Source organism: uncultured Bacteroides sp. (genome assembly GCF_902472605.1).
Taxonomy (GTDB): domain Bacteria; phylum Bacteroidota; class Bacteroidia; order Bacteroidales; family Bacteroidaceae; genus Phocaeicola.
In genome coordinates this window covers 1-53,852 of record NZ_CABROP010000019.1, presented here as the reverse complement: position 1 = coordinate 53,852, position 53,852 = coordinate 1, and the positions used below count along the sequence as shown (strand labels likewise).

The 53,852-nt window shown below is 47.4% G+C and carries 51 protein-coding genes and 2 tRNA genes; 37 read left to right on the top strand and 16 right to left on the bottom strand.

Annotated elements, in window-relative coordinates; all coding sequences use genetic code 11:
• Window positions 1–437, top strand: a 437-nt coding sequence (rplI, locus tag RDP42_RS06185; protein ID WP_308762975.1) for a 50S ribosomal protein L9, incomplete at its 5' end; no start/stop codon positions are given.
• A gap of 452 nt (window positions 438–889) precedes the next feature.
• Here rplI and RDP42_RS06180 read toward each other — a convergent pair.
• On the bottom strand, window positions 890–1,084 hold the full coding sequence (locus tag RDP42_RS06180; RefSeq protein WP_303911675.1) for a hypothetical protein: 195 nt from the start codon (window positions 1,082–1,084) through the stop codon (window positions 890–892).
• A gap of 306 nt (window positions 1,085–1,390) precedes the next feature.
• On the opposite strand from RDP42_RS06180, the gene mtaB reads away from it, so the two are divergent.
• Together mtaB and RDP42_RS06170 are read left to right on the top strand one after the other, a co-directional pair.
• Window positions 1,391–2,707: a tRNA (N(6)-L-threonylcarbamoyladenosine(37)-C(2))-methylthiotransferase MtaB gene (gene mtaB / locus RDP42_RS06175; RefSeq protein WP_308762974.1), complete on the top strand. Its 1,317-nt coding sequence runs from the start codon at window positions 1,391–1,393 to the stop codon at window positions 2,705–2,707.
• The gene (locus tag RDP42_RS06170; protein ID WP_308762973.1) at window positions 2,704–3,735 is read left to right on the top strand and encodes a glycosyltransferase family 2 protein; all 1,032 of its coding nucleotides are present in this window, start codon (window positions 2,704–2,706) and stop codon (window positions 3,733–3,735) included. Before mtaB ends, RDP42_RS06170 begins: the two co-directional genes overlap by 4 nt.
• On the opposite strand, the gene RDP42_RS06165 is transcribed toward RDP42_RS06170, so the two are convergent.
• Genes RDP42_RS06165 through RDP42_RS06145 form a run of 5 tightly spaced genes read right to left on the bottom strand, consistent with a single transcriptional unit; the run spans window position 3,732 to window position 6,549 of the window.
• Window positions 3,732–4,319 (bottom strand): Maf-like protein, encoded by a 588-nt coding sequence (locus tag RDP42_RS06165; protein WP_303911670.1) that lies wholly within the window; start codon window positions 4,317–4,319, stop codon window positions 3,732–3,734. The two genes, RDP42_RS06170 and RDP42_RS06165, sit on opposite strands and share 4 nt — an antisense overlap.
• Window positions 4,320–4,346: 27 nt before the next feature.
• The gene (locus RDP42_RS06160; protein WP_204474785.1) at window positions 4,347–4,865 is read right to left on the bottom strand and encodes an HAD family hydrolase; all 519 of its coding nucleotides are present in this window, start codon (window positions 4,863–4,865) and stop codon (window positions 4,347–4,349) included.
• A 12-nt stretch (window positions 4,866–4,877) separates the two neighbouring features.
• Window positions 4,878–5,681: a Rossmann-like and DUF2520 domain-containing protein gene (locus RDP42_RS06155; protein ID WP_374046928.1), complete on the bottom strand. Its 804-nt coding sequence runs from the start codon at window positions 5,679–5,681 to the stop codon at window positions 4,878–4,880.
• Window positions 5,678–6,013 (bottom strand): hypothetical protein, encoded by a 336-nt coding sequence (locus RDP42_RS06150; RefSeq protein WP_308762972.1) that lies wholly within the window; start codon window positions 6,011–6,013, stop codon window positions 5,678–5,680. The genes RDP42_RS06155 and RDP42_RS06150 overlap by 4 nt, the downstream gene beginning before the upstream one ends.
• Window positions 6,013–6,549 (bottom strand): nitroreductase family protein, encoded by a 537-nt coding sequence (locus tag RDP42_RS06145; RefSeq protein ID WP_308762971.1) that lies wholly within the window; start codon window positions 6,547–6,549, stop codon window positions 6,013–6,015. Before RDP42_RS06145 ends, RDP42_RS06150 begins: the two co-directional genes overlap by 1 nt.
• A gap of 75 nt (window positions 6,550–6,624) precedes the next feature.
• Here RDP42_RS06145 and RDP42_RS06140 point away from each other — a divergent pair, with 75 nt between their 5' ends.
• From RDP42_RS06140 to RDP42_RS06060, 17 genes are all read left to right on the top strand, one after another.
• Entirely contained in the window at window positions 6,625–7,593 is a 969-nt protein-coding gene (locus tag RDP42_RS06140; RefSeq protein WP_308762970.1) for a GNAT family N-acetyltransferase, read from the top strand.
• A gap of 163 nt (window positions 7,594–7,756) precedes the next feature.
• Complete coding sequence (gene mce, locus RDP42_RS06135; RefSeq protein WP_148329358.1) at window positions 7,757–8,161, top strand: methylmalonyl-CoA epimerase; 405 nt, start codon at window positions 7,757–7,759, stop codon at window positions 8,159–8,161.
• A gap of 48 nt (window positions 8,162–8,209) precedes the next feature.
• Window positions 8,210–9,763 (top strand): acyl-CoA carboxylase subunit beta, encoded by a 1,554-nt coding sequence (locus RDP42_RS06130; RefSeq protein ID WP_022353413.1) that lies wholly within the window; start codon window positions 8,210–8,212, stop codon window positions 9,761–9,763.
• Window positions 9,764–9,788: 25 nt separating this feature from the next.
• Window positions 9,789–10,718, top strand: coding sequence for an OadG family transporter subunit (locus RDP42_RS06125; protein WP_308762981.1), 930 nt, complete (start codon window positions 9,789–9,791; stop codon window positions 10,716–10,718).
• A gap of 21 nt (window positions 10,719–10,739) precedes the next feature.
• Window positions 10,740–11,168: a biotin/lipoyl-containing protein gene (locus tag RDP42_RS06120; RefSeq protein WP_308762969.1), complete on the top strand. Its 429-nt coding sequence runs from the start codon at window positions 10,740–10,742 to the stop codon at window positions 11,166–11,168.
• Between the two features lie 2 nt (window positions 11,169–11,170).
• Window positions 11,171–12,331, top strand: coding sequence for a sodium ion-translocating decarboxylase subunit beta (locus tag RDP42_RS06115; protein ID WP_308762968.1), 1,161 nt, complete (start codon window positions 11,171–11,173; stop codon window positions 12,329–12,331).
• Window positions 12,332–12,716: 385 nt separating this feature from the next.
• Window positions 12,717–13,196, top strand: a complete 480-nt coding sequence (locus RDP42_RS06110) for a sigma-70 family RNA polymerase sigma factor (protein WP_308762967.1) — start codon at window positions 12,717–12,719, stop codon at window positions 13,194–13,196.
• An 11-nt stretch (window positions 13,197–13,207) separates the two neighbouring features.
• Window positions 13,208–13,792, top strand: coding sequence for a hypothetical protein (locus RDP42_RS06105; RefSeq protein ID WP_308762966.1), 585 nt, complete (start codon window positions 13,208–13,210; stop codon window positions 13,790–13,792).
• A 521-nt stretch (window positions 13,793–14,313) separates the two neighbouring features.
• Window positions 14,314–15,678 (top strand): hypothetical protein, encoded by a 1,365-nt coding sequence (locus RDP42_RS06100; protein WP_308762965.1) that lies wholly within the window; start codon window positions 14,314–14,316, stop codon window positions 15,676–15,678.
• Window positions 15,679–15,708: 30 nt separating this feature from the next.
• Entirely contained in the window at window positions 15,709–16,890 is a 1,182-nt protein-coding gene (locus RDP42_RS06095) for an imelysin family protein (protein WP_308762964.1), read from the top strand.
• Between the two features lie 28 nt (window positions 16,891–16,918).
• Window positions 16,919–18,346, top strand: a complete 1,428-nt coding sequence (locus tag RDP42_RS06090) for a di-heme oxidoredictase family protein (RefSeq protein WP_308762963.1) — start codon at window positions 16,919–16,921, stop codon at window positions 18,344–18,346.
• Between the two features lie 25 nt (window positions 18,347–18,371).
• Window positions 18,372–19,586, top strand: a complete 1,215-nt coding sequence (locus RDP42_RS06085) for a porin (RefSeq protein WP_308762962.1) — start codon at window positions 18,372–18,374, stop codon at window positions 19,584–19,586.
• A 15-nt stretch (window positions 19,587–19,601) separates the two neighbouring features.
• Window positions 19,602–20,324 (top strand): hypothetical protein, encoded by a 723-nt coding sequence (locus tag RDP42_RS06080; RefSeq protein WP_308762961.1) that lies wholly within the window; start codon window positions 19,602–19,604, stop codon window positions 20,322–20,324.
• A 19-nt stretch (window positions 20,325–20,343) separates the two neighbouring features.
• On the top strand, window positions 20,344–21,501 hold the full coding sequence (locus RDP42_RS06075) for a Rid family hydrolase (protein WP_308762960.1): 1,158 nt from the start codon (window positions 20,344–20,346) through the stop codon (window positions 21,499–21,501).
• A gap of 5 nt (window positions 21,502–21,506) precedes the next feature.
• Entirely contained in the window at window positions 21,507–23,594 is a 2,088-nt protein-coding gene (gene ccsA / locus RDP42_RS06070; RefSeq protein ID WP_308762959.1) for a cytochrome c biogenesis protein CcsA, read from the top strand.
• An 86-nt stretch (window positions 23,595–23,680) separates the two neighbouring features.
• Complete coding sequence (locus RDP42_RS06065; protein WP_308762958.1) at window positions 23,681–24,250, top strand: DUF308 domain-containing protein; 570 nt, start codon at window positions 23,681–23,683, stop codon at window positions 24,248–24,250.
• Between the two features lie 117 nt (window positions 24,251–24,367).
• The gene (locus tag RDP42_RS06060; protein WP_308762957.1) at window positions 24,368–25,213 is read left to right on the top strand and encodes a helix-turn-helix domain-containing protein; all 846 of its coding nucleotides are present in this window, start codon (window positions 24,368–24,370) and stop codon (window positions 25,211–25,213) included.
• Window positions 25,214–25,288: 75 nt separating this feature from the next.
• On the opposite strand, the gene RDP42_RS06055 is transcribed toward RDP42_RS06060, so the two are convergent.
• Window positions 25,289–26,365, bottom strand: coding sequence for a YeiH family protein (locus tag RDP42_RS06055; RefSeq protein ID WP_022353408.1), 1,077 nt, complete (start codon window positions 26,363–26,365; stop codon window positions 25,289–25,291).
• Window positions 26,366–26,541: 176 nt separating this feature from the next.
• Here RDP42_RS06055 and RDP42_RS06050 point away from each other — a divergent pair, with 176 nt between their 5' ends.
• Both RDP42_RS06050 and truA read left to right on the top strand, forming a co-directional pair.
• A complete protein-coding gene (locus tag RDP42_RS06050; protein WP_308762956.1) occupies window positions 26,542–27,210 on the top strand; it encodes a DUF5715 family protein in 669 nt (222 codons plus the stop codon).
• A gap of 11 nt (window positions 27,211–27,221) precedes the next feature.
• Window positions 27,222–27,980 carry a tRNA pseudouridine(38-40) synthase TruA gene (gene truA / locus RDP42_RS06045; protein ID WP_308762955.1) on the top strand — a complete coding sequence of 253 codons (759 nt, stop codon included), beginning with the start codon at window positions 27,222–27,224 and terminating at the stop codon, window positions 27,978–27,980.
• Here the strand turns inward: truA and RDP42_RS06040 are convergent.
• The gene (locus RDP42_RS06040; RefSeq protein ID WP_308762954.1) at window positions 27,977–28,744 is read right to left on the bottom strand and encodes a TIGR03915 family putative DNA repair protein; all 768 of its coding nucleotides are present in this window, start codon (window positions 28,742–28,744) and stop codon (window positions 27,977–27,979) included. The two genes, truA and RDP42_RS06040, sit on opposite strands and share 4 nt — an antisense overlap.
• Before the next feature lie 119 nt (window positions 28,745–28,863).
• On the opposite strand from RDP42_RS06040, the gene RDP42_RS06035 reads away from it, so the two are divergent.
• Window positions 28,864–29,946 carry a linear amide C-N hydrolase gene (locus tag RDP42_RS06035; RefSeq protein ID WP_374046930.1) on the top strand — a complete coding sequence of 361 codons (1,083 nt, stop codon included), beginning with the start codon at window positions 28,864–28,866 and terminating at the stop codon, window positions 29,944–29,946.
• A 35-nt stretch (window positions 29,947–29,981) separates the two neighbouring features.
• On the opposite strand, the gene RDP42_RS06030 is transcribed toward RDP42_RS06035, so the two are convergent.
• Window positions 29,982–31,271 (bottom strand): putative DNA modification/repair radical SAM protein, encoded by a 1,290-nt coding sequence (locus tag RDP42_RS06030; protein ID WP_308762953.1) that lies wholly within the window; start codon window positions 31,269–31,271, stop codon window positions 29,982–29,984.
• Between the two features lie 217 nt (window positions 31,272–31,488).
• On the opposite strand from RDP42_RS06030, the gene RDP42_RS06025 reads away from it, so the two are divergent.
• From RDP42_RS06025 to RDP42_RS05990, 8 genes are all read left to right on the top strand, one after another.
• A complete protein-coding gene (locus RDP42_RS06025) occupies window positions 31,489–32,739 on the top strand; it encodes an HlyD family efflux transporter periplasmic adaptor subunit (RefSeq protein WP_308762952.1) in 1,251 nt (416 codons plus the stop codon).
• A 51-nt stretch (window positions 32,740–32,790) separates the two neighbouring features.
• Window positions 32,791–34,104 carry an ABC transporter permease gene (locus RDP42_RS06020; protein WP_308762979.1) on the top strand — a complete coding sequence of 438 codons (1,314 nt, stop codon included), beginning with the start codon at window positions 32,791–32,793 and terminating at the stop codon, window positions 34,102–34,104.
• 21 nt (window positions 34,105–34,125) lie between these two features.
• A complete protein-coding gene (locus tag RDP42_RS06015; RefSeq protein WP_308762951.1) occupies window positions 34,126–35,421 on the top strand; it encodes an ABC transporter permease in 1,296 nt (431 codons plus the stop codon).
• A 69-nt stretch (window positions 35,422–35,490) separates the two neighbouring features.
• The gene (locus tag RDP42_RS06010; RefSeq protein ID WP_308762978.1) at window positions 35,491–36,156 is read left to right on the top strand and encodes an ABC transporter ATP-binding protein; all 666 of its coding nucleotides are present in this window, start codon (window positions 35,491–35,493) and stop codon (window positions 36,154–36,156) included.
• Window positions 36,157–36,222: 66 nt separating this feature from the next.
• Window positions 36,223–37,707 (top strand): TolC family protein, encoded by a 1,485-nt coding sequence (locus RDP42_RS06005; RefSeq protein WP_374046925.1) that lies wholly within the window; start codon window positions 36,223–36,225, stop codon window positions 37,705–37,707.
• A 40-nt stretch (window positions 37,708–37,747) separates the two neighbouring features.
• Window positions 37,748–39,106 carry a sigma-54 dependent transcriptional regulator gene (locus RDP42_RS06000; protein WP_308762950.1) on the top strand — a complete coding sequence of 453 codons (1,359 nt, stop codon included), beginning with the start codon at window positions 37,748–37,750 and terminating at the stop codon, window positions 39,104–39,106.
• Between the two features lie 11 nt (window positions 39,107–39,117).
• On the top strand, window positions 39,118–40,452 hold the full coding sequence (locus RDP42_RS05995; RefSeq protein ID WP_308762949.1) for an ATP-binding protein: 1,335 nt from the start codon (window positions 39,118–39,120) through the stop codon (window positions 40,450–40,452).
• Window positions 40,453–40,570: 118 nt separating this feature from the next.
• Complete coding sequence (locus RDP42_RS05990; protein WP_308762948.1) at window positions 40,571–41,476, top strand: DMT family transporter; 906 nt, start codon at window positions 40,571–40,573, stop codon at window positions 41,474–41,476.
• A 94-nt stretch (window positions 41,477–41,570) separates the two neighbouring features.
• On the opposite strand, the gene RDP42_RS05985 is transcribed toward RDP42_RS05990, so the two are convergent.
• Genes RDP42_RS05985 through RDP42_RS05960 form a run of 6 tightly spaced genes read right to left on the bottom strand, consistent with a single transcriptional unit; the run spans window position 41,571 to window position 45,862 of the window.
• On the bottom strand, window positions 41,571–42,584 hold the full coding sequence (locus RDP42_RS05985; protein WP_303911610.1) for an FAD:protein FMN transferase: 1,014 nt from the start codon (window positions 42,582–42,584) through the stop codon (window positions 41,571–41,573).
• 3 nt (window positions 42,585–42,587) lie between these two features.
• Complete coding sequence (locus RDP42_RS05980; RefSeq protein WP_204477473.1) at window positions 42,588–43,160, bottom strand: manganese efflux pump MntP family protein; 573 nt, start codon at window positions 43,158–43,160, stop codon at window positions 42,588–42,590.
• Between the two features lie 5 nt (window positions 43,161–43,165).
• Window positions 43,166–43,912, bottom strand: coding sequence for a DUF6048 family protein (locus RDP42_RS05975; RefSeq protein ID WP_303911606.1), 747 nt, complete (start codon window positions 43,910–43,912; stop codon window positions 43,166–43,168).
• Window positions 43,860–44,363, bottom strand: a complete 504-nt coding sequence (locus RDP42_RS05970; RefSeq protein WP_303911604.1) for a DUF6452 family protein — start codon at window positions 44,361–44,363, stop codon at window positions 43,860–43,862. The genes RDP42_RS05975 and RDP42_RS05970 overlap by 53 nt, the downstream gene beginning before the upstream one ends.
• Window positions 44,363–45,313 carry a glycosyltransferase family 2 protein gene (locus tag RDP42_RS05965; RefSeq protein ID WP_303911602.1) on the bottom strand — a complete coding sequence of 317 codons (951 nt, stop codon included), beginning with the start codon at window positions 45,311–45,313 and terminating at the stop codon, window positions 44,363–44,365. Before RDP42_RS05965 ends, RDP42_RS05970 begins: the two co-directional genes overlap by 1 nt.
• Window positions 45,314–45,331: 18 nt before the next feature.
• Window positions 45,332–45,862 (bottom strand): DUF4199 domain-containing protein, encoded by a 531-nt coding sequence (locus RDP42_RS05960; RefSeq protein ID WP_303911600.1) that lies wholly within the window; start codon window positions 45,860–45,862, stop codon window positions 45,332–45,334.
• A gap of 299 nt (window positions 45,863–46,161) precedes the next feature.
• Between RDP42_RS05960 and RDP42_RS05955 the strand changes: the two genes are divergently transcribed.
• The 3 genes from RDP42_RS05955 (at window position 46,162) to RDP42_RS05945 (ending at window position 48,034) form a co-directional block, all read left to right on the top strand.
• Window positions 46,162–46,235, top strand: a tRNA-Thr gene (locus RDP42_RS05955).
• A 21-nt stretch (window positions 46,236–46,256) separates the two neighbouring features.
• Window positions 46,257–46,330, top strand: a tRNA-Thr gene (locus RDP42_RS05950).
• Between the two features lie 297 nt (window positions 46,331–46,627).
• Window positions 46,628–48,034 (top strand): amidophosphoribosyltransferase, encoded by a 1,407-nt coding sequence (locus RDP42_RS05945; protein WP_308762947.1) that lies wholly within the window; start codon window positions 46,628–46,630, stop codon window positions 48,032–48,034.
• Window positions 48,035–48,237: 203 nt separating this feature from the next.
• Here the strand turns inward: RDP42_RS05945 and RDP42_RS05940 are convergent, their stop codons facing one another.
• On the bottom strand, window positions 48,238–49,434 hold the full coding sequence (locus tag RDP42_RS05940) for a BamA/TamA family outer membrane protein (protein WP_374046924.1): 1,197 nt from the start codon (window positions 49,432–49,434) through the stop codon (window positions 48,238–48,240).
• 214 nt (window positions 49,435–49,648) lie between these two features.
• Here RDP42_RS05940 and pepT point away from each other — a divergent pair, with 214 nt between their 5' ends.
• The 3 genes from pepT to RDP42_RS05925 all read left to right on the top strand — a co-directional run bounded on the left by pepT (window position 49,649) and on the right by RDP42_RS05925 (window position 53,671).
• A complete protein-coding gene (gene pepT / locus RDP42_RS05935) occupies window positions 49,649–50,878 on the top strand; it encodes a peptidase T (RefSeq protein WP_303911596.1) in 1,230 nt (409 codons plus the stop codon).
• A gap of 70 nt (window positions 50,879–50,948) precedes the next feature.
• Window positions 50,949–52,040 carry a glycine cleavage system aminomethyltransferase GcvT gene (gcvT, locus tag RDP42_RS05930; RefSeq protein ID WP_308762946.1) on the top strand — a complete coding sequence of 364 codons (1,092 nt, stop codon included), beginning with the start codon at window positions 50,949–50,951 and terminating at the stop codon, window positions 52,038–52,040.
• A gap of 89 nt (window positions 52,041–52,129) precedes the next feature.
• Window positions 52,130–53,671: an arylsulfatase gene (locus RDP42_RS05925; RefSeq protein ID WP_308762945.1), complete on the top strand. Its 1,542-nt coding sequence runs from the start codon at window positions 52,130–52,132 to the stop codon at window positions 53,669–53,671.
• Window positions 53,672–53,852 lie beyond the last annotated feature (181 nt).

Below are 53,852 nucleotides of genomic sequence, written 5' to 3'. Positions count from 1 at the left end.
TGAAAGAAGACGTAGTTAACTTGGGCTACAAGAATGATATTGTAACCGTTAAGTCTGGTTATGGTCGTAACTATCTTATTCCGACTGGTAAAGCAGTGATTGCTTCTCCGGCTGCAAAGAAAATGTTGGCTGAAGAATTGAAGCAGCGTGCTCATAAATTGGAGAAGATTAAGAAAGATGCAGAAGCTGTAGCAGAAACATTGAAGGGTGTTTCTTTGACTATCGCTACTAAAGTTAGTGCAACAGGTTCTATCTACGGTTCAGTAGGTAGCATCCAGATTGCTGACGAATTGGCTAAGTTGGGTCATAACATCGACCGCAAGTTGATTGTGGTAAAAGACAATGTAAAAGAAGTTGGACACTACAAAGCTGTTGTTAAACTTCATAAGGAAGTTTCTGTAGAAATTCCTTTCGAAGTAGTTGCAGAAGAAGCTTAATTTTGTATCTGTAAATACTTGATAAATCCCCCGAATGGACGTATGTCTGTTCGGGGTTTTTTATTGTGTTGGGGTGAGATATGCCAGGAATGATTATGCACGGTAGATAGGTTCGTGGATAGAAGGTGAAAGAAGATGGAGAGGAAGACGGGTGGAAGTGAAAAGTCAAGTCGAATGAGAAGTAGAGAAGGGTTTGGAAGTTTGTTTGAGGCTTTGGCCGGCCGGGATGAGATACGAGTTTCAGTTATTTATAGGTTAAGAAGTAGAAGGTGTAACTAAAAGTGGTGATGACTGGGATGGTTCCTGGCATCAGATAGTACATTTTTAATAAATTAGAAAAATGTTCTTGGTAGGAAAATGTGGAATTAATTGTGGGATGGTAACAAAAGGGCATAAAAAAAGTCTGTAGGCTGAGCTTACAGACTTTCAATTCTCTCTTCTAATGTTCGAGATTATTCAGCTACTACTGCTGAATCGCTAGCTACTGAATCACAAGCTACTGCTGCTGAATCAACAACCGGAGCTGCTTCTTCAACTACTGCTACTGAATCTGAATCAGCTGCTGCTTCACTGTTAGCTGCTTTGTTTCCGCAAGAAGCGAAAGAAACTGCAGCAAATGCTACGAACAAAAATACTAATTTTTTCATTTTTCTTTGCTTTTTAAATCTGTAATACTTATGTTGTTTTCTTAAAACACTGCAAAGATATAGACTTTTCTAATACGTTGTTCTCTTTTGAGCGATTTTTTTTCAAAAAAATATGTTTTAAAACTTATTTGCCTGATTTGTAATGTGTTGCAAAACATAATTTTTTATTTCCAATTTTGATAATTTTTCTAAGGGGAACTGAAAAGACTCCAAAATCTCTTGGTTAGGGGAGGCAATCGCCGTCAACTCGTTTCAAGAGTCATGAATTATGTGTAACTTTGCAGACTTCTAAAATGATAAAGAGATATGATTGATACAACTATTTTTCAAGATAAAGTAGCTGTTTATTATACGCTGGGCTGTAAGTTGAACTTTGCAGAGACCTCTTCTATCGGGAAAACCCTGAAAGAAGCAGGAGTCCGTACTGCCCGCAAAGGGGAGAAAGCGGACATTTGTGTGATTAATACCTGTTCGGTGACGGAAATGGCCGACAAGAAATGTCGTCAGGCCATTCATCGTCTTTCCCGTCAACATCCCGGAGCGTTTATTGTGGTAACCGGATGTTATGCTCAGTTGAAACCGGGTCAGGTAGCAGAGATCGAAGGAGTAGACCTGGTGCTGGGTGCTGAGCAGAAAGGAGAGCTTATGAACTACCTGGGCAATCTGGAAAAGCATGCTCATGGAGAGGCGGTAGTGACGGCCACAAAAGATATCCGTACGTTCTCGCCTTCTTGTTCACGCGGTGACCGTACCCGTTATTTCTTGAAGGTGCAGGATGGCTGCGATTATTTCTGTTCTTATTGTACGATTCCTTTTGCCCGTGGGCGGAGCCGGAATGGAAAAATTGAAGATTTGGTGGCGCAGGCCCGTCAGGCGGCTGCGGAAGGCGGAAAAGAAATTGTATTGACCGGAGTGAATATTGGTGATTTCGGAAAAACGACCGGAGAAACCTTTTTTGATTTGGTCAAGGCATTGGATGAAGTGGAAGGTATTGAGCGTTACCGCATCTCTTCCATTGAGCCTAATTTGCTGACCGATGAAATCATTGAGTATGTAGCCCGTTCCCGTCGCTTCATGCCGCATTTCCATATTCCCTTGCAGTCCGGTTGCGATGAAGTGCTGAAATTAATGCGCCGTCGTTATGATACGGCTTTGTTTGCATCAAAAGTAGCCAAAATCAAGTCTTTGATGCCCGATGCGTTTATTGGCGTGGATGTGATTGTAGGAACAAGAGGAGAAACGCCTGAATATTTTGAACGTGCATACGAGTTTATCAAAGACTTGGATGTAACGCAGCTGCACGTATTCAGCTATTCCGAACGTCCGGGTACGCAGGCATTGAAGATTGATTATGTAGTGCCGGCCACAGAGAAACATGTCAGAAGCCAGCGTCTACTGGAACTTTCGGACGAGAAGACCAAGGCATTCTATGCCCGTCATATCGGACAGGAAGCAGAGGTGTTGATGGAGAAATCCAAGGCTGGTGCCCCCATGCACGGTTTTACCAAAAACTATATCCGGGTGGAACTGGCCCACGACGACAAATTGGACAATCATTTGGTCAAAGTGCGTCTGGGAGGTTTCAACGAAGACGAAACGTCGCTTAAAGGAACAATTTTATGATAAAGACAGCAGTCGTCATCTTGAATTGGAACGGCGAGGCCATGCTTCGTCAGTTCCTGCCGTCGGTGATTTCTGGTTCCAACGAAGAGGGAACTGTGGTGTATGTAGCCGACAATGCTTCTACCGATCAATCGTGTGCGGTGGTAGAAAAGGAATTTCCTTCTGTCCGGCTGATACGGCTGGACCGGAACTACGGATTTGCGGAAGGCTATAACCGGGCTTTGGCGCAAGTGGAGGCCGAATATGTGGTGTTGCTCAATAGCGACGTGGAAGTGACGGGAGGATGGCTGCAAGACATGGTGGCGTATATGGATACTCATCCCGAGGTGGCTGCCTGCCAGCCCAAGATTTTGTCTTACCGTCATCGGAACTTGTTTGAATATGCCGGTGCCAGTGGCGGTTTCATGGACCGTTACGGTTATCCGTTCTGTCGCGGGCGAGTGCTGGAGACGGTGGAAGAGGATAAAGGGCAATACGAGGAGATTGTACCGGTATTCTGGGCTACGGGGGCAGCCCTGCTGATTCGCCTGGAGGTCTATCGGAAAGTCGGGGGATTGGATGCCCGCTTCTTTGCCCACATGGAGGAAATTGACCTGTGCTGGCGTTTGCGCAGCCGGGGATATCAGTTGGTCTGCATTCCGTCGAGCAAGGTGTACCATGTGGGAGGGGCTACTTTGAAGAAAGAAAATCCCCGGAAAACTTTTTTGAATTTCCGTAACAACCTGCTGATGCTGTACAAGAATCTGCCGGAAGAAGAGTTGGCTCCGGTGATGCGCGTACGTACGCTTTTGGATTATTGTGCCGCCCTTGTCTGGTTGCTGAAAGGCGACTGGGCCAATGTGAAGGCGGTACGTGAGGCCCGGCGGGAATTTCATCGGCTCCGTCCGCAGTTCGCGGCCGATCGTCGGCAGAATTTGGAGCATACCGTATTGAAAAGGATTCCCGAACGATATACTTTTAGCCTGATTTGGCAGGCAAAAATAAAGGGCCGAACCACTTATTCAGCCCTTTCCAGATTTTTCCGTTAAAGTTTTTTGAGTTCTTGGTACAGGCGTTGTACCGGGAGCCCCATGACGTTGAAGTAAGATCCTTCCAGTTTTGATACTCCCACAAAGCCAATCCATTCCTGCACGCCGTAGGCACCGGCTTTGTCCAGTGGCTGGTAGGTTTTGACATAAAATTCTATTTCTTCTTCGGTCAGCACATCGAAGGTTACCTGTGTCATGGCCGAGAACGTGCGCTGCACTTCTTTGGTGGTCAGGCAGACTCCGGTAATCACCTGATGGGTGTTGCCGGAAAGTTCCCTCAGCATGGCTTTGGCTTCTTCCAGTGACTTGGGTTTGCCCAATACTTTTCCGTGGATGCACACAATCGTATCTGCCGTGATAATCAGTTCATCTTCTCCCATGAAATTGCGGTAGGCATCTGCTTTTTTGCGTGAGATGTACATGGGAATGTCTGCTCCTTCCAAGTCGTCCGGATAACTTTCATCGATTCCCGGCAACACTCTTACCGTGTAGCCCAGATTCAGCCCGCTCAACAATTCCCGACGACGCGGAGAATTGGAAGCCAGTACAATCTTGTAATTTTGAAGATTTTCCAGTGGTCTCATGTTTCTTTAAGTATTTCGATAGTTTAGTTACCAGCCGAAAGCAGCCTGTCCAGCCATCCATTTTCCTTGTGCTTTCAGTACTTGTTCAATCACGTCACGGCCACAACCGTAGCCGCCTTTACAGTGTGAAATATACTTGCTGATGGCTTTGATTTCCGGAGCCGCATCTGCCGGGCAGCAGGGTAGTCCTACCAGCTGCATTACTTCATAGTCGGGGATGTCGTCTCCCATATAAAGCACTTCTTCCGGTTTCAGGTCGTATTTTGTCAGCAGTTCCTGGTATTCCTTGGTTTTAATGGCTGCTCCTAAGCACACATCCTTGATGCCCAGTCCCTCGTAGCGCTTGCGTACGGCTTCTGTTTTTCCTCCGGTGATGATGGCTACATGCAGTCCGCATTTCACGGCCAGTTGGAGGGCATATCCGTCTTTGATGTCGACAGAACGCATCGGTTCTCCGTCAGGGTGCAGGAAAATGGTTTCCGCACTCAACACTCCGTCCACGTCGAAGAACAGAGCTTTTATTTTCGTCAAATCGTAGTTTATCATATTATAAAGATATTATTTCTGTTTTTCTGTTTCGTATTGGTGGATATGCTGGCTCAACAACCGGTAAATCTCAGCCAGTTGCGGTTCTTCCTCCTGCAGCATATCCAGGTGGCGTTGGATGACATTCTCGTCATACCTTCGGGCAGGGCCTGTCTGGGCTTCAAGGGGCGATAGTTCGTGCACTTTCCGTGCTGTTTCGTCAATCAGCGGTAGCATGGACTCAAAGGGCAGCTGATGTGCAGTGAGCAGGTGTTCGCAGATGGCATACATGTGGTTGCTGAAGTTGCAGGCAAATACAGCTGCAATGTGCAGGTATTTCCGTTGCGCGGAACTGGCTTCGTACACCTTGGGACTCAAGTTCTCGATAATTTCCCGGAGTAGTGACAGGTTTTCGTCCGTGTTTGCTTCAAGGAAGAACGGCACGTCTGCAAAGCAGATATCCCGATGTTTACTGAAAGTCTGCATGGGATATGCTACACCGTAGTTTTTCCGTTTCCCTTTCCATACTTCCATGGGCATACTTCCGGCTGTATGCAGATAGAGGGCTTCGGGATTGCAGTGAGCCAGCTGGTCGATGACTGTTTCGAGTACAGCATCCTTGACCGAGACAATGTATAAATCCGCTTGTTCGTTGACCTGTGCCAGTTGAGTGGTCCATTCGCACCCCAATGCTTGGGCTAATGTACGGGCCGATTCTTCCGTCCGGCTGTACACCTGTAGCAGCTGGAACCCTTGTTGTTGCAGAGCTTTTGAGAGATGGGTGGCTACGTTGCCGGCCCCAATACATACAATTGATTTAGGTAAGGTGTTCATCATCCGCGTGAAGATAAGAAATACAATAAAACTCCAATGACCAGCAATACGGCAGGCAGCAGGAAGGTCGACATTTGTCCCAGTAAGGAAATTACCAGTCCGATATTTTGTATCAGCCAGATGCCCAGTAGGATGAGGCCTACCGACTTGTCACTCTTGAACCACAGGAAAATCACCGCAGCATAGAGCAGCATGGTATCTTTCTGCATTACCCACGGCAGTCCGAGGTGTCCAAATCCCACCCATCTGTCAATCAGATAGAGCAGTCCCATCAGAACGAGAAAAATAGCAGTAGCCCGATAGGTATCTTTGTGTTTGCCAGTTGCCGTTGCCATTATTTTCCTCCGTATTTATTGATGTGCACTTTTTCCCATTGCAGGTGCGATTCGTCGAAAGGCTTGCGCTCCATGCCTTTGTGTCCCACGGCGATGAGGGAAAGCACTTGTAGCTGCAAGGGGATGTCCAGCAGTTCGTGAATGTATTCGTTGGCAGACAATCCGTTGGCCGTGAAGCGTTCCCTGATCTGTACCCAGCAGCTTCCCAGTCCCAAGTCTTCCGCTTGCAGCTGAATCATGATGGAGGCGATGGAAGCATCTTCAATCCATACATCGCTGGCGAGCGGATTGGCAGTGACTACGATGGCCAAGGCGGCATCCTTCACGAAGGCGGCTCCTGATTCCTTGCAGTAAGACAGTTTTTCCAGCGTCTCTTTGTCGTCGACGACAATAAACTGCCAGCAGTTGGAGCGTTTGGAGGTAGGAGACATCAGAGCGGCTTTCAGCAAAGTGAGTACTTCGTCCTGACTCAGTTCTTCGCCCGTGAACTTGCGCATGCTTCGTCTGTTTCTGATTAAATCACTGAAGTTTTCCATAAAAAATAAGTTTGTGTGGACAAATATAAGGCTTCCTGACTAAATCCTCAATAAAAAAATGTAAATTTGCATGACATGAGCATCCGTTTAGCTACATATTATCACGCTAAGGATGTACCCGAATTACCGGGTTCCAACATCTTTCATTCTACTGAACTGTTTCATGTGCTGGAACAGACGAAAGGATATTGTCCGCTGTTGCTGGTCGCTTACGAAGGCGATACACCCATCGGCAAGTTGTTGTGTATTTTGCGTCGCAGTACGCGGCTGTTGGGTTTCATACAGAAAGCCTATGCCTATGGAGTCGGTGAATATTTTTCCTCTTCTTATCGGAAGGAAGAGATTTTCCGGGAACTTTTATCTTATTTCACTCTTCAGTTTACCGAAAAAGCGTTTGTGCTGGAGTTCCGTAATTTGGAGGAACCTTTGTTTGGTTATCGTTATTTCCGTCAGAACGGCTATTTCCCCATCCGTTGGTTGCGGGTACGCAATTCGCTCCATCATGATTCGTTGGACAAGTGGATGAGCGCCTCACGGAAAAAGCAAATCAGTCACGGCTTGAAGAACGGAGCTGTCATCGATGTAGCCCATACGAAAGAAGAAGTGCAGGTCTTTTTCAATATGCTCAAGCGTTACTATTCTCCCAAGATTCACCGGTATTTGCCCGACATCGGTTTCTTCAGTACCTTGTTGGAACATTCTTCTCAATGCGGTAAAATTTTTATCGTACGTTACAAGGAAAAAATCATTGGAGGTTCTGTCTGCCTGTTTTCAGGACGGGATGCCTATTTGCTGTTTTCGGGTGGTATGCGGAAAAGCTACCCCTTGCAATATCCGGGAGTGCTGGCCGTGTGGGGTGCCATTTTGTATGCCCGTTCCCATGGATGCGACCATTTTGAGTTTATCGACGCCGGTCTGCCTTTCAAAAAATACGGTTATCGCGATTTCATTCTGCGTTTTGGCGGAAAGCAGATGAGTAGTCGCCGTTGGTTCCATGTGCGGTGGCGCTGGTTGAACGGGTTGCTCACCAAAATTTATGTATAGCTTTGAGGAAGAAAGCAAAAAATGGCTTAGTACGCACATAAACAACAGGTATTCTTTGAAAAAATCGTCAAAAAGTTTCGTTTTTCACCGCAATTTTCTTTTCTTTGTCTGTGTGTAGTCGAAACACAACTTTAAATTAATACCCATAAAAAACAATTCCATTATGAAAATCTCTCACATTGAACATTTGGGCATCGCAGTCAAAAGCATTGAAGAAGCCCTTCCTTATTACGAAAACGTCCTCGGATTGAAATGCTATAACATAGAAACCGTAGAAGACCAGAAGGTAAAGACTGCTTTCTTGAAATGTGGTGATACAAAAATTGAATTATTGGAACCGACGGGTCCCGACAGTACCATCGCTAAATTTATTGAAAACCGCGGAATGGGCGTGCATCACGTGGCGTTTGCGGTAGAAGATGGAGTGGCTAATGCCTTAGCACAGGCAGAAGAAGCCGGTATCCGTCTGATTGACAAAGCTCCCCGTAAAGGGGCAGAAGGTTTGCACATTGCTTTCCTGCATCCGAAATCTACGATGGGCGTGCTGACCGAACTTTGTGAAAAATAATCCGGAAGAAACCTCTTTTTTTATTTTATCCATATAATTTCTAATACCATGAGTAACCAACTTGAAAAAGTAAAAGAACTGATAGAGCTTCGTGCGCAGGCTCGTCTGGGAGGAGGCACGAAAGCCATCGACAAGCAACACGATAAAGGAAAGTACACTGCACGTGAACGTATAGCCATGCTGCTGGATGAAGGCAGCTTTGAAGAGATGGACATGTTCGTGCAGCACCGCTGTACAAATTTCGGAATGGACAAGAAGCATTATTTGGGAGACGGCGTCGTGACCGGTTACGGAACAATCGAAGGCCGTCTGGTTTATGTTTTTGCCCAGGATTTTACGGTTTCTGCCGGTTCGTTGTCCGAAACCATGTCATTGAAAATTTGTAAGGTAATGGATATGGCCATGAAGATGGGCGCACCTTGCATCGGGTTGAACGATTCCGGTGGTGCCCGTATCCAGGAAGGTATCAATGCCCTGGCCGGTTATGCGGAGATTTTCCAGCGTAACATCCTGGCTTCGGGAGTGATTCCACAGATTTCCGGTATCTTCGGACCGTGTGCCGGTGGTGCAGTATATTCTCCGGCCTTGACCGATTTCACCTTGATGATGGAAGGTACTTCGTATATGTTCCTCACCGGACCGAAGGTAGTCAAGACGGTGACTGGAGAGGATGTGTCACAGGAAGATTTGGGAGGTGCCAGTGTGCATTCCACTCGTTCTGGCGTCACACATTTCACGGCATCGACCGAAGAAGAAGGATTGGCTTTGATTCGTAAGCTGTTGAGCTACATTCCGCAGAACAACTTGGAAGAACCGCCTTATGTGGACTGTATGGACCCGATTGACCGTTTGGAAGATTCGCTCAACGAAATTATCCCGGACAGTCCGAACAAGGCTTATGATATGTATGAGGTTATCGGGGCCATTGTCGATAATGGGGAATTCCTCGAAGTGCAGCGCGATTTTGCCAAGAACATCATCATCGGTTTTGCCCGTTTCAACGGACAGTCGGTCGGTATTGTAGCCAACCAGCCGAAGTTCCTGGCCGGAGTGCTTGATTGCAACGCTTCCCGCAAAGCTGCCCGTTTCGTACGTTTTTGTGATGCCTTCAATATTCCGATTGTATCGTTGGTCGATGTACCGGGATTCCTGCCGGGTACAGGACAGGAATACAATGCCGTCATTCTGCACGGAGCCAAACTGTTGTATGCGTATGGAGAAGCTACCGTACCGAAAGTTACGGTTACCCTTCGCAAATCATATGGAGGTTCTCATATCGTGATGAGCTGCAAGCAGTTGAGGGGCGACATGAACTATGCATGGCCTACTGCCGAAATTGCTGTAATGGGAGGTGCCGGTGCCGTAGAAGTACTGTATGCCAAGGAAGCCAAGGATGCTCCCGACCCGAAAGCCTTCATGGCAGAGAAGGAAGCCGAATATACTAAGCTGTTTGCCAACCCGTATAATGCAGCCAAATACGGTTACATTGACGATGTCATCGAACCGCGCAATACCCGTTTCCGTATTATTCGTGCCTTGCAGCAGTTGCAGACCAAGAAACTGACCAATCCGGCCAAGAAACACGGTAATATTCCTTTGTAATAGTAACTAAAAACTGACGATAATGATGAAAATACATAAAAGCGGAATATTTCTGGCCTTGTTGCTGCTGGTGGGTTTCTCATCCTGTAAGGAGCAGAACACCACTTCCAAGTTGCTCATCAATGAGGTACTGGTGGATAATGAAACCAACTTTCAGGACGACTATGGCGTACACAGCAGCTGGGTGGAAATATTCAATAGAGCCTACAGCAGTGCCGACTTGGCCGGATGCTACCTGAGGGTGAGCAGTCAGCCAGGTGACACAATCTCTTATTTTATTCCGAAAGGCGATGTGCTGACCTTGCTGAAGCCTCGTCAGCATGCCCTGTTCTGGGCCGACGGAGCTCCGAGAAGAGGCACCTTCCATACCAATTTTGTGTTGAGCAAGACACAAGACAACTGGATTGGCTTGTACGATTCAGGCAAGAAACTGTTGGATCAGGTAGTCGTTCCGGCCGGGATACTCCAGGCCGACCAGTCGTATGCCCGGGTAGGTGATGGTTCTGCGGAATGGGAAGTAAAAGGGGGTAGTGAGGATAAATATGTGACTCCGAGCACCAACAACCAGACCATTGAGAGCAATCCGAAGATGGAAAAATTTGAACAGCATGACCCGGTAGGCATCGGTATGGCGATTTCGGCCATGAGCGTGGTGTTCTGCGGATTGATTTTGCTGTACTTGTGTTTCAAGTTTGTAGGCAAACTGGCCGTCAAGTTGCGTAAACGCAATGCCATGAAGGCCCAGAATGTGACCGACAAGCAGGAAGCTAAGGAACGTAAGTTAGGTGAAGCACCGGGTGAAGTGATTGCCGCCATTTCCATGGCTTTGCATGAAGCCCAGGGAGCCGACCACGATGTGGAGGAAACCATCCTGACCATCAGTCGTGTGAAACGAAGCTATTCACCCTGGAGTTCCAAGATTTACACCTTGCGTGAAACTCCTCATAAGAAATAACCCTTAAAGAACAAGATAACCATGAAAGAATACAAATATAAAATCAACGGAAATCTTTACAAGGTGACCGTGGGAGACATAGAAGACAACAATGTGCATGTAGAAGTGAACGGAACGGCCTATACCGTGGAATTGGAGAAAAAGGCGGGTCCGAAAATCAAGCCGGTAGTCCGTACGGCTGCTACCACTCCGGCCGCTCCTCCTCCCGCTGTAAGTCGTCCGGTTACGGTAGGCAGCAAGTCGGGTATCAAGTCTCCGCTTCCGGGTGTCATTCTGGAAATCAAGGTGAAAGAAGGAGATGCCGTGAAACGCGGACAGACACTGCTTGTGCTTGAAGCCATGAAGATGGAAAACGACATCAAAGCCGACCGTGACGGTAAGGTGACCGCCATCAAGGTGAGCAAGGGCGAATCAATACTCGAAGGTACAGACCTGATAATCATTGAATAGTTATGGGAGAATTTGTTAGTTTTTTACAGAATAACCTGGCCGATTTCTGGACCTATACCGGCTTTCATAACGCCACCATCCAGCATGTGGTGATGATTCTGGTCGGTATCTTCTTCATTTATCTGGCTGTGGCAAAAGAGTTTGAGCCGATGTTGCTGATTCCCATCGGCTTCGGTATCTTGATTGGTAACATTCCCTTCAACATGGAGGCCGGCCTGAAAGTCGGGCTTTACGAGGAGGGTTCCGTATTGAACATTTTATACCAAGGAGTGACTTCCGGCTGGTATCCGCCCCTCATCTTCCTGGGTATCGGGGCTATGACCGACTTTTCGGCCCTGATATCCAATCCGAAGCTGATGTTGATTGGGGCGGCGGCACAGTTCGGTATCTTTGGAGCTTATATGATTGCCCTTGCCTGGGGATTCGACCCGATGCAGGCAGGAGCCATCGGTATCATTGGAGGTGCCGACGGTCCGACGGCTATCTTCCTTTCGTCCAAGTTGGCACCTAACCTGATGGGAGCCATTGCCGTGTCGGCCTATTCCTATATGGCCCTTGTGCCGGTGATACAGCCGCCTATCATGCGTCTGCTCACCACCAAGAAGGAACGGCTGATTCGCATGAAAGCGCCGCGTGCCGTATCTCATACGGAAAAGGTGATGTTCCCGATTGTGGGCTTGTTGCTGACTTGCTTCCTGGTGCCATCCGGTCTGCCTTTGTTAGGTATGCTGTTTTTCGGTAACCTGTTGAAGGAAAGTGGTGTGACTCGTCGTCTGGCTGAAACTGCCCGTGGTCCGCTGATTGATACCATCACCATTCTGTTGGGACTTACCGTGGGAGCTTCCACGCAGGCTTCTGAGTTCCTGACCGTGGACTCTCTGAAGATTTTCGGTCTGGGTGCCTTGTCATTCGTGATTGCAACCGCTTCCGGTGTGATTTTCGTGAAGATATTCAACCTGATTCTTCCCAAGAACGATAAAATCAATCCGCTTATCGGTAATGCCGGTGTGTCTGCGGTACCCGATTCTGCCCGTATCTCGCAAGTGGTAGGATTGGAATACGACCCGAGTAACTACCTGCTGATGCACGCCATGGGTCCGAATGTGGCCGGTGTCATCGGTTCGGCAGTAGCTGCCGGTATCTTGCTGGGATTCTTGATTTAAATAATCATTATAGCACAAAAAAGAGGGATGCATTTTTAGAGTGTGTCCCTCTTTTTTGTTTGGAGTAAATTCCTTTTGTTTCGCTCTTTTTGGCAAAGCGTTTCATTCATTCTTGCAAAGCCTCTTTATGAAAATACCTTGACACGAAGGTGCGGAGAGCTCGTCACGTTCGTGTCGAGATGTCGTCACGTTCGTGCTGAGGCCTCGACACGTTCGTGACGAGGTAAATTCGAAGTTTATTTTTGTAAAATTGAGAGAAGTCGTAGAAAAAACGAAGATAAGATATAGGATAACTCGATTGATTCCTTCTTTAAAAAAGTTTCTACTTTTGTGTAGTTTTTCTGATAGGCTGAGCGTCTAATGGTAAAAAACAAATTCATACGATATGAAAACATTGGATACTGCATTTGCGCAAATGGTCAAAGAACATAAGAGTACCATTTATACGGTGTGTTTTATGTTCTCGAAAGATGCCGATGAAGTAAGCGATCTTTTTCAGGAGGTGCTTATTAATCTTTGGAAGGGATATGATTCCTTCAATAATCTTAGTAACGTCAACACGTGGATATGGAAGGTGAGTTTCAATACTTGCATCTCATGCGAGCGGAAAAAGAAGCGGCGGGCTGTGGTGCCTTTGACCATGGATATCAATCTTTTTGAAGATAAAGATGAAAATTCCAAGCAGATTCGTCTGCTCTATGACCGCATTCATCGGTTGAACCCTTTTGATCGGGCCATCGTCTTGTTGTGGCTGGAAAATATGAGCTATGAAGAAATTGGTGCTATTGTCGGGATTTCGACCAAAAATGTATCTGTACGTTTGTATCGTATCAAGGAGGAGTTGAAAAAAATGTCTAACCATTAAAATGTGCTATCATGGAAAATTATGCAGATAAATTTGAATTAGACGAGATGAAGCAACAGATTCAGTTGCTGAAGGACAAGCTGGCTAAAGAAATCATCGTTAGTGAAAAGTTGCTCAAAAATTCTACGCAAGACAAGATTGCCTATATTAATCGGAAGAAAAGGTTTATCTATTTTCTGATAGTTTTTGCTTTAGTGTATTGCAATACATCTTTTTTGCTAATGGGATATTCCTGGATTTTCTGTGCCTTTACTTCTGTGTTTCTGGTTATAGCCGGAATTTATCAGCGATATAGCCATAAGGGCGTAAGTATTGATTGCATTTCAACGGGCAATTTGTTGGATATCAGCAAAGCGTTGGTACGGATGAACCGGCTGAATCTAAGATGGCTTTATTTCGGTATTCCGTTTGCTTTGTGTTGGATTGTATGGTTTATGTTTGAAAGCTATCCGAAAGCGGGAGGTGAAATGATATGCTATGGGGGTAGTGTCGGTTTCGTATTGGGAGCTGTGGGAGGAATTCTGCATTGTGTTCATGTGCGTCGTAAAGCGAAAGAGGCTATTCGTGACATTGAAGAATACACCATAGATAATTGAGCAATTACCGATTGGTTTTCGTTGTATCTGTCTTGAAAACTAGAGGCCATTTCGATTTTGTTTTGAGCTGCCCCCAAAAAGTTTTGTATTTAACTTTTGGGGGCAGTTTAATTTGCAACAACGTTCTTTTTGTGCGGATTGGTCGAAGGTGATTTCATTTTGTTTCATTCATTTCTTCAAAGCCCTTTATGAAAATATTTTGTCACGTTCATGCCGGAGTAAATTGGTTTCTTTGTCTAAGTGAAATGTCTAATAGATTGGGGCTGGACTGGTATATTGGGATTAGTCTCTTTTAGGTATATGATGGAGAATTATAAGGAGAAGTTTGAAAGGATGATTATCTTTCAATTTATTCTATGTTTTTATAAATCAGTTGTGTATAGGTCTCCATATTTATAGGCAATTTAAATTGGATATATACTGAGAAATGAGTAGGTTTTGTTTTCTATTTTTCGTAATTTTTAGGTATTGATAGGCTTTTTGGGGTAGTTTACCTTTGCGATGTTCAAAATCGCAGAGAAATGAAAAAAAAAGTTAGTTTATTTTTTACTGCTCTTTGTTGTGTTGCGGGAGCTGCTTCAGCTAGTGAAGTTGATTCGGTGCAGGTAGCTGGAGAAAATGTGAAAACAGCGGTACAGAAGCAATGTGCGGACAAAGACGGATATACCCGCTTTCGTGTGGGAGGGTATGGAGAGGCTGTGGCCAGTTTCAAGGATTATGGTATTAATCGTTATTATGGAAATCCGGATGGGAATACCCGTGATCATCGGAATACGATTTCCATCCCACGCTTTGTTTTGGCTTTTGATTATAAGTTTACTCCTAAATGGATTTTGGGAGCGGAGATAGAATTTGAATCCGGAGGAGTAGGTACGGCTATGGAACTCGAAAACTCAGAAAACGGGGAGTATGAAACTGAAATGGAAAAAGGAGGAGAAGTAGCCTTGGAACAGTTCCATATTACCCGTCTGATTCATCCGGCTTTCAACGTACGGGCTGGGCATATCATAGTACCAGTAGGGCTTACCAATGCACATCATGAGCCTATTAATTTTTTTGGAACAGTGCGTCCGGAAGGAGAGACGACAATTCTTCCTTCTACGTGGCATGAAACAGGGATTGAGTTTTTCGGTACGTTGGGAAAGGGATATACTACATTTGATTATCAGGTGCTGGTCGTAGCGGGTTTGAATGCGAATGGTTTCGACCGGAATACATGGGTTGGTAGTGGCAAGCAAGGTATTTTTGAAGAAGATAACTTCAATTCTCCCGGTTATGTGGTTCGATTGGACTATCGGGGAGTGCCGGGACTGCGTGTGGGAGGTTCTTTTTATTATTGTGCCAATACTGCCGGCAATTCCGATAAACCAGATTTTTATGAAGGCCGGAAGGCACCACTGCGAATTTATTCGGGCGACTTGCAGTATAAGAATGATTACGTGACGCTGCGTGCCAATGTGGTGTATGGAAATTTGACGAATTCCAAGTTTATCAGTAGTAAGAATGTCCGCCTGTCTAACAATGCTTCCTACAGTCGGGTGGTGCCAGTGGCAAAAAATGCGGCCAGTTATGCCGGAGAAGTAGGTGTTAATCTGCGTTCCATTTTCAATCACAATTCCAAAGTTCCTGTAATTTATCCGTTTGTCCGCTATGAATACTATAATCCACAGGAGAAGGGAGAAGCGGGACAAACTATGGACTTACGTAACAAAGTGAGCATGTGGGTGGCTGGACTGAATTGGTTTGCGTTGCCGAATCTGGTGGTAAAGGCAGACTATACCACTCGTCAGATTGGTACAGGAAAGATGTTTGGTACAGGCCCTTATACCAGCGAAAATGAGTTTTCCATCGGACTGGCATACGTAGGCTGGTTCTTCAAGAAATGAATCTGTTAAATCCTAAAAATGATTATGAATATGAAAAAGAATTTCTTTTATGCCGCAGCCTTTGCGGTAGGCTTGGCTTTTGCTTCAACCGCGTGCAGTAACAATGATGCTCCTCAGCCAGAACCGGTTGATGCAGCCAATATAGATTATACATCGGAAAATGCTGCCAGTTGGAATAATTATATGAAAGCTGTAGTGACTCTGCTCCGTAAGGATGCTTCCGATTTGTATGATTATTGGGCGGTGTCCTATAAAGGTGGGGAAAGTTATGCCACGACTTTTAAAAATCACGGTGCTCCGTTCAACAGTGCAGGTTCGTGCGTGCAGCAGGTGATAGATGGTTGTGTGGACATCGCCAATGAAGTAGGAGAGACAAAAATCGGAGACCCTTATTCCAAATATCAGGCAGGGAACGTGACCGAAGCACTTTATGCCGTAGAGTCGTGGTACAGCTGGCATTCACGTGAGGATTATTCCAATAACATCGTATCCATTTGCAATGCGTTTTGCGGGGTACGTAGCGAGTCGTTGATTAGTGGGGCTACAATCGATAAGAGTCAGGTGGCTGGAAAATCGTTGTACACAGCGTTGGTAAACAACGGCCAACAGGAACTGGCCGACAATACCTTGACAGCTATCAAAAATGCTTACGATAAAATTCTGGCCATACCTCAGCCTTTCCGTAATCATATCAATAGTGAACAGAGTCTGGCTGCACAGGAAGCTTGCAGTGAGTTGAGTGTATTGCTGAAAAATCAGTTGAAGCCAGCTTGCGATGCATTATCTGAAAGTGTATTGAGTCCGGTGGTAGCGAATTATGTAGATGTGGTGGTGTTGCCTACTTATGCTGATTTGAAGACTAAGGTAGGAACGTTGTATGAAAAAGTGAATGCGTTGGCTGCCAATCCGACCAATCAGGCATTTAAGGATGCGTGTGATGCTTGGATTACAGCCCGTGAGCCTTGGGAAATGAGTGAGGCGTTTTTGTTTGGTCCTGTAGCCGACCAGGGACTGGATCCGAACATGGACAGCTGGCCGCTTGACCAGGCAGCCATCGTAAATATCTTGAATTCGGGAGATTACAGTCAGATGGAATGGAGCGGCGACTATTCGGAAGATAGTGAAAGTATTTCGGCGGCACAGAATGTACGAGGTTTCCATACACTGGAATTTCTGTTGTTCAAAGACGGACAGGCTCGTTCGGTGGATTGAAACTTGGCTATAATTAAATGAAAGAAGAATGAGGAGGATTTTGAAGTTTGTATTCTATGGTTTTTTGCCTGTCGCTTTGTGGGGGTGTCACAAGGAAGGCATTGACCAGCAATATGTGGAAGTACCGGAGGGATATGCGTTGTCCGCCGGTACTGCCACCAATTTTTTGGCCTCGTCGAAAGCATACGACTTTGAAGCTCCATGGGTTTCGGGAATTTATAGTACCCGTTTTAATGACGGTGATGGATTGTATGACGATGTACGTACCAGCAGCAATCAGGACGGTGGACTGGGACCGGTTTATGCCGGGTATTCTTGTGGAAGTTGTCACCGGAATGCGGGACGTACCAAACCGACATTATGGAGCGAAGGTGGTTCGGGAAATTACGGTTTTTCTTCTATGTTGGTGTATATTACTCGAAAGAACGGAGCTTTGTTCCAGAACTATGGGCGTGTGTTGCATGACCAGGCCATTTACGGGGTTGAACCGGAAGGAAAACTTTCGGTGAAATATGATTATCAGACCTTTGAATTTCCTGATGGAGAAACGTATGAGCTTTGCAAGCCGACTTATACCATAACAGAATGGTATGCCGACAGCATTCGTCCGGAAGATTTGTTCTGTTCTGTCCGCATTCCGTTGCGCCATGTTGGGATGGGGCAGATGATGGCACTCGACCAGACGGAGATTGAAGCCTTGGCTGCCAAAAGCAATTATCCGGAATACGGTATTAGTGGACGGTGTAATTATGTCAGTGAGCGCGGCGTGACCCGTTTGGGACTTTCTGGCAACAAGGCACAGCATGCCGACCTGACGGTGGAATTGGGATTTTCCAGTGACATGGGAGTGACTAACAGCCGTTATCCGGAAGAAATCTGTGAAGGACAGATACAGATGGATCAGGGAAGCATGATGGGGCTCTCGTACGACCAGTTGGATGTGTCGACGGAGGATATGGAAGATGTGGACCTGTACATGCATTGTCTGGGGGTTCCGGCCCGTCGGAATGTGAACGATGCGCAGGTACAGAAAGGTGAGCAGAAATTCTATGAGGCAAAATGTCACCTTTGTCATGTCACTACTTTGCACACAAAGGCAAGAGGAGCTACTTTGCTGAATGGTACAGAGTTGCCGTGGTTGGGTAACCAGACCATTCATCCATATTCTGATTTTCTGCTGCACGATATGGGGTCGGAAATCATGGGTGTAGGGCTTAACGACAATTATGTGAGCGGACTGGCCCGGGGCAATGAATGGCGTACGACTCCTTTGTGGGGCATTGGTTTGCAGGAAGTGGTGAATGGGCATACGTATTTCCTGCACGACGGGCGTGCCCGTAACCTGGTGGAAGCCATCATGTGGCACGGAGGAGAGGCAGAAGCTTCGAAAAATCTGTTTAAGCGTATGAGTAAGGAAGACCGTGATGCGTTGATAGCGTTTTTGAATTCACTTTAATTTTTAGAACTGAAACGAACGATTTATGAAAAGAATAATGATTGCGATGTGTCTGGCTGTCATGATGCCACTGACGGTTCTGGCACAGCATGAAGAGGATACGGAAAACGGTATTGTGTCGCTTGCCGGAAGAGAGGGGTTTACCATCACTTCGAAAAAGGGCGACTTTGTGTTCAAACCCTATCTGCTGGTACAGACCAGTGCAAACTTCAACTGGTATGACGATGAAGGGCTTGATAAGGCATATAATCAGGATAATGTGGCCAATTCTGGATTTGCCATTCCCTATGCGGTGTTGGGATTTACAGGAAAGGCATTTGGAAAGGTATCTTTCAATCTTTCACTTAATGCGGCAGCTACAGGGGCAGCTTTGTTGCAGCAGGCATGGTTTGATGTGGAATTGAAGAAACAGTTTTCTATCCGTGTCGGAAAATTCAAGACACCTTTTTCACACGGTTATCTGACTACTTTAGGAGAAACATTGATGCCTTCTCTGCCGCTCTCGTTGACCTCCTCTGTGATCTTGCCTTATTCGTTGAATGCCGTGACTCCTAATATTGGTACGGGATTCGATTTGGGGGTAGAAGTCCACGGTTTGTTAGCAGACAGATTTGGGTATGAAGTTGGACTTTTTAATGGAACGGGTATATCGGTCAATACGGCAGGGAAGACATTCAGTGATGATTGGCACATTCCTTCCTTGCTGTATGCCGGACGGTTTACTTATATGCCGAAAGGGGTGATGCCTTCTACGCAAGGTAATCCCAATCGCTTGAAAGAAGATAAGCTGATGTTGGGTGTATCTACTTCGTTGAACGTAGAAAGTGAGAATGAGAGTACGAACGATTATCGTGCCGGGTTAGAATTTGCCATGTTGAAAAGAAAACTCTATCTGGGTGCGGAGTTGTATTATATGCGTGTTGGTTTTACCGAGCGGCAGAAAATTGATGAGGCTTATCATTACCTGGGAGGATATGTGCAGGGAGGTTATTTTGTGACATCCCGTTTGCAGGCTACGGCTCGCTATGATTTCTTCAATCGTAACGGGATGGATACAAACGGATTTATGAATATGCCGGCAGTAGGAGTGAACTATTTTTTCAGGGGATGTAACCTGAAATTGCAGGCCATGTACCAGTTTGTGGGACGCTGGGGACACGATACACAGTTGGACCGCGATAATGACGATTTGGGAATTGCTACCCATAGCGCTACGGTACTGCTTCAGTACACATTCTAAGGAAAGGAAACGGGTATGAAAAAAAATACGTTTCTATGGATACTTTTGGCAGCTGTTTCCGGATGGCTGACTGCTTGTGATGAGGGACGAATCTATGATACCGTTTCTGTAGCAGCGGAAGGAGGACGTACGGTGAAGTTTATCGGAAAGGTATCCGGCATCGAAAGCTGGCCTTCAGGCTATACGGTGGCAGTGGCAGGTTTTGATGCAAAAAGTGAATATGCCTTGACTTCTGCCAATGTGATGCCTTCACAAGCAGAAGAGGATGGGACGATTCAGGTTGTCATGTCAGGAGTGACGGATGAGGTGACACAGGTCGAATTGTGTGTCATCAACCGTATCCGCGAGCGGGTCGTTACTTTTGTCAAGGTAGACTGTTCGGAAGTGACGGCAGATACCATCCGTCTGGAGGTGGGTGAGCAGTCGGTAGGCATGTTTCAAGCCATTCAGGAGCATGTGTTCGATTCTCGGTGTGTAAACTGTCACGGAGGAAGTACATCGGCGGCTGCCGGTCTGTTTTTGACCGAAGGAAAAAGTTACGGGCAACTGGTAGACGTGTTCTCTTCTGTACAGCCAGGCTGGAAGAGGGTAGAGCCGGAAGGCGCTGAGCATAGTTTTCTACACCTGGTGTTGAACGAGAATGGGCATGTACACCACGACCATCAGGATATTCTTTCAGCAGAACCTGTATTATTAAATTTGATAGACGACTGGATAACAGGAGGCGCAAAGCCTTGATAAATAAATTAGATTGATTATGAGCCACAAACAACAACGAATTCACAAGTTACAAGAAAAGACTTTAGTCGAAATTTCATGTTTTAAACAAGAGGAAGGGGTGAAAGAATATCAAGTCATGATTCATGTCATCCTGCCTTCCTTGACATATAAAGAACAATTGGATGCGGTACTCGATACATATTATGCTTTGTTGGAAAACGAATTGAAGGGAGCAGTTGCCGTGTTCAAGCGTTATTTTTTGAGTGATGCGGCTAATCAGGCCGACTGGCTGGCAGCACAAGTACCCGAGAGTGCAACTTGTGCCTGCTCCATAGTAGAGCAGCCGCCTTTGGATGGCAGTAAGATTGCCATGTGGGTATATTTGCAATCGGAGATGCAAAGTGGTTCTCTTGAAAACGGCTTGTTTGAAGTTTCCCATGGCAGTTACCGTCATTTATGGGGCGGAACTGCTTGCAATCGTGCGGCTAATTCGGAGTATCAGACCCGCTTGTTGCTGAATGATTATATTCTACAGCTGATTGCACGGGGAGGACATTTGGCTGATAATTGTATTCGGACTTGGTTTTTCGTGCAAAATATCGATGTGAATTATGCCGGGGTAGTAAAGGCCCGTAATGAGGTCTTTGTCACTCAGGGGCTTACTCCACAGACACATTATATTGCAAGCACCGGTATTTGTGGACGTCATGCTGATGCTGGAGTTTTGGTGCAGATGGATACGTATGCCGTATTGGGGCTTTGTCGGGAACAAATACACTATTTATATGCACGCGATTACTTGAATCCGACTTATGAGTATGGAGTGAGCTTTGAACGTGGAACCTATGTGGATTATGGGGATCGTCGTCAGGTTTTCATCTCTGGTACAGCCAGTATTGATCGGAATGGAGATATTGTTTATCCAGGTGATATTCGCCGGCAGACTGAACGGATGTGGCAAAATGTGGAGGCCTTGCTTGGAGAGGCAGAGATGTCGTTTGAGGATGTCGGACAAATGTTGGTATATCTACGTGATGGGGCAGATTATGTGACGGTACGTGAGATGTTCGACCAGCGTTTTCCAGAAATTCCGAAAGTGATTCTGCTGGCTCCGGTTTGCCGTCCGGGTTGGCTTATTGAAATGGAATGCATGGGTACAAAGGCACAGAAAAACACGCTTTATCCTGATTTTTGAGATCTATGGAAGCACGTGGATGGAAAATAGCTGGAATCTTTCTTTATGTAACCCTGATTGTAGTGTTGGTTACAGCCACTTTGCTGGAGCAAGTATATGGAACTTCTTTTGTGGAAACTCATATTTATCGTTCTTTTTGGTTTTGTAGCTTGTGGGGAACGTTGGCTTGTATCCTGTTGCGGGTGCTGGGAAAGTACCGGATGGGAATGCGTTTCTCCGTTGTGTGGTGGCATGGCTCCCTCCTAGTCATACTGGGAGGGGCCTTGCTTACCTTTTTGACAGGAGAGAAAGGGTATGTACATCTTGAACGAGGAAAGGAGACCAATTTGTTTGTGGCCACTTCTGATCAGGTTTCACGGGAAATACCTTTTCATATTCGTCTGGACAGTTTTAGGGTGGCATATTATCCAGGTACGGAAGCTCCGATGGATTATTTAAGTTATGTGACCTGCCGAGTGAAGGGAGAAGAACGTAAGGAAGTCATTTCAATGAATCATATTCTTTCAGTAGACGGTTATCGTTTCTATCAGTCGTCTTTCGATACAGATTGGTCTGGTAGCTGGTTGAGTGTCAATTATGATCCTTGGGGCATTGCTGTGACCTATGCAGGATATGTATGTTTGCTTTTTTCTGCAGTCTGTTTGCTGGTGAGTCGGAGGGAGACTTTTGGGAACTTGCTGCATCATCCGATTTGGAGAAAGGTAGGCTTGATTTGTGTGCTATGGGGGATATCATTACCAGCTCTGCAGGCTCAGCCTGTGCGTGTGTTGGCACGCCAGGATGCGGAAAAGCTGAAAACACGTCAAGTCATTTATCAGGATCGGGTGGTACCGTTTAATACTTTGGCCCGTGATTTTACGTTGAAGTTATGTGGGAGTTCCTCCTACCAAGGCTTGACTCCGGAACAGGTCGTAGCAAGCTGGTTACTATATCCTGAAGAATGGCAGCATGAACCAATGTTTTACGTGAAGAGTGAAAATCTTCGTCAGATGTTAAAGTTGAAGTCTGATCATGTGGCCTTGGTGGATTTATTCGACGGAAAGAGTTATCGTTTGGAAAAAGTGTGGAATGAATGGCAGAGAAAAAGACAGAGTGGGCTTTTCAAAGGATGGCTGGAACAGCATCAGGCGGAGAAATTGGAGAAAGAGATACGGGAACTGGATGAAAAAGTGGGTATGGTCTTGATGTTGAGAAAGGGTACGCTTATCCGACCTTTGCCGACTGATGGAAGTGTAGAGCCATTGTCATCTCTTCGGGTTCAAGCAGAATTGTGCTACAATGCGATTCCTTTTTCCAAAATCTTGTTTATATGCAACCTTTTTCTGGGATTTGTTGGCTTTTTCTGGTGGTTACGTTTTTATGTGGTAGCTCCTCAAGGCGGCTATAGGCGAAATTGGGTTTATGTTGTGTTGAAGGTTGGGCTTTGGACATCGTGTCTGATAAACTGGGGGGCTTATTTACTTCGATGGTATATTGGAGATCGTATCCCGCTCGGAAATGGGCCGGAGACGATGCTTTTTCTAGCCGGTTGTCTGCTGTTGGGTGCTTGTATCTGGCAACGTCGTTTGGTATTGCTTCTGCCGTCAGGGCTGTTGCTGTCCGGATGGGTATTGTTGGTTGCCTGGTTGGGAGAAAAGAATCCGCAGATTACCCCATTGATGCCAGTGTTGCTTTCTCCTTGGTTGAGTATCCATGTGTCCCTTATCATGATTTCGTATGCATTGTTTGCCTTTATTTGTTTGTGCAGTATCTTGGCTCTTGTGGTGCGGAAACAGGTGGTTCAGATGGAACGTCTTACTTTATGTTGCCGATTGCTGCTTTATCCTGCGGTGCTGTTGTTGGGTGTAGGTATTTTTATTGGGGCTGTCTGGGCCAATGTTTCCTGGGGGAGTTATTGGACATGGGACCCGAAAGAGGTGTGGGCTTTAATTACTTTTCTGGTTTACGGAGCAGCTTTTCATTGGAAGAGTTTTCCTTTGTTTCAACGTCCCGGTGTCTTTCATTTATATTTGATTTTGGCTTTTTCTACGGTATTGATGACGTTTTTTGGAGTGAATTATGTGTTAGGAGGCATGCATAGTTATGCGGGATAGTCTATGGATTATCCTTTTGAACGATTTATTTGTAGATTGATACTTTTTCACTACCTTTGAGTAATGAATTTTAAACAAATGAACGTATGAAATCTTTGAATTATGCCTTTGTCGGTTCCATTTGTGCATTGATTCTCGGAGTCCTGCTTGTGGCATGGCCTGATGTGGCGGTGAATTACTTGGTGATAACCATTGGAGTCTTGTTTCTGCTTCCTGGTCTGATTGGGTTGTTCACCTACTTGGCAGTGTTGAATCGGAGAAAGATAGAAGCGCCTCGTCCGATGTTCCCGATTGTGGCATTGGGGAGTGCTCTTTTGGGAATATGGCTTATTCTCATGCCTGCTTTCTTTGTAGGCGTACTGATGTATGTACTCGGTGTATTGTTGGTGTTGGGAGGAATTAGTCAGCTGGCCAATCTGATTGCAGCTCGTTCATTCATGCCGGTGCCGTTTGGTGTATATGTGGTGCCAGTATTGGTCTTGGCTGCAGGCATTACGGTTTTATTTAATCCGTTTGAAACTGCAGAAATTCCGTTTATCGTGTTGGGGGTATCGTCCATTGTATATGCCCTGATGGACCTTTTCCGATTGATACGTTTCCGCAGGAAAAAAAGCCAAATTGAAGACATAGTCCCGATTGAAGAAATAAAAGATTAATAAAAAGCCGGAATTTGTCCGGCTTTTCTTTTTTTCTTTTTAACGCATTGTATCTCCCTTTGTGTTGGAATCTATTGGTAGAACTTCTATATTTGCCTTGAATAAAAGAGTGATAGAATGAAAAAATTGGAAAAGCTTGATTTGTTGCCTGAAGATCAGAATATGATAGCGGGTATAGACATGACGGGCGGCTTCAGACAGTTGTTTCAGGTTTCTGCTCCTTTTCCGGGATGTCTTTTTCTTTTGTGTCTGAGGGGAAGTTGTCGGGTGAAGATTCACTTGACGCATTATGAAATGAAGGAAGGAGCGCTGGCCATTTTGTTTCCGGGTGTTTTTTTCCAAATTGAAGAACAAAGCACGGATTGCCGGTTCATATTTGTGGCTTTTTCCAGAAAACTGATAGAAGGAGCTAAATTGTTTTCTTATACGGTGGAATATACTCCTTATATATTTGAACGTCCGGTAATAGAAATGCAAAAAGAAAAATTTGAACTGTTCCGTGACAGTCTTCGTCTGTTGATTCGCCGTCAGAAAATACAGGAGGAGATGACGGATATGCAGGTTGGTCTGATTTATACGCAGCTTCTGCTGGCATTGGGCGGGGTATATAAGAAGAGAGGAGAGGATGATTCACCGAGGTATAATCGTAACCAAGAGATTGTGAAGGAGCTGGTTCGAATTATTGTGCAGTATTACAAGACAGAGCGCAATGTGTCTTTTTATGCCGAGAAATTGCATTTGTCTCCTCAGCATTTGAGTACGACGGTGAAGAAAGTGACAGGGAAAACACTGACCGATATTCTTTCTTCCTTTATCATACGCGATGCGCAGGCCAAACTTCGTTCCACGGATATGACCGTACAGGAAATCGCTTATTCGTTGAATTTTTCAGATATTTCCTTTTTCGGGAAGTATTTCAAGCGCTATACGGGTATGTCGCCCAAACAATATCGTAATAAATAGTGGAGTAATAAAAAATGGAGGTAACCGTAAGGATTGCCTCCATTCTTTTTATTGTATGTGGTGTAAGTCTGAAGTTTACGCGAACATCGGAGTGATGTACTGTGTCAGCAGGTAACCGCCTACCAGTAACCAGATGTAGAGCAATCCTGCCAGCAGGAACGGTTTGGCTCCGGCCTGCTTGAATTTCTCCAGACTGGTATCTGTACCCAGTGCTGTCATGGCCATGGTCAGCATGAAGGTATCAATGTATTCAATGGCCCCATTTAATGGAATATCCTTTACTGTTTCAGCCCCGGTCAGGTATTGCAGCAGGGAGTTCACACAGATGATGCCGATGAATCCGAAGGCAAACCAAGGAATGGTAATCTTGCTCTTTTCGGCCTTTCCTTCTGCATTGGTTTTCTTTCTGCCTGCCAGAGCGAAGCTCATGATGACCAGTACCGGAGCCAGCATCATCACACGAATCATTTTGGTAATGGTGGCTGTTCCGGCGATTCCCAAAGTGTCGGTTGGGTCCATAGCGTTTCCAGCACCTGCCACGTGAGCTACTTCATGCAGAGTACTTCCGGTGTAGATGGCTACTCCCGTATTGCCCAGTGCATCCAGCAATCCGGCACGGTACATGATGGGATAGAGGAACATGGAGATGGTACCGAAGATGACGACGGTGGATACGGCAATGGCCGTTTTATGTCCTTCACATTTTACCACCGGTTCAGCACCCAATACGGCTGCCGCTCCACAAATGGCACTACCCGTAGCGGTCATGAGCGAAGTATCCTTGTCCATTTTCATCATTTTTCCCAGCCATACACCTAAGAAGATGGTACCTGCTACGATGACGGTATCTACAATGACCGCCGGAAGTCCTACGGCTGCGACCTGTGTCAGTGTCAGACGGAATCCGTAGAGTACGATACCGGCCCGCAGAATTTGCTTGGTACAGAATTTGATACCGGGGACCCATGTTTCAGGGAGTTTGTTGCGCAAGCTGTTGGCATACAGCATACCCAAAATGATACCGACAATCAGCGGACTGAACGAGAGGCTTTTGACAAAGGGAATTTCGGCAATGTAGAATGCCGCAAAAGAGAATAGTGCAATCAAAAGAATACCGTGTAAGGTATTGGCTCTGTTTCCTTTTTCAAACATATAGACTTGTTTTTATGTGTATAGAATAATTGTTTTCTTGAATTCGGCGCAAAGATAGGTGTTTTTGGTGGAATGTCCTATTCACCTTTTTTTATGTGTGATAACTAAAAGTAATAATGTAGGTTTATAGGTTTTTTGTGTTATCTTTGTCGCGAATTAAAAAGGATAAGGAAGAAATGAAGCTATTACTCAAGTCGTGTCTTGCGGGGGCCTTGCTGGCTGGAATGTGCTTGGCTGGATGCAAGGAGAAAGATATGTCGATGAAAATGAATAATCCGCGTAATATCCGGGGAGTGATCAGTTACAAGCGTTCGTTCGGCGATTTGAACGATGTGCAGCTGGCTACAGCGAAAAAAATCGGAATCCGTCCCATCAGTACCCGTGAAGAAGCGGAAGAAATGAAAGACCGTCTGGTGGAGATTGCGGCTTGTGAGCGTTACGGACTGGATTCACTGACACATTCCATTCCTTATCTGGTGCCTCAGGCCAGTGCCTTGCTGGATACGATTGGGGTTAATTTCTTGGATTCATTGGAGAACAAAGGCTTGAACCCCAATAAAGTGATTGTGACTTCCGTGACACGTACAAAAGACGATGTGAAGCGTCTGCGCCGTACGAATGGTAATGCTTCACTGAATTCCTGCCATTTTTACGGGACTACATTCGATGTGAGCTGGAAGCGTTTTGAAAAAGTGGAAGACCCCGACGGTCGTCCCATGCAGGATGTAAGTGCAGATACCTTGAAACTGGTGTTGTCGGAAGTGCTGCGCGACCTTCGCAAAGCCGACCGCTGTTACGTGAAATATGAGTTGAAACAAGGGTGTTTTCATATTACTGCCCGATAAATCAGAGTGTGATGTTCAGGTATTTCATTTATTTGGCCTACGACGGAACCAATTACCATGGCTGGCAGATACAGCCGAATGGAAGTAGTGTGCAGGAAACGCTGATGAAGGCTTTGCATACCTTTTTGCGGGATGATGCCATTGAAGTGGTCGGTGCCGGGCGTACGGATGCTGGAGTGCATGCCCGTCTGATGGTGGCGCATTTTGACGTGGAAAGAATGCTGGATGAGGCGGTAGTGACGGATAAGTTGAACCGCTTGTTGCCGCCGGACATCTCGGTGTATCGCGTCAGAAGAGTAAATCAGGATGCACATGCTCGTTTTGACGCAACCTATCGCACGTATAAGTATTATGTCACTACGCAGAAGAACCCCTTCAATCGTGCTTATTGCTGGAGGTTGTTCCAGCCGCTGGATTTCGAGAAGATGAACGAAGCGGCCCGGACGTTGTTCGACTATACGGACTTCACCAGTTTCAGCAAGTTGCACACGGATGTCAAGACTAACAACTGCAAGATTATGCAGGCGCATTGGGACCAGGTAAGCGATACGGAATGGGTGTTTACCATTCAGGCCGACCGCTTTTTGAGGAACATGGTGCGGGCCATTGTGGGAACATTGGTGGAAGTGGGACGCGGAAAACTCTCGGTCGAGGGGTTCCGGAAAGTGATTGAAGAGAAAAACCGTTGCAGTGCCGGCACGTCGGTACCGGGACATGCCCTTTTCTTGGTCGATATCGGCTATCCGGACGATTTATTCCCGTTTGCCTAATCTTTTTCTGTAAGGTATTTCCAAAAACGGACCGGCATATCCTTTTTGTGCTTTGCAGGGTTGAGCCGGGACTGGATGCATACACTGTGAAAATAGCTTTTCCATCCCTCTTGGAAAAGTTTTTCGTTTTTATCGAGGAGTTCATCCTGCAGCTTGCCGTGGCGCAAAAAATCGGCTTGTGAATCTTCAAATGTAATTTCATTCACCGCTTTCAGGTCGTAATAGTATCCATACCGGCGGCGGGCATCGTAAATCAGCCATGATTGGTCGGCAAAACGGTTCTGAAAGTGCTGGATGGTCAGCGGATATACATTGTATATCGGTTCCATGATACCGAAATAAGTCTGGTCGGCCGTTTTCTGGAAACGCATGAATTGAAGTACCCGCATCCGTTCGCCTGCCACTTTCTTACTTAACTGATATACTCCGAGTACATCCGGGTCGGCAAAATTCTGTTCAATGGAAGCTGGTGCATCTGTTACTTTCCGTAGGTAGCGGAAAAGCAGCATCGGAGCTTCTGTCGTTTCAGAAAGCCAGCAATAAGTGAGGCAGGAAAGAGCACTCCGGGAAAGTTTCCGTGACAGCAGTTTCCACACCCGTTCCGCTTTGGTCATGTCGGTCACTACCCGATGACATTCGTCATAGAAAAGAGGCAGTGGCTCCTTTTCTGCAAGCAGGAGGTCGGGGAAGGTCCTCCGGAAATAGGCATCGAACAAGGCAGTGAGTAGACCTTCGAATGTGGCATCATATTGAAAAATAATCATGTTTTTAGTGGAAAATTTTCTATCTTTGGAAAAAGCTTTCAGAGAACAAAAGTAGTAAAAAACGTTCAGCCGAAACAATACAAGTTATTTTTTTGTTGTACACTAAAATTGAGTGAATGATGAATTACAAATCTATGCTTTTGGGATTGATGGCCGCAGCGGCCGTCTTTCAGTCGCAGCCTTCGCAGGCTTGTACCGGCATTACTTTGACGGCAAAAGACAGTACGCGTATTCTGGCCCGTACCATTGAATGGGGCGGAAGTGATTTGAACAGTTGCTATGTGGTGGTTCCGCGTGGCTATACCACGCAGTCGTATGTGCCTGGTGGACAGGATGGCATGAAATTTACGGCAAAATACGGATATGTAGGTCTTTCGGTGGAGCAGAAGGAATTTGTAGCCGAAGGGCTGAATGAGAAAGGACTTTCTGCCGGTTTGTTTTATTTCCCGAACTATGGTCAGTATGAGGCTTATAAAGCTGAGTGGAAATCTTCTTCCATTGCCGATTTGCAGCTGGTAGCCTGGGTGTTGGGCAATTGCCAGACCGTGGACGAGGTGAAGGAAAGTTTGAAACAAGTTCATGTGGTGGCTATTGATCCGCGTGCGTCCACTGTACACTGGCGGTTTGCCGATGTATCTGGACGCCAGGTGGTGTTGGAGATTGTGGACGGGCAGCTGCATTTCTATGAAAACGAATTGGGTGTATTGACCAACTCTCCGGGTTTTGAGTGGCAGCTGACCAACTTGAACAATTATGTGAATCTCTATGCCGGCAGTGCACAGCCTCAGGAATTCGGTAAGCTTACCTTGCGCTCTTTTGGGGCAGGAAGTGGTTTCCTGGGAATGCCGGGCGATGTGACGCCTCCTTCCCGTTTCGTGCGGGCTGCTTTTTATCAGACTACGGCTCCCCAGCAGGAAAATGCTCATCAGACGGTGCTTCAGGGATTTCAGATTCTGAACAATTTTGATATTCCGGTAGGTATTGAGTTTCAGGGAGGAAAGATTCCGGCCAATATTCCGAGTGCTACCCAGTGGACTTCGGCTACGGACATGCGCCATCGGATGATTTATTTCCGCACGATGTACAATGCATCTATCCGCAGCATTGACTTGAATAAGATTGATTTCCAGCGTGTCAAATACAGAGCGGTACCGTTGGATACCGTAAAGGAACAACCTGTGACGGAAGTATCCATCCGTTGAGGATACGGAATGAAAAAATAAGGCAGAAGCTGCTTTCACTTGTGTGTGGGGGCAGCTTCTTCTGTTTCTGCAAAGTCAAAACTCAACTGCCGTTCGTCTGTCTTTTTACGGGGAGTAGGAAGCAATAGTCTCCGTACACCGGCAGCCCCCAGTTCGTGGATAGTCTTGTCGGGCAGTTCATTGCAGGTGATGAAGTATTTGGCCTTTTTCATCACAGCCCCCATCTTTTTCAGTTCATAGAAGCCGATGCGTGAGAAGCGGCGGGAAGCCACAATCAGGCGGGCGGATTTCACTCCGATGCCTGGCACACGCAGGATGGCTTCGTAATCGGCGGTCTGGATGTTCACGGGGAAAAACTCCGGATGGCGAAGAGCCCAGGCCAGTTTTGGGTCGATGTCCAAATCCAGGTTGGGAGTCTGGTCGTCCACTATCTCGTCCACCTTGAACTGGTAGAAGCGTAGCAGCCAGTCGGCCTGATAGAGTCGGTTCTCCCGGACCAGAGGCGGTTGTTTTAAGGTCGGCAGGCGCTTGTCATAGGTGTTGACCGAAATGTAGCCTGAATAATACACGCGTTTCATGGTGGGCTGTTCATAGAGCGAGGAAGAAACTCGCAAGATGTCCTTGTCGGTTTCAGGAGTGGCCCCGACAATCATCTGCGTGCTTTGTCCGCCGGGGGCGAAACGAGGCACATGACGGTAACGTTTCCGGTCCTCCTGGTGCGTCAGGATACCTTGCTGGATGTATTTCATGGGGAGATACACACTCTGGTGGTCTTTCTCCGGGGCCAGCAGCTTTAAATTCTTTTCGGTCGGGATTTCCAGGTTGACACTGAGACGGTCGGCATATAATCCGGCCTCCTGTACCAGTTCCTCACTGGCGCCGGGGATGCTTTTCAGGTGGATATAGCCGTTGAAACGGTGCACCAACCGTAAGTCTTTGGCCACTCGGACCAAACGCTCCATGGTGTAGTCGGGATTGCGCACCACTCCTGAGCTGAGGAACAGTCCCTCGATGTAGTTTCTGCGATAAAATTCCATGGTCAGTTCTACCAGTTCCGTCACGGAAAGCGTGGCTCGCGGAATGTCGTTGCTCACCCGGTTGATGCAGTAGGCGCAATCGTAAATGCAGTAGTTGGTCAGCATGATTTTGAGCAGGGAGATACAGCGTCCGTCCTCCGAAAAGCTGTGACAGATGCCCCATCCGCCCACGGTATTTCCCACCCCTCCTTTGGTATTCTTGCGGGAAGTACCACTGGAAGCGCACGACACATCGTATTTGGCGGATTCCGTCAGTATCTTTAGTTTTTGTATTACCTGCTCGTTCATCGTTCTTTTCCTTTCAAAATTTAAAGGTAGAGAGAGTTTCCGAAATGTGCAACGGTTGGGTAGGATTTCTCGTAAAAAACGGACGGTCTGTGTTTAAAACCGAACGGAGTGTTCGATATCGGACACTCTTCAAAAATTGAATAGTGTTGGGAATCAATGGATTATAAATCTGGCATGGATGTTGTTTGGAAAAATGCGTGATGAGATAGGTAAAGATATGGATAGAGAAATATCAAAAGAAGTACGAAAAAGGTTGCGCAATAAAAGACTCATGCAATATGGAGGTATCGGAGTCGGATGCGTGGTAGTGTTGATTCTGCTGTTTTCATGGATGCGCAGCAGTGTGAAAGAAAGCAATCTGGTTTTTTCGGAAGTGACCCGGGGAACGATTGAAGTAAGTGTGAGCGCGTCGGGTAAGGTCGTACCTGCCTTTGAAGAAATCATCAATACGCCGATTAATTCGCGTATTGTGGAGGTATATGGAAAAGGAGGAGACAGTGTGGAGGTAGGCACACCGTTGTTGAAACTGGATTTGCAGAGCACTGAGACCGGCTATCAGAAATTACAGGATGAAGACCAAATGAAGCGTTATCAGCTGGATCAGGTGAAAATCAACAATCAAACGTATCTCAGTAATCTGGAGATGAAAGTAAAGGTGTCGGCCATGAAACTGAACCGGATGAAGGCGGAGTTGCGGAATGAACAATATCTTGACAGCCTGGGTTCGGGTACGACTGACCGGGTGCGTCAGGCGGAACTGAATTTCCAGACGGGAAAGCTGGAACTGGAACAGCTTCGTCAGCAGCTGGCCAACGAACGGCAGGTGAAAGCGGCCGATTTGAGAGTGAAGGAGCTGGAATATGAGATTTTCCGTAAGGAGATGGCGGAAATGAAGCGGACCTTGGAGGATGCACAGATACGGTCACCGCGAAAAGCCATTCTTACCTATATCAACGATCAGGTGGGGGCACAGGTGACGGAAGGAACCCGACTGGCGGTCATTTCAGACCTGAGTCATTTTAAAGTGGAAGCCGAAATTGCCGATACTTATGCAGACCAGGTCGTGGCAGGCGGACGGGCCATTGTGAAGATAGGCAATGAAAAACTGGAAGGACAAATCAGCAGTGTGACGCCTTTATCTAAAAATGGCGTGATTTCCTTTATTGTACAGCTGGCCAATGACCATTATCGCCGGTTGCGCTCGGGACTGAAAGTGGATGTGTATGTGATGAATTCCGTGAAAGAGGATGTACTGCGAATCGATAATGCCAGTTATTATGTGGGAAAGGGAGAATATGCACTTTTTGTGCGAGATGGAAAAGATGAACTGGTCCAGCGGAAAGTGCAGTTGGGAGATTCCAATTTTGAATACGTGGAGGTTATTTCCGGGCTCCAGCCGGGTGACCAAGTGGTAGTCAGTGACATGAAGGATTTTCAGAACAAGCGGAAGGTAAGCTTGAAACATTAATAGATGACAAGGAATATACAAGATTAAAATGAGAGTGAGATTTTTATGAGAATGCAAAGAACTTATTTGACACAGGCTTTTACGCTACTGAAGCAGAACCGTCTGTTCAGTATGCTCTACATTGTCGGCACAGGACTGGCCATTGCCATGACCGTGATAGTGGCGGTAGTTTATTACGTGAAATTGGCCCCTATTTATCCGGAAGAGAATCGGAAAAACACGTTGTATCTGACTCATGTCAGTTTCAAATCGGAACAGGAATCAAGAACCTATCAGTCCGCTTTGTCGTATCGGGCTTTACAGGAATGGATTTATCCGCTAAAGAATGTGGTAGCGGTTTCTGCGCGTTTCAGCAATGCGATGGACTATTATGTACAGCCTGCCGATCGGAGCGGGGATTTCCGTCCGGCATTGAAACTGGTAGACCCGGCTTTCTTCCGTATCTATGCGTTGCAATTTCTGGAGGGGCATCCATTCACGGAGGCCGATTTGGCAAGTGGTATTCATACGGCTGTGATTTCCGATGACCTTGCTCGTCGTTTGTTTGGTGCGACAGAAGGCGTGGTGGGACGTTCGTTTTCCATGGATTATGTGAATTATCACGTATGTGGGGTGGTACGTGGAGCGAGTTTCTTGACCCGCCAGTCGTATGCACAGGTTTATGTACCTTATTCCATTGCATCAAATTACAAGGACCCCGTTGTCTCCAGCTTCCCCTATTGTGGTCTGTTTGACGTGACTTTTTTAGTGAAAGACAATGCACAAGCAAAGGCTTTACGGGCTGAAATCAAGGACTTGACCAGAAGAGTGAACGCACAATATAAAGGGCAGTGGCAGATGGAATTGTGGGAACAGCCTACTTCGCATGCACTCAGTGTGTTTAAAGAGTATCCGGCGGATACGAGTTTCAGCTCTTGGAAGGTGGCAGGTCGGCTGACGCTGTGGGTACTGGTACTTCTGCTCGTGCCTTCACTGAATCTGAACGGACTGATAGCCAGTCGTATGGAGAGTCGTTTGCCGGAGATGGGTGTTCGTAAGTCTTTTGGAGCCAGTCGGAGTGCCTTGCTGTCGCAGGTGATGTGGGAGAATTTTTTCCTTACATTAGTGGGAGGTCTGCTGGGCTTGCTGGTGGCATGGATCATGCTTTATGTGGGGCGTGAATGGATTTTTATCTTGTTTGATTCCTGGCCGATGGATATTCCGGAAGGAGCCAATCTGTATGTGTCAGGTGAGATGCTGTTTGCTCCGGTCGTGTTTCTTATCGCCTTTTTATTGTGTCTGGTGCTGAATTTGCTCTCCGCTTTGTGGCCGGCATGGATGTCGTTGCGCAAGCCGATTGTGTATTCATTGTATGAAAAAAGATAATCCGAAAAATACTGAGTGGATATGTGGAAATTGATTATAAAAAATCTTTGGAGCCGTCGCCGTCGTAACGGATGGCTGCTGGCTGAACTGATATTGGTGGCCATTCTTTCCTGGGCCATTTTCGATCCCGTGATGGTAGTGACTTATGAGCGACATCTTCCGTTGGGATACGATGCAGACCGCCTGTGTATGGTATCTGTGGCTATGCTTCCTCCGGAGGCTCCTGGGTATGAGCCGCAAGCGGCCGATTCGGCTTCGTTGATGCAGGCGTATTTGAATTTAGTGGACCGTGCCCGGCAGTATCCTGGGGTGGAACAGGCCGCTCCGGTACTTTCTTTTGTATATCCGGGTGCGATGGGAAGTGGAACTTCCGACTTTGTAGCAGAAGGTGATTCGGTCGTTCATTCGGCTCTCTATATCGAATTTTTACCTCATACCCATTTTTTTGAAACCTACGGTTTCCAATCTGGGGAGGGGAGTATGAGTGCAGCCCGGCTGTCGGATTTGGACAATGGGTACTATTATATCATGACGGAAGATTTGCTGGAAGAAATGTTTCATACACATACGTACCGGAATCAGCGTTACTGGGAGGTGAATGGTACAGACACGTTTTATACGGCAGTGAAGGGGACAGTGAAAGCATGCAAGTATCTGAGTGACTGGCATCCCGTACCGATGGTGTTCATGCCGCAGCAGAATCCGGATATACGTTCCAATCTGGACGATATGAGGATGGTCATTCGTTTGAAAGAGGGAGTCAGCATGGAACGCTTCTTGCACGATTTCCACCCTTGGATGCTTCGCCAGCTACGTGCCGGGAATCTTTATGCCCGTGAATTGCAGTCGTACGATGAAATCAATGCGGCCCGTGAATTCAGTGATTCTACGGCGCTTTATCGTCGTAACTTGAGCATTGCACTGTTTTTCCTAATCAATCTCTGTCTGGGGGTGATTGGTACTTTCTGGATGCAGACTCGTACCCGTCGGGAAGAGGTAGGCGTGATGCTTTCTTATGGAGCGACACCGCATCGCATTCGTCTGATGCTCTTGGGAGAAGGTACGGTACTGACTACGCTGGCTACTTTCATCGGCTGTTTTATTTATCTGCAATATGCGTTTAGTGAAGGGCTGAATAAGGGAAATTCCTGGATGCCGGCGGTGATTCCCAGTTGGGTGGACAATTTTGGACTGCACTTCTTCCTTATATCGCTGGTGGTATACGTCATTCTGCTGTTAGTGGTGTGGATAGGTATTTATATCCCGGCTCGTCGGATAAGCGCCATTTCGCCTACGGAAGCCTTGCGGGATGAATAAAAAGAATGTGGAAAGATTTGTTTGACTGCGAAGCAAAATGATAAACTTTTAAACAAGATGAGTATGAATATGATAGAATTAACCGGAATCAATAAGATTTACCGGACCAATGAGATAGAGACACAGGCATTGGAAAATGTGAACCTGACGGTAGAAAAAGGAGAATTCCTCAGTATCATGGGACCTTCCGGATGTGGAAAATCTACTTTGCTGAACATCATGGGACTGCTGGATGCGCCTACCAGCGGTACCATACAGATTGCAGGAGTAAAGATAGGAGGAATGAAAGACAAGGAACTGGCTGCTTTCCGTAACCGGAACTTGGGATTCGTGTTCCAGTCATTCCACCTGATAAATTCCTTGAATGTGCTGGATAATGTGGAGGTACCTTTACTTTATCGCGATGTTTCTGCGAAGGAACGCCGGCAGCGGGCTGAGGAAGTGTTGCAGAAGGTGGGGCTGAGTCATCGTATGCATCACATGCCGTCGCAGCTTTCCGGAGGACAATGCCAGCGTGTGGCCATTGCCCGGGCCATTGTGGGAAATCCGGAAATCGTGCTGGCCGACGAACCGACCGGTAACTTGGATTCCAAGATGGGAGCGGAAATTATGGAGCTGCTGCACAAGCTGAACCAGGAAGACGGGCGTACGGTGGTGATGGTGACTCACAATGAGGAGCAGGCCAAACAGACCTCGCGCATCGTACGCTTCTTTGATGGCCGTCAGGTAGGATAAGGCGGATGGCTGGTTGGAAAAATTGAGGTGAGGAACAGATGTGATACGATAAATGAGTGGAAGAGTATGAAACGGAGTGTATGGATTTTATTTTCTTTTTTCCTTTTCTGTAAAGGAGGGGCGGTAGAGCCGATGGAGAAAACGCATGTGTTGACGTTGGATGAGGCCATTATGCTGGCACGGGTACAGAGTGTGGATGCGGCTGTGGCTTTGAATGAACTGAAAACGGCGTATTGGGAGTATCGTACCTATCGTGCGGAACTGTTGCCGGAGGTGAACTTTACGGCCACCCTTCCTTCTTACCACAAGGGGTATAATTCGTATCAGCAGAATGACGGTTCTTATACCTATGTGCGGAACAACTACATGCAGATGAACGGACAGCTTTCCATCGACCAGAATATCTGGTTCACGGGAGGTACGTTGTCGTTGAATACCTCTCTTGATTTTCTGCGGCAGATGGATGGCAGTTCGGGTAACCGCTTTATGTCGGTTCCGTTGGCTTTGACCTTGAACCAGCCTGTTTTTGGGGTGAATCAGACCAAGTGGGACCGCCGGATTGAGCCGGTACGTTATGCAGAAGCCAAAGCAGCTTTTCTGAGCGCGACAGAAGAGGTCACGATGACCACCATCAATTATTTTTTCAATCTGCTGCTGGCTCGTGAAAACGTAGCCATTGCCAGACAGAATTTGGAGAATGCAGAGAAATTGTATGAGGTGGCTAAAGCCAAGCGGCGGATGGGGCAGATCAGTGAAAATGATGTGTTGCAGTTGAAATTGAATGTGCTGGATGCCCGCTCCTCATTGACTTCTAACGAGAGTGCCTTGAAGAGTCACATGTTTACCTTGCGTTCGTTCCTGGCTTTGGGGGAGAACGAAGAACTGATACCGGAGGTCCCGGATTCCGTGCCCGAGGTGCGATTGGAGTATGCGGATGTGTTGTCCAAGGCTTTGGCTAACAACTCCTTTGCCCAGAATATCCGTCGCAGGCAGCTCGAAGCCGATTATGAAGTGGCCAAGGCCAAAGGGAATATGCGCGAAATCACGCTCTTTGCCCAGGTCGGATTTACAGGAACCGACCGCCGTTTTGACACGGCTTACCGCCGGTTAAAAGACAACCAAGTGGTGGAGATTGGGTTCAAGATTCCCATTCTGGACTGGGGCAAACGTCGCGGACAGGTCAAAGTGGCGCAGAGCAACCGGGAAGTGACGGAAAGCAAGCTGCGGCAGGAATCCATGAATTTCAATCAGAATCTGTTTGTGCTGGTAGAGCAGTTCAACAACCAGCAGACGCAGCTTCATTTGGCGGATGAGGCCGATCAGATTGCCCGTAAACGCTATCATACGAATGTGGAGACTTTTCTGGTCGGTAAGATTTCCACACTCGATTTGAACGACTCGCAGAGCCAGAAGGATGAGGCACGTCGCAAACACATCAATGAGTTGTTTTATTATTGGTATTATTATTACCAGTTGCGCAGTCTCACCTTGTGGGATTTTGCGGCAGGAACGGGCATTGAGGCCGATTTTGAGAAGATAGTGAAGCACTGACCCCCTTCTTTTGTGAAATAATATTTACTTTTGTCGTGTTATGATATTGATAATAGATGATGATAGTGCCATTCGTTCGTCGCTCAGTTTCATGCTTAAACGGGCGAAATATGAGGTACAGGCTGTGCCGGGCCCGAAAGAAGCAATGGAGGTGGTACATACGGTAACTCCACAGCTGATTCTGATGGACATGAATTTCAGTCTTTCTACCGATGGGGCAGAAGGTCTGGTGTTGTTGAAGCAGGTCAAGCTGTTCTGTCCGGATGTGCCGGTCATCTTGATGACCGCGTGGGGAAGTATTCCGTTGGCTGTACAAGGGATGCGGGCCGGAGCTTTCGATTTTATTACCAAACCGTGGAACAATGCAGCGTTGATGCAACGCATTGAAACGGCTCTGGAACTGACGTCGAAAGAAGATTCAACCGGCTCTTCCACAAGGGAGGAAGAAGATTTTGACCGCAGTCATATCATCGGGAAGAGCAAGGCGTTGGAAGAGGTGCTGTCTACCGTGAAGCGGGTGTCCCGCACAGGAGCCTCTGTCTTGATTACGGGGGAGAGCGGTACGGGAAAAGAACTGATTGCAGAGGCGATACATTTGAACAGTCCGCGCAGGAACCAGCCTTTTGTCAAGGTCAATTTAGGAGGTATTTCGCAGACTTTGTTCGAGAGTGAGATGTTCGGGCACAAGAAAGGGGCGTTTACCGATGCGGTGACCGACCGGAAAGGACGTTTCGAACTGGCGGATAAAGGGACGATTTTCTTGGATGAAATCGGTGAATTGGATTTGTCGTGCCAGGTGAAGTTGCTGCGGGTATTGCAGGAGCAGACGTTTGAACCGTTGGGGGAGAGCCGTCCGCGAAAGGTCGATGTACGGGTGGTGTGTGCCACCAATGTCAATCTGGAGCAGATGGTGCGTGAACATACGTTCCGGGAAGACCTGTTTTACCGTATCAACTTGATTACAGTGCATCTCCCGGCTTTACGTGAACGGCGGGAGGATATTCCTTTGTTGGCCACTCATTTTGTGGAGAGCCGCTGCCAGGCCGACGGATTGCCGCTGGCAACCCTCTCGGACGATGCGCTGGATTTTCTGAGCCGGTTGCCTTATCCCGGGAACATTCGGGAACTGAAGAATCTGGTGGAGCGTACCTTGCTGGTATGCGGAAAGGATTGTCTGACTGCGGCAGATTTTCAGTCACAATATCATCCCACGACAGGAGCATTGGAATCATCGGTCACTTTGAGGGGACTGACGCTGGAGGAATTGGAGAAACAGACCATTCTGCAAGCTTTGGAGGCACATGGCAATAATCTGACGCAGGCAGCCCTTTCATTGGGCATCAGTCGGGCGGCTTTGTATCGCCGGCTGGAAAAATACGGCATTTCGTGGAATGACTGACGGGAGGGCTTATGAGACTGCGTACTTTGTTTTTTCTATTAGGCGGACTGCTGGTATTGGCGTGGGGCATCTTGCTGTCGTTTACCTTGAGCACAAAGAGTCCGCTTTTGTATGTGGGAGAGGGCGTGATTTCTTTCTGTCTGGTTGTCTTGTTTTATTTTTATTGGAAGGTGGTAAAACCGCTTCATAGCATTGCCAGTGGAATGGATTTGCTGCGTGAACAGGATTTCAGCAGTCGCCTTGCTCCGGTGGGGCAGGCAGAAGCCGACCGTATTGTGGAGATGTTCAACCGAATGATGGGGCAGCTGAAGAATGAACGGCTGCGCTTGCGGGAACAGAATCACTTTCTGGATTTGCTGATTAACGTGTCCCCCATGGGAGTGGTGATTCTGACGTTCGACGGACAGATTTCGATGCTGAATGCGGCAGCTTTGAAGTTCTTGGGCTATGCCTCGCCCGAAGAACTGATAGGAAAGCAGTTGCAGGAACTGAACACCCCGCTGGCCGAAGAAGTGGCCCGTTTGCCGAAAGATACCACCGATACCATTCGTCTGAGTGATGCCAAAATCTATCGTTGCTCCCGGCTGTCATTTGTTGATCAGGGATTTGCTCACCCGTTTATCTTGATAGAAAGTTTGACGACCGAGGTGGTGAAGGCGGAGAAAAAGGCCTATGAAAAAGTGATTCGGATGATTGCCCACGAAGTGAATAATACCACGGCAGGCATTACTTCCACGTTGGAAACAGTGGGAGAGGCATTGGAAACCTTGGAAGAGGATACGGAAGATTTGCGGGAAGTGATGAAGGTTTGTGTGGAGCGTTGTTTAGGCATGAGTCAGTTTATCACCAATTTTGCCAATGTGGTGAAAATTCCGGAACCTCGCCTGGAGCAGGTACGGCTGAACGACCGGGTACTGTCTTGCCAGCGGTTTATGGAGACGGTTTGCCGGGAACGAAAGATTGGGTTGCACAATGAGCTGTGTCCTGAGAATCCGAAGGTCTGGATGGATACGGTGTTATTCGAGCAGGTGATGGTGAACATCATCAAGAATGCGGCCGAAAGTATTGGACAGGAGGGAGATATCTATATTCGTACCTCCGCATCGCCGGTGATGCTGGAAATAACCGATACCGGAAAAGGTATCTCCAAGGAAGTGGAGACAAAGCTGTTCAGCCCCTTCTTTTCGACCAAGCCTCACGGACAGGGCATCGGGCTGATTTTCATTCGCGAAGTGTTGACGCGGCAGGAGTGTACTTTCTCGTTACGGACTTATCCGGATGGACTGACGCGGTTTCGAATCTCATTCCCAGAGCGACGGCCGGAGCAGCAGAAAAAGGATGGATGAAGCCATTCGCAGTACTTGCGGGGAAAGAAAGAGTGGAAGGTTCTGCGGGAGAAACTTGTCAGTCACGGCTTTATTGTCTAATTTTACAGGCTGTAATTCGAATTAATGTAAAGAAAACATGTGGTTATTACTGGCTTTTTGCTCAGCGGCGTTGCTGGGATTTTATGATGTCTTCAAGAAAAAATCATTGTCGAACAATGCGGTACTCCCGGTGCTGGGACTGAATACGCTTTTTTCCAGTCTGATTTTCTTGCCGTTTATTTTGATTTCGCACTTTCATCCGGAAACCTTGAAAGATACGCTTTTCTATGTACCGGATGCAGGTTGGGAAGTGCATAAATTCATCCTGCTGAAATCGTTTATCGTCCTTTCTTCGTGGACGTTCGGGTATTTCGGCATGAAACATTTGCCCTTGACTATTGTAGGACCGATCAATGCCACCCGTCCGGTCATGACTCTGGTGGGGGCTTTGCTGATATTTGGCGAGCGCCTGAATGTGTATCAGTGGATTGGCGTACTGATGGCGATTATCTCGTTCTTTATGCTGAGCCGTTCGGGAAAGAAGGAAGGCATTGACTTCAAGCACGACAAGTGGATTTGGTTCGTGGTGCTGGCAGCAGTGTTAGGAGCCGTAAGCGGATTGTACGACAAGTACCTGATGGGGCGGTTCAGTAACATGGTGGTACAGGCTTGGTACAATGTCTATCAGCTTTTCCTCATGGGCGGAGTGCTGATGTTTTTGTGGTGGCCCAAACGGAAAAGCAGCACACCTTTCCACTGGGACTGGTGCATCATCCTGATTTCCGTGTTCCTGTCGGCTGCGGATTTTGTGTACTTCTATGCCTTGGGAATGGATGGAGCCATGATTTCCATCGTGTCCATGGTACGACGGGGAAGTGTGATTGTGTCCTTCCTGTTTGGAGCCATGATCTTCCGTGAGAAGAACCTGAAGAGCAAGGTGGTCGATTTGATTTTGGTGCTGATTGGTATGTTCTTCCTTTACTTGGGAAATGTGTTAGGATAGCCCGAAGAGAGTATCCTGATAAAATAGAAAATGCCGGGGCATACGAGGAGGTATGTTCCGGCATTTTTATGTCTGACCTTGTATAAGGTCTTTTTTAATTCCGCATGTATTTCTTCATGCCTGCTGTAGAATAGGTTTGCAGTTTTCCGTTCTTGTCCGTATAGATGAAATAGGCATCCAGTTCCGGATGAGAATCACAGACCGCTTTGGCCGAATCCAGTCCCAATACCATAAAGGCGGTGGCGTAGGCATCGGCAGTGGCACAGTTCTTGGCAATGACGGTAGAAGAAAGAATGTTGTGCTGCACCGGATAGCCCGTCCGTGGGTCGATGGTATGCGCATATTTCTTTCCATCCTTGTAGTAGAAGTTGCGGTAATTGCCCGAAGTGGCCATACCGGCATCGGTAATTTCCAGTATGGTTTGCAGTTCCTGGTTGACTGATAAAGAGTCGTCAATCGGTTTGTTGACTCCGATGCGCCAGGTCTCCATCTTGGCATTCTGTCCTTTCATGACCAGTTCGCCGCCAATGTCAATCATGTAGTTCTTGATACCTTTCCGGTCGAACAGACGGGCCACGCAATCTACGCCGAACCCTTTGGCAATGGAGCTGAAGTCGAGCATCATGCGTGGGTCGGACTTGACTACTTCACCGTCTGCATTGAGGTGGATTTTGTCGATGCCCACAAACTGACGCAAGCTGTCGACGGTCAGTGAATCCGGAAACTGGGAGTGTTTGAATCCAAATCCCCAGACATTGACTAACGGGGCCACGGTCACGTCGTATGCTTTTCCGGTATCATGAGAAACCTCCTTGGCCAGATTGAACACATAGACGAACATGCTGTCGGTATGCAGGTCGGTATTCTGGTTGATACGTGTGATGACCGACTGTTTGTTGAACGGTGACAGGGAGTTATCCACCTTCTGCAGTTCTTTTTCAATCTCGTTTTTCAAGTTTTCCGACGACTGGTAAGTGATTTTATACACGGTGCCGAACACCAGGCCTTCGTCGGTCTGGTAAGGCGCTTGCTTTCTCAGAATCAGCACCGTTCCGACGATAAGGATGACGAGGAACGGCAGCTGCCATTTCAAATTGTTTTTGCTCATGAGTTATTGTAGGAATAAATGTTCTATTAAAATCTTCACGCCGATACCAATCAGTACCAGTCCTCCGAAAAGTTCTACCCGCAGGTGGAAGCGTTTGCCGAAGAACACTCCGATGAGGCTTCCCACCAGTGAAAGAATGAAAGAAGCCAGTCCGATGCTGGTCAGCGGCAGGGTCAGATCCTCTATCTGCTTGAGTCCCGCAAAGGCGAAGGAAATACCGATGGCCAAGGCGTCGATGCTGGTAGCCACTGCCAGTGCCAGTGTTACCTTCAGGCTGGTGGGGTTGAACGAGGCTGTTTCTTCTTCCTTGAACTGTGCCCGTATCATCCGGATACCTAAAAAGGCCAGCAGACCGAATGCAATCCAATGGTCGTAGTCCTCGATGAGGTGTTGGAAGCGGCTGGCGCCCAGCCATCCGATGAAAGGCATCAAAGCCTGGAAAAGTCCGAAGAAAAAGGCCATTCTCAGAAAAGTCCCCCAGCGGATGCGATGCAAGATGATGCCGCTGGTGACGGATACCGTAAAGCAGTCAATGGCCAGACTGACCGACAACAGAATGGTTTCAAGTAAGTTCATGTAAATCAGAAGGGCAAGTTGTAAATGAGATTATACGTCAGGTTGAAACTGCTGCTGGCATTCTTTCCGAATCCGGGCACGTACCATGGAACGGAATTTTCATGATTCTTGATGCTCATCCTCATTTTGTATCTCACGCTCCAACCCATGCAAAAACCTTTGTAGATTTTCACCTTGAGTCCGAGCACGCCTTCCAGCCAGCTGGCATTGCTCTTCAAGCCGGAATAAGAGAAAGGGTAGGAGATTTCTCCTCCATAGTTCGGGTCAGTCATGGATGGGCCGTCCACATCGTAGCTGAACGAGGTCATGCCATAGCGTAGTCCTACGTACAGATAGCCCGGCAAGTGTGTTTTCTTGTAAAACACGTTGTAATCCATTCCTATTCGGAAATAGGGGGCAGAGGTCTTGTAGTGCAGGTTGTTGGCATCGTTGAGGGCATCCGCTTTTCCGTATCCCACTTCCACCACGGGGAGGAAGCGGTTTTTCAGGTTGGCCTGTAGGGCTACCTCACTGTTCAGAATGTCACTTCCTAACAGGTAGCTTCCGATTCCGGCAATTTCCACTCCGATGCTCATTCCCTGATAAAGAGGTATGTTTTCCGTCGGTTCTGTTTTTTTCGCTTCTTCCTTCTGTATCTGTACCGGCTGTGCCTTGTGGGCTCCCGGCCGCTGTGCCCACAGGGAGCCACAGAGAAGGAGGCTACTCATTAGCAGCAGTAACCGTGAAATATATCTTGAAATTCTCTTTCTCATAATTGTCTATGTTCGGATTGGTGATGACGAGTGAATCGAGCATGCGGGTAGTCGTTTCCGCACTGGTTATCTCGTAGAACATCATGGTGCCGCAGTCCAAGTTGATGAAATAAGGAATGTTGCGGTGATTGACCGTAATGATGTCCCGCTGCCGGTTACCGTATTGGAAGATGAAGCGGGTCTGATCTCCGTAGCTGAGTGGCAGGCTGAGGGTACTCGTTTTGGTCGATTTGTTAATCAGCGTGTCATAGATAAGGGTATCGGCCGTCTGTAGCTGCCCGATTACGGTCAGCGTGTCAGTGTATTCCACCGATCTTCCATTTTGGTCAACGAAATTAAACTGTGCATACGCCAAGGCATTGGGCGGACAGTTCTCCACTTCGCAGGCCGGGAAGAAGGAGAAGGCTGCCAACAAAAGCAGGCTGCATACAATCGGTAGTTTCTTCATCATCAAAGTTCTTTCTCAATTTGGTATTTGTTTCTTTCCGGTGAATTGCGTGCAATCAGTTCACCGATGAACCCGGCCAGGAAAAGTTGGGTGCCTAAAATCATGGTAGTCAGTGCCAGGTAGAAATAGGGGCTTTCGGTCACCAGACGGTAAGGATTGCCGCAGTACATGTCGTACAGCTTGTTGGCTCCTACCACAATGACGGCGATGAATCCTAACAGGAACATGATGGAACCCAAGAATCCGAAGATGTGCATAGGTTTCACGCCAAAAGTAGAGAGGAACCAGAGCGACAGCAGGTCCAGATAGCCGTTCACAAAGCGGTTCAGTCCGAACTTGGTCTTTCCGTATTTGCGGGCTTGGTGGTGTACAATCTTTTCACCGATGCGGGTGAATCCGGCATTTTTGGCCAAGTAAGGGATATACCGGTGCATTTCGCCATACACTTCGATGTTTTTCACCACATCCTTGCGGTAGGCCTTCAGTCCGCAGTTGAAATCGTGCAGGTTGTGTATGCCCGAAACGGCGCGTGCCGTAGCGTTGAACAGCTTGGTTGGAATGGTCTTCGACAGTGGGTCGTAGCGTTTCTGCTTCCAACCTGAAACCAGGTCGTATCCTTCTTCTGTAATCATGCGGTACAGTTCCGGAATTTCGTCTGGGCTGTCCTGCAAGTCCGCATCCATGGTGATGACCACGTCGCCTTCAGCCTTTTCGAATCCGCAGTACAGGGCCGGCGATTTGCCATAATTTCGGCGGAACTTGATGCCTTTCACTTCTTTCGACTTCCGGCTGAGTTCTTCGATGACCTGCCAGGAGTGGTCCGTACTGCCATCGTTCACGAAAATGACTTCGTAGGTAAAGTGGTGGGCGTACATCACGCGCTCAATCCAGGCATACAATTCAGGTAAGGATTCCTCTTCATTATAGAGAGGTACGACTACAGATATATCCATATTTTTATTTCTAAGCGATTAATTCTTTTTTCTCATGACCAGCAGCGCCGTCGGAATAGACAGCAGGATTCCGTAAAAGAAATTCTGTGAAAGCAGTTGGAAAGTCATTTGCAAGGGGGTGAATGAAGAAATCACCTCGAAGCTGCTGATAAGCTGTTCCACGGAAACCTTCATGTCGCCGCTCACGCTGTCCTTTATATTATCCAACTGGCTCAGATATGTGTTCAGCAGGTATCCCTGATCAATGAAGCGGAAATATACATAGTGAGCCAATGCGGTCAGGATAGAGGCGAAGAGATACATCAGAAAGCAGAAACCGAAAGCCTGGGTGAAGGAGAGATAGCCTTCATGGTACTGGTTACGGTAACGGCGGGCATAGATGAAGCCCAGTACAGGAACGAAAATCGTCATCAGGATAAAGAGCAGCTGGAGCAGCGGAATGGTAAATCCGATGGGAAGGAAAATGAATTTGAAAATCCAGAACAATCCCATGTAAGTTCCGAACCGCATGGCGTATTCCTGTAGGGTAGTTGGTCTTTCTGCTGTCATATCGTCAAGTTTGTTAGTGGTTACAAAAGTAGTCTTTTTCGGTGAGCTGTGGTATAGAAAAGATTGAAAAATCATGAATCTTTCCCATTTTGGCCAATTTTTTTTGCACAGGTATTGTATATTCAGAAAATTTGCCTACCTTTGCACCCGCAATCGAGAAATACGCCTTCCGCGTGATACTCGATGACATATTGAATACGGGTAAGTCCCATACGGCCAGCTCCCTTCGAATCCTCCAGGGCTTGATCGCAGCAAAGGTAGTTGGTTGTAGCGGCGCGATATGGTAAGCTTACCCACCCGCCTCTTTAGCTCAGTTGGCCAGAGCACGTGATTTGTAATCTCGGGGTCGTTGGTTCGAATCCGACAAGAGGCTCGAAAATAAAACATAGTTATTGCCTCTTTAGCTCAGTTGGCCAGAGCACGTGATTTGTAATCTCGGGGTCGTTGGTTCGAATCCGACAAGAGGCTCAGGAAAGTTGGACAGTTTTGTCCGACTTTTTTTATGTCTGTACTGAGGGGAAAAAGAAAAGCCACCGGTGTTGTTTCGGTGGCTTTTTTGTACATAAAGTTAGTTTAGTAAGCCTTTTGTAGGTAATATATGGCTTCTTTTCCCTTTGGAAGAAGGGAGATTCAATAAAGGAGTTATTTTTTATGAAAACAATCGGAAGGCGAAAAATGTTCACAGCCCGTGAAAAAAAATTTTTTTTGCCTATTTTTGTATCCGGAAAATGACTACAAACCTAATAACTATCAAAACTTATAAGCATGGGAGGTTTTTTCGGAACAGTCTCTAAGGCTGAATGCGTGACCGATTTATTTTACGGTACGGACTACAATTCACATTTAGGTACGAAACGCGCCGGTATGGCGACATACGCCGAAGGCGAAGGGTTCATACGTTCAATTCATAATTTGGAAAGTACTTATTTTCGAACAAAGTTCGAAGATGAACTTCCTAAGTTCAAAGGCAAGTCGGGGATAGGAGTCATCAGTGATACAGATCCTCAGCCTATCATGATCAATTCGCATTTGGGGCGTTTTGCCATTGTCACGGTTGCAAAAATCAACAATATCGACCAGCTGGTGAAGGAACTGCTGGACTGCAATATGCATTTCTCTGAAATGAGTATGGGAAAGACCAACCCTACAGAACTGGTGGCCTTGCTCATTGTGCAGGGAAAAGATTTCGTGGAAGGCATTGAGAATGTGTTCCAAAAAATCAAAGGTTCGTGTTCCATGTTGATTCTGACGGAAGATGGGATTATCGTGGCCCGTGACAAATGGGGTCGCACGCCGATTGTCATCGGCCGGAAGAACGGGGCATACGCGGCTACCAGCGAGTCGAGCAGCTTGCCGAACCTGGATTTTGAGATTGACCGCTATGTGGGACCGGGTGAGATTCTGCGCATGCGTGCCGACGGAATCGAACAACTCCGCCAGCCGAACGAGAAGATGCAGATTTGTTCGTTCCTTTGGGTGTACTACGGTTTCCCGGTTTCCTGCTATGAAGGAAAAAATGTGGAAGAAGTACGTTTCATGAGTGGCTACAAGATGGGACAGCACGATGATTCCGAAGTGGACTGCGTGTGTGGCATTCCTGACTCGGGTGTAGGAATGGCATTGGGGTATGCGGAAGGAAAAGGAGTGCCTTATCACCGGGCTATCGCCAAATATACTCCTACCTGGCCCCGTAGTTTCACGCCGAGCAACCAAAGCATGCGCTCGCTGGTGGCCAAGATGAAGCTGATTCCCAACCGGACCATGCTTCAGGGAAAGCGTCTGCTGTTCTGCGACGACTCCATCGTGCGCGGCACCCAGCTGCGTGACAATGTGAACGTACTCTACGATTACGGTGCCAAGGAGGTGCACATGCGTATTGCCTGTCCGCCGCTGATTTACGGTTGTCCATTCATCGGTTTCACTTCTTCCAAGAGCGACATGGAACTGATCACGCGCCGCATCATCAAGGAAATTGAAGGAGACGAAAATGCCAAGCTCGACAAGTATGCCACCACCGATTCACCGGAATACAAGGAACTGGTGGAACGTATTCGGGCCCGTTTCGGACTGACTTCACTGAAATTCAATACACTGGAAATCTTGATTGAAGCTATCGGACTGCCGAAGTGCAAGGTCTGCACTCACTGTTTCGACGGCTCCAGCTGCTTCTGACAAACCGTTTCGGAGGCTGCGGGCAAGATAAATGGGAAACTCCCCGGTATATACCCGAAAATGTATCGGAGAATTCTCTGTACCACACTGTGAAATATGTATCCCACACTGCGGGATATGTATTTCACAGTGTGGTTTTTGTATCCCACAGTGTGGAACAGAGAAAGTGCTGATATACAAGGGGAAATTTGCCGGGGCGTTTTTCAGAACGCCTCGGTCATGTTGAAATAAAACAGGTTCTGACGGTTGGTGAAGTCACGTCCTAAATCCAGACGTACGTTCATACGTGGCTGTACCTCGATGCGGAGGCCCAGTCCGGCATTCGGAAGTACCCCTTCAATCTTTCCGGGCGTCGGGCCCATGAAGCCGCATCCGCCCCACGCTACGAAACCTAATCGGTTGATGACCTTCTTGATCCAGTTGCTTTGGTCGGTGTTGAACATCTGTCGGTATTCGGCCAGTGCCACGTGCGACGACTTGTCACGGTATTGTCCCATGTAATAGCCTCGCAGGTCGAATGGCGTACCGCTCAGTACGTATTTGTTCAGGGGCAGGTTGTGTCCGAAGGAATGTTTGCTCTGTACGGTCCAAGCCAGCACTTTCCGCTTGCCCACCAGCTTGTATTGCCGGTAGTCCAGTTCCAGACGATAGAAGCTGTTATTGCTCCCCAGGAACTTTTCGTACATCAGTCCCCGCAGGTCGAAATACAGTCCTTTGTAGGGATTGGCCGGTACGTCGCGCGTATCATAGGTCAGCAGGAAGCCGATACCCGAACTGAAGTCCTTGTAGCCGTCGGCAGTACCTCCTGCCCGTTTGTAGTCAGGTTGTTCCACCAGGTACTTGGCAGGATCCATGATGTGGTCGTAGGTGATGTCAATCTGCGGGCCGGCAAAAAAGTTGCTTTCGCCCAGTCGGAACAGGAACCAGGGATTAATCTGGATGCCGCTGTAGCGGTACTGGCTGGTAGAGTCGCTTCGTACATAGTTCTTGTTGGTGCTGTAGCCCACGCCATAGAAATTTTCACGGGTATTTTTGAACGAAAACTGTCCGAAGATACGGAAGCGGTCGTTCTTGAAGAAAAGTTGTGGTTTGACCACCAGGTTCAGTCCCCCGTTGAACATGAAAGCCAGGGCGGCCGGTATGACCGAACGCCGCATGGTAGTGTCTTTGGGATTCATCCGAAATGTCATCAGGGCACTTCCACCCACTAACAGTCCGAAATCGGGAGTATAGCTGGGCCCTCCCAATATATTATAGTGAAAGTTACGTTCGGCTTTCTTTTTTTTCTTGAGCTCTTTGGCGGTCAGCGGTTTGGCAGCCACGGTATCTTGCAAAGACTCTTGTGCATTCCCCATTATAGCAAACAGGAAGTAAATGCAAATCAGTAAGTATTTTTTCATGCGGCAAAATTACAAAAAAAGGCCTGAATCTTTTTGGTATTGTTTTAAGAGATTATGGATTGCCCTCTCTTTTTTAACTTAAAAGTGATAGCATTTTTGAGCTTCAAAGTAAATCATTCTTGCGTTCTAATAAAAAATGGTAAGTCGTTTGGTCATTCTCAGGGTATTTTTGTACTTTTACGTCAAACAAGAAATCGTAAACAGTAAAATTGATATGACAGTAATTGAACGTTTTTTGAAGTATGTGACTTTTGATACACAGTCGGACGAATCGACCGGCGTGACGCCAAGTACGGCGAAACAGATGGTGTTTGCCCGTTATCTGAAGGAAGAACTGGAAAAACTGGGCCTGAAAGATATTTCGCTCGATGAAAACGGTTATTTGTTTGCCACATTACCTTCGAACGTGGACCATGAGGTGCCGGTCATCGGTTTTATTTCCCACATGGACACCAGTCCCGACATGAGCGGAGCAAATGTGAAGCCGCGTATTGTGGAGAAATACGACGGAAAGGATATCCCGTTGTGTGCGGAAGAGCATATCATTTTGTCGCCCAAGAATTTTCCGGAACTGCTGGATCATGTAGGCGAGGATTTGATTGTGACCGATGGTCATACCTTGTTAGGTGCCGACGATAAGGCCGGTATTGCGGAAATCGTAGGGGCCGTGGCTTACCTGAAGGCTCATCCGGAAATCGAGCACGGAGATATCCGCGTGGGCTTTAATCCGGATGAAGAAATCGGCCTGGGAGCCCACAAATTTGATGTGGAGAAATTCGGGGCGAAATGGGCCTACACGATGGACGGCGGTGAAGTGGGTGAACTGGAGTTCGAGAACTTCAATGCCGCAGCGGCCAAGGTGGTAGTGAAAGGACGCAACGTGCATCCGGGATATGCCAAGAACAAGATGATCAATTCTTTGCTGGTGGCTACGGAATATGCTTCCTTGCTTCCTGCCAATGAGACTCCGGGTACCACCGAAGGATACGAAGGTTTCTATCACCTGATTGGAATGGAAGGTGAAGTGGAGCATACGGTATTGTCTTACATTGTCCGTGACCATGACCGGGAGAAGTTTGAAGCGCGCAAGCAGGCTTTGCTGGACTATGCGGCCCAGCTGAACCAGAAATACGGAGAGGGTACGGTGAGTGTGGAACTGAAAGACCAGTATTATAACATGCGTCAGCAGGTAGAGCCGTTGATGCACATCATCGACATCGCCTTTGCGGCCATGCAGGAAGCCGGTGTCACTCCGAAGGTGAGAGCTATCCGCGGCGGTACAGACGGGGCACAGCTTTCGTTCAAGGGACTTCCTTGTCCGAATATCTTTGCCGGCGGGCTGAACTTCCACGGACGTTATGAGTTCGTGCCTATCCAGTCTATCGAGAAGGCTATGATGGTGGTCGTGAAGATTGCCGAGCTGACAGCCAAAAGATATCGTTAAATCATTATGAAAGTTGCAGACTTGTTTCGGCAGGTCTGCAACTTTGTACATCAACCTTAAAATATACCTTATGAAAACAACTCCATTTACCGAGAAACATATTGCACTCGGTGCCAAAATGCATGAATTTGCGGGTTATAACATGCCGATTGAATACTCTGGAATCATTGATGAACACATGACGGTTTGCCAGTCAGTGGGGGTATTTGATGTGTCGCACATGGGAGAATTCTGGGTGAAAGGGCCTCATGCCCTGGAATTTATTCAGGAAGTGACTTCCAACAACGCGGCGGTGCTTACTCCGGGCAAGGTGCAGTACACTTGCTTCCCCAATGAAACGGGAGGAATTGTTGATGATTTGCTGGTGTATAATTACGAACCCGAGAAATACATGCTGGTGGTCAATGCGGCCAATATTGAAAAAGACTGGAACTGGTGCGTGTCTCACAACAAGGTGGGGGCAGAGCTGGAAAATTCGTCCGACCGTATCGCACAGCTGGCCATACAAGGACCTAAGGCATGTGACACCCTTCAGAAGCTGACTCCGGTGGACCTGAAGTCGATTCCTTATTATACATTCAAGGTGGGTGAGTTTGCCGGAGTGCCGAATGTGATTATTTCGAATACGGGATACACCGGCGCCGGAGGTTTTGAATTGTACTTCTATCCGGAAGTAGCCATGAAAGTATGGGATGCCATCTTCGAGGCCGGAAAAGAATTCGGTATCAAACCGATTGGTCTGGGGGCCCGTGATACTTTGCGTCTGGAAATGGGCTTCTGCTTGTATGGAAACGATATTACCGATGAGACTTCTCCGCTGGAAGCCGGACTGGGATGGATTACGAAGTTTGTGGAGGGTAAGAACTTCACGAATCGTGCTGCATTGGAAAAGCAGAAAGCAGAAGGCGTGAGCCGAAAACTGGTAGGCTTTGAGATGATTGACCGCGGCATTCCTCGTCATGGATATGCCTTGCTGAACGAAGCCGGCGAAACCATCGGACACGTGACTTCCGGTACCATGTCGCCGACACGGAAAATCGGTATCGGCATGGGATATGTCAAGATTGAATACGCCAAACCAGGTACGGAAATTTACCTGGACAACCGGGGGCGGAAGCTGAAGGCACAGGTAGTGAAACCACCCTTCCGCAAGAACTCCTGAGGCTTTAGAAATAGATTTTGAATAGATTCGGATGCAAAGTCGTTTCAGAGATTTCTCTCCTACGGCTTTGCATCTTTTTTAAGGAAACCATGAAAGAAAAGTTTTTGTATGCAAGTGCATGTCTGCCTTTGCTGGCTCCGGCTCATCTACTGGCGGCAGACAGAGACGACCCTTCCCGTCCTAATGTGATTATTATCTGTGCGGATGACCTCGGCTATGGAGATTTGGAGTGCTATCGGGCCAAGAACATCCACACGCCGGCCGTGAACAGTCTGGCTCAGCACGGTATTCAGTTTACGAATGCCTATGCGGTGGCATCCACGAGTACCCCGTCGCGGTATTCTCTGCTCACAGGGGAATATGCCTGGCGGAAACCGGGTACTGATGTGGCGGCAGGAAATGCCGGCATGATTATCGACCCGGGGCGTTATACGCTGGCGGATGTGTTTAAAAATTCAGGGTACGTGACTTCCGTTATCGGCAAGTGGCATTTAGGCTTGGGAAGTGAGACCGGCGAGCAGGACTGGAACGCACCGCTGCCTTCTCATCCGGGCGACTTGGGCTTTGATTATTCGTATATCATGGCGGCTACGGCCGACCGCGTGCCTTGCGTGTTCATCGAAAACGGGAAGGTGGCGAATTACGACCCGGCTCATCCGATAGAGGTAAGTTACAAGAAGCCTTTTGCGGGAGAGCCTGTGGGAGCAGACCATCCGGAATTGATGTATAATTTACAGCCGACGCACGGGCATAATCAGGCTATTGTCAATGGGATTGGGCGTATCGGATATATGAAAGGAGGGGGAAAGGCCTTGTGGAAGGACGAGAATATCGCCGATTCCATTACGGCGCATGCCATTGACTTTATCCGTCAGCACAGCCAGGAGCCCTTTTTCATGTATTTTGCTACGAACGACGTGCATGTGCCGCGTTTCCCGCACGAGCGGTTCAGGGGAAAGAATGTGATGGGCCTGAGAGGGGATGCCATTGCGCAGTTCGACTGGAGCGTGGGCCAGTTGTTGGCTTGCCTGGAGGAGCTGCGCCTGCGTGAGAATACGCTGATTATCCTGACCAGTGACAACGGTCCAGTGTGCGACGACGGCTATGACGACCAGGCGGCTGAACGCTTGAACGGTCATTCGCCTACCGGCGGGTTGAGAGGAAATAAGTACAGTGCGTTTGAAGGGGGAACCAGAATTCCGTTCATCGTGTCATGGCCTGCCGAAATCCGGAAAGCGGGCACATCCGACGCATTGGTTTCGCAGATTGATATCATGAAGTCGTTGGGACAACTCGTGGGGGCTGTGCTTCCCAAGGGAAGTGCACCGGACAGCGGCGATTACCTGAATACCTTGCTGGGAAAGGACACGAAGGGCAGAGAATGGGTGATGGAACAATCGTACAACCACACCTTGTCGGTGCGCACGAAGGACTGGAAATACATTGAGCCGAGCGACGGACCAGTGGGAGTGCCTTGGGTGCCGGAAATTGAATCGGGTAACAATACAGCGCCTCAGTTGTATAAGTTGGTGGATGATGCCCACGAGCAGCAGAATGTAGCCGTTGAATATCCGGAGGTGGTGTTTAAGATGCAGGATATCCTGAGAAGAGTCAGAAAGGGTGTCCAATAAACGTTTTCGTTTGTATCGCAAAGAATAAGAATGGCTGGAAAGTGGGCGAAAGCTGCTTTTCAGTCATTTTGTGTGATGCGAGAAAATGGTATAAAAAAAGATTGTCTTTTTGAAAGACAATCTCTCGAAGAGCGGAAGACGGGACTCAAACCCGCGACCCTCAGCTTGGAAGGCTAATGCT

What these genes read in the sequence shown, in the direction of transcription:
- RDP42_RS06180 (WP_303911675.1), bottom strand. Translation starts at nt 1,084, where the DNA reads ATGAAAAAATTAGTATTTTTGTTCGTAGCATTTGCTGCAGTTTCTTTC.
- mtaB (WP_308762974.1), top strand. Translation starts at nt 1,391, where the DNA reads ATGATTGATACAACTATTTTTCAAGATAAAGTAGCTGTTTATTATACG.
- RDP42_RS06170 (WP_308762973.1), top strand. Translation starts at nt 2,704, where the DNA reads ATGATAAAGACAGCAGTCGTCATCTTGAATTGGAACGGCGAGGCCATG.
- RDP42_RS06165 (WP_303911670.1), bottom strand. Translation starts at nt 4,319, where the DNA reads ATGAGACCACTGGAAAATCTTCAAAATTACAAGATTGTACTGGCTTCC.
- RDP42_RS06160 (WP_204474785.1), bottom strand. Translation starts at nt 4,865, where the DNA reads ATGATAAACTACGATTTGACGAAAATAAAAGCTCTGTTCTTCGACGTG.
- RDP42_RS06155 (WP_374046928.1), bottom strand. Translation starts at nt 5,681, where the DNA reads ATGATGAACACCTTACCTAAATCAATTGTATGTATTGGGGCCGGCAAC.
- RDP42_RS06150 (WP_308762972.1), bottom strand. Translation starts at nt 6,013, where the DNA reads ATGGCAACGGCAACTGGCAAACACAAAGATACCTATCGGGCTACTGCT.
- RDP42_RS06145 (WP_308762971.1), bottom strand. Translation starts at nt 6,549, where the DNA reads ATGGAAAACTTCAGTGATTTAATCAGAAACAGACGAAGCATGCGCAAG.
- RDP42_RS06140 (WP_308762970.1), top strand. Translation starts at nt 6,625, where the DNA reads ATGAGCATCCGTTTAGCTACATATTATCACGCTAAGGATGTACCCGAA.
- mce (WP_148329358.1), top strand. Translation starts at nt 7,757, where the DNA reads ATGAAAATCTCTCACATTGAACATTTGGGCATCGCAGTCAAAAGCATT.
- RDP42_RS06130 (WP_022353413.1), top strand. Translation starts at nt 8,210, where the DNA reads ATGAGTAACCAACTTGAAAAAGTAAAAGAACTGATAGAGCTTCGTGCG.
- RDP42_RS06125 (WP_308762981.1), top strand. Translation starts at nt 9,789, where the DNA reads ATGAAAATACATAAAAGCGGAATATTTCTGGCCTTGTTGCTGCTGGTG.
- RDP42_RS06120 (WP_308762969.1), top strand. Translation starts at nt 10,740, where the DNA reads ATGAAAGAATACAAATATAAAATCAACGGAAATCTTTACAAGGTGACC.
- RDP42_RS06115 (WP_308762968.1), top strand. Translation starts at nt 11,171, where the DNA reads ATGGGAGAATTTGTTAGTTTTTTACAGAATAACCTGGCCGATTTCTGG.
- RDP42_RS06110 (WP_308762967.1), top strand. Translation starts at nt 12,717, where the DNA reads ATGAAAACATTGGATACTGCATTTGCGCAAATGGTCAAAGAACATAAG.
- RDP42_RS06105 (WP_308762966.1), top strand. Translation starts at nt 13,208, where the DNA reads ATGGAAAATTATGCAGATAAATTTGAATTAGACGAGATGAAGCAACAG.
- RDP42_RS06100 (WP_308762965.1), top strand. Translation starts at nt 14,314, where the DNA reads ATGAAAAAAAAAGTTAGTTTATTTTTTACTGCTCTTTGTTGTGTTGCG.
- RDP42_RS06095 (WP_308762964.1), top strand. Translation starts at nt 15,709, where the DNA reads ATGAAAAAGAATTTCTTTTATGCCGCAGCCTTTGCGGTAGGCTTGGCT.
- RDP42_RS06090 (WP_308762963.1), top strand. Translation starts at nt 16,919, where the DNA reads ATGAGGAGGATTTTGAAGTTTGTATTCTATGGTTTTTTGCCTGTCGCT.
- RDP42_RS06085 (WP_308762962.1), top strand. Translation starts at nt 18,372, where the DNA reads ATGAAAAGAATAATGATTGCGATGTGTCTGGCTGTCATGATGCCACTG.
- RDP42_RS06080 (WP_308762961.1), top strand. Translation starts at nt 19,602, where the DNA reads ATGAAAAAAAATACGTTTCTATGGATACTTTTGGCAGCTGTTTCCGGA.
- RDP42_RS06075 (WP_308762960.1), top strand. Translation starts at nt 20,344, where the DNA reads ATGAGCCACAAACAACAACGAATTCACAAGTTACAAGAAAAGACTTTA.
- ccsA (WP_308762959.1), top strand. Translation starts at nt 21,507, where the DNA reads ATGGAAGCACGTGGATGGAAAATAGCTGGAATCTTTCTTTATGTAACC.
- RDP42_RS06065 (WP_308762958.1), top strand. Translation starts at nt 23,681, where the DNA reads ATGAAATCTTTGAATTATGCCTTTGTCGGTTCCATTTGTGCATTGATT.
- RDP42_RS06060 (WP_308762957.1), top strand. Translation starts at nt 24,368, where the DNA reads ATGAAAAAATTGGAAAAGCTTGATTTGTTGCCTGAAGATCAGAATATG.
- RDP42_RS06055 (WP_022353408.1), bottom strand. Translation starts at nt 26,365, where the DNA reads ATGTTTGAAAAAGGAAACAGAGCCAATACCTTACACGGTATTCTTTTG.
- RDP42_RS06050 (WP_308762956.1), top strand. Translation starts at nt 26,542, where the DNA reads ATGAAGCTATTACTCAAGTCGTGTCTTGCGGGGGCCTTGCTGGCTGGA.
- truA (WP_308762955.1), top strand. Translation starts at nt 27,222, where the DNA reads ATGTTCAGGTATTTCATTTATTTGGCCTACGACGGAACCAATTACCAT.
- RDP42_RS06040 (WP_308762954.1), bottom strand. Translation starts at nt 28,744, where the DNA reads ATGATTATTTTTCAATATGATGCCACATTCGAAGGTCTACTCACTGCC.
- RDP42_RS06035 (WP_374046930.1), top strand. Translation starts at nt 28,864, where the DNA reads ATGAATTACAAATCTATGCTTTTGGGATTGATGGCCGCAGCGGCCGTC.
- RDP42_RS06030 (WP_308762953.1), bottom strand. Translation starts at nt 31,271, where the DNA reads ATGAACGAGCAGGTAATACAAAAACTAAAGATACTGACGGAATCCGCC.
- RDP42_RS06025 (WP_308762952.1), top strand. Translation starts at nt 31,489, where the DNA reads ATGGATAGAGAAATATCAAAAGAAGTACGAAAAAGGTTGCGCAATAAA.
- RDP42_RS06020 (WP_308762979.1), top strand. Translation starts at nt 32,791, where the DNA reads ATGCAAAGAACTTATTTGACACAGGCTTTTACGCTACTGAAGCAGAAC.
- RDP42_RS06015 (WP_308762951.1), top strand. Translation starts at nt 34,126, where the DNA reads ATGTGGAAATTGATTATAAAAAATCTTTGGAGCCGTCGCCGTCGTAAC.
- RDP42_RS06010 (WP_308762978.1), top strand. Translation starts at nt 35,491, where the DNA reads ATGATAGAATTAACCGGAATCAATAAGATTTACCGGACCAATGAGATA.
- RDP42_RS06005 (WP_374046925.1), top strand. Translation starts at nt 36,223, where the DNA reads ATGAAACGGAGTGTATGGATTTTATTTTCTTTTTTCCTTTTCTGTAAA.
- RDP42_RS06000 (WP_308762950.1), top strand. Translation starts at nt 37,748, where the DNA reads ATGATATTGATAATAGATGATGATAGTGCCATTCGTTCGTCGCTCAGT.
- RDP42_RS05995 (WP_308762949.1), top strand. Translation starts at nt 39,118, where the DNA reads ATGAGACTGCGTACTTTGTTTTTTCTATTAGGCGGACTGCTGGTATTG.
- RDP42_RS05990 (WP_308762948.1), top strand. Translation starts at nt 40,571, where the DNA reads ATGTGGTTATTACTGGCTTTTTGCTCAGCGGCGTTGCTGGGATTTTAT.
- RDP42_RS05985 (WP_303911610.1), bottom strand. Translation starts at nt 42,584, where the DNA reads ATGAGCAAAAACAATTTGAAATGGCAGCTGCCGTTCCTCGTCATCCTT.
- RDP42_RS05980 (WP_204477473.1), bottom strand. Translation starts at nt 43,160, where the DNA reads ATGAACTTACTTGAAACCATTCTGTTGTCGGTCAGTCTGGCCATTGAC.
- RDP42_RS05975 (WP_303911606.1), bottom strand. Translation starts at nt 43,912, where the DNA reads ATGAGAAAGAGAATTTCAAGATATATTTCACGGTTACTGCTGCTAATG.
- RDP42_RS05970 (WP_303911604.1), bottom strand. Translation starts at nt 44,363, where the DNA reads ATGATGAAGAAACTACCGATTGTATGCAGCCTGCTTTTGTTGGCAGCC.
- RDP42_RS05965 (WP_303911602.1), bottom strand. Translation starts at nt 45,313, where the DNA reads ATGGATATATCTGTAGTCGTACCTCTCTATAATGAAGAGGAATCCTTA.
- RDP42_RS05960 (WP_303911600.1), bottom strand. Translation starts at nt 45,862, where the DNA reads ATGACAGCAGAAAGACCAACTACCCTACAGGAATACGCCATGCGGTTC.
- RDP42_RS05945 (WP_308762947.1), top strand. Translation starts at nt 46,628, where the DNA reads ATGGGAGGTTTTTTCGGAACAGTCTCTAAGGCTGAATGCGTGACCGAT.
- RDP42_RS05940 (WP_374046924.1), bottom strand. Translation starts at nt 49,434, where the DNA reads ATGAAAAAATACTTACTGATTTGCATTTACTTCCTGTTTGCTATAATG.
- pepT (WP_303911596.1), top strand. Translation starts at nt 49,649, where the DNA reads ATGACAGTAATTGAACGTTTTTTGAAGTATGTGACTTTTGATACACAG.
- gcvT (WP_308762946.1), top strand. Translation starts at nt 50,949, where the DNA reads ATGAAAACAACTCCATTTACCGAGAAACATATTGCACTCGGTGCCAAA.
- RDP42_RS05925 (WP_308762945.1), top strand. Translation starts at nt 52,130, where the DNA reads ATGAAAGAAAAGTTTTTGTATGCAAGTGCATGTCTGCCTTTGCTGGCT.